At 55.1% G+C, this 57671-nt stretch carries 53 protein-coding genes, 5 tRNA genes and 1 other RNA gene (2 of these 59 only partly in view); 19 read left to right on the top strand and 40 right to left on the bottom strand.

Going from position 1 to position 57671, the window contains the following annotated elements:
- Positions 1 to 552: the 3' portion of a 2,3-diphosphoglycerate-dependent phosphoglycerate mutase gene (gpmA, locus tag ACG0Z5_RS07415; RefSeq protein ID WP_394446358.1), read on the top strand. The gene continues 201 nt to the left of window position 1, outside the view; the window shows 552 of its 753 coding nt (coding positions 202-753); the start codon falls outside the window, past its left edge; its stop codon occupies positions 550 to 552.
- A gap of 63 nt (positions 553 to 615) precedes the next feature.
- Here the strand turns inward: gpmA and aroG are convergent, their stop codons facing one another.
- Positions 616 to 1668 carry a 3-deoxy-7-phosphoheptulonate synthase AroG gene (aroG, locus tag ACG0Z5_RS07420; protein ID WP_394446359.1) on the bottom strand — a complete coding sequence of 351 codons (1053 nt, stop codon included), beginning with the start codon at positions 1666 to 1668 and terminating at the stop codon, positions 616 to 618.
- Between the two features lie 318 nt (positions 1669 to 1986).
- On the opposite strand from aroG, the gene ACG0Z5_RS07425 reads away from it, so the two are divergent.
- Entirely contained in the window at positions 1987 to 2364 is a 378-nt protein-coding gene (locus ACG0Z5_RS07425) for a YbgS-like family protein (RefSeq protein WP_394446360.1), read from the top strand.
- 118 nt (positions 2365 to 2482) lie between these two features.
- Positions 2483 to 3427: a CDF family zinc transporter ZitB gene (gene zitB / locus ACG0Z5_RS07430; RefSeq protein WP_394446361.1), complete on the top strand. Its 945-nt coding sequence runs from the start codon at positions 2483 to 2485 to the stop codon at positions 3425 to 3427.
- Here zitB and pnuC read toward each other — a convergent pair.
- From pnuC to mngA, 21 genes are all read right to left on the bottom strand, one after another.
- Positions 3424 to 4143 (bottom strand): nicotinamide riboside transporter PnuC, encoded by a 720-nt coding sequence (pnuC, locus tag ACG0Z5_RS07435; RefSeq protein ID WP_394446362.1) that lies wholly within the window; start codon positions 4141 to 4143, stop codon positions 3424 to 3426. The two genes, zitB and pnuC, sit on opposite strands and share 4 nt — an antisense overlap.
- A 70-nt stretch (positions 4144 to 4213) precedes the next feature.
- Entirely contained in the window at positions 4214 to 5257 is a 1044-nt protein-coding gene (nadA, locus tag ACG0Z5_RS07440) for a quinolinate synthase NadA (protein WP_394446363.1), read from the bottom strand.
- A gap of 179 nt (positions 5258 to 5436) precedes the next feature.
- Positions 5437 to 5561: non-coding RNA, RtT sRNA (locus tag ACG0Z5_RS07445), on the bottom strand.
- 31 nt (positions 5562 to 5592) lie between these two features.
- Positions 5593 to 5668, bottom strand: a tRNA-Lys gene (locus ACG0Z5_RS07450).
- Between the two features lie 36 nt (positions 5669 to 5704).
- Positions 5705 to 5780, bottom strand: a tRNA-Lys gene (locus ACG0Z5_RS07455).
- Positions 5781 to 5932: 152 nt separating this feature from the next.
- Positions 5933 to 6008 (bottom strand) — tRNA-Lys (locus ACG0Z5_RS07460).
- A 3-nt stretch (positions 6009 to 6011) separates the two neighbouring features.
- Positions 6012 to 6087: transfer RNA gene (locus tag ACG0Z5_RS07465), tRNA-Val, on the bottom strand.
- Between the two features lie 35 nt (positions 6088 to 6122).
- A tRNA-Lys gene (locus tag ACG0Z5_RS07470) sits at positions 6123 to 6198 on the bottom strand.
- Between the two features lie 165 nt (positions 6199 to 6363).
- On the bottom strand, positions 6364 to 7164 hold the full coding sequence (cpoB, locus tag ACG0Z5_RS07475) for a cell division protein CpoB (protein WP_394446364.1): 801 nt from the start codon (positions 7162 to 7164) through the stop codon (positions 6364 to 6366).
- Positions 7165 to 7173: 9 nt separating this feature from the next.
- Positions 7174 to 7695: a peptidoglycan-associated lipoprotein Pal gene (gene pal, locus ACG0Z5_RS07480; RefSeq protein ID WP_319629136.1), complete on the bottom strand. Its 522-nt coding sequence runs from the start codon at positions 7693 to 7695 to the stop codon at positions 7174 to 7176.
- A gap of 34 nt (positions 7696 to 7729) precedes the next feature.
- Positions 7730 to 9022, bottom strand: coding sequence for a Tol-Pal system beta propeller repeat protein TolB (tolB, locus tag ACG0Z5_RS07485; RefSeq protein ID WP_394446432.1), 1293 nt, complete (start codon positions 9020 to 9022; stop codon positions 7730 to 7732).
- A 131-nt stretch (positions 9023 to 9153) separates the two neighbouring features.
- Positions 9154 to 10359, bottom strand: a complete 1206-nt coding sequence (tolA, locus tag ACG0Z5_RS07490) for a cell envelope integrity protein TolA (RefSeq protein WP_394446365.1) — start codon at positions 10357 to 10359, stop codon at positions 9154 to 9156.
- 36 nt (positions 10360 to 10395) lie between these two features.
- Positions 10396 to 10824, bottom strand: coding sequence for a colicin uptake protein TolR (tolR, locus tag ACG0Z5_RS07495; RefSeq protein ID WP_319629133.1), 429 nt, complete (start codon positions 10822 to 10824; stop codon positions 10396 to 10398).
- 3 nt (positions 10825 to 10827) lie between these two features.
- The gene (tolQ, locus tag ACG0Z5_RS07500) at positions 10828 to 11520 is read right to left on the bottom strand and encodes a Tol-Pal system protein TolQ (protein ID WP_319629132.1); all 693 of its coding nucleotides are present in this window, start codon (positions 11518 to 11520) and stop codon (positions 10828 to 10830) included.
- A complete protein-coding gene (ybgC, locus tag ACG0Z5_RS07505) occupies positions 11517 to 11921 on the bottom strand; it encodes a tol-pal system-associated acyl-CoA thioesterase (protein WP_394446366.1) in 405 nt (134 codons plus the stop codon). Before ybgC ends, tolQ begins: the two co-directional genes overlap by 4 nt.
- 214 nt (positions 11922 to 12135) lie before the next feature.
- Positions 12136 to 12429 carry a cyd operon protein YbgE gene (gene ybgE / locus ACG0Z5_RS07510; protein ID WP_319629130.1) on the bottom strand — a complete coding sequence of 98 codons (294 nt, stop codon included), beginning with the start codon at positions 12427 to 12429 and terminating at the stop codon, positions 12136 to 12138.
- On the bottom strand, positions 12429 to 12536 hold the full coding sequence (cydX, locus tag ACG0Z5_RS07515) for a cytochrome bd-I oxidase subunit CydX (RefSeq protein ID WP_319629129.1): 108 nt from the start codon (positions 12534 to 12536) through the stop codon (positions 12429 to 12431). The genes ybgE and cydX overlap by 1 nt, the downstream gene beginning before the upstream one ends.
- A gap of 14 nt (positions 12537 to 12550) precedes the next feature.
- Positions 12551 to 13690, bottom strand: coding sequence for a cytochrome d ubiquinol oxidase subunit II (gene cydB / locus ACG0Z5_RS07520; RefSeq protein ID WP_319629128.1), 1140 nt, complete (start codon positions 13688 to 13690; stop codon positions 12551 to 12553).
- A 15-nt stretch (positions 13691 to 13705) separates the two neighbouring features.
- A complete protein-coding gene (cydA, locus tag ACG0Z5_RS07525; protein WP_394446433.1) occupies positions 13706 to 15274 on the bottom strand; it encodes a cytochrome ubiquinol oxidase subunit I in 1569 nt (522 codons plus the stop codon).
- 683 nt (positions 15275 to 15957) lie between these two features.
- Positions 15958 to 18609 carry a mannosylglycerate hydrolase gene (gene mngB / locus ACG0Z5_RS07530; protein WP_394446367.1) on the bottom strand — a complete coding sequence of 884 codons (2652 nt, stop codon included), beginning with the start codon at positions 18607 to 18609 and terminating at the stop codon, positions 15958 to 15960.
- A gap of 17 nt (positions 18610 to 18626) precedes the next feature.
- Positions 18627 to 20543: a PTS 2-O-a-mannosyl-D-glycerate transporter subunit IIABC gene (gene mngA / locus ACG0Z5_RS07535; protein ID WP_394446368.1), complete on the bottom strand. Its 1917-nt coding sequence runs from the start codon at positions 20541 to 20543 to the stop codon at positions 18627 to 18629.
- Between the two features lie 189 nt (positions 20544 to 20732).
- On the opposite strand from mngA, the gene ACG0Z5_RS07540 reads away from it, so the two are divergent.
- Positions 20733 to 21449, top strand: coding sequence for a GntR family transcriptional regulator (locus ACG0Z5_RS07540; RefSeq protein ID WP_394446369.1), 717 nt, complete (start codon positions 20733 to 20735; stop codon positions 21447 to 21449).
- Between the two features lie 78 nt (positions 21450 to 21527).
- Here the strand turns inward: ACG0Z5_RS07540 and sucD are convergent, their stop codons facing one another.
- From sucD to sdhC, 8 genes are all read right to left on the bottom strand, one after another.
- Positions 21528 to 22397 carry a succinate--CoA ligase subunit alpha gene (gene sucD, locus ACG0Z5_RS07545; protein WP_319629124.1) on the bottom strand — a complete coding sequence of 290 codons (870 nt, stop codon included), beginning with the start codon at positions 22395 to 22397 and terminating at the stop codon, positions 21528 to 21530.
- Positions 22397 to 23563 carry an ADP-forming succinate--CoA ligase subunit beta gene (sucC, locus tag ACG0Z5_RS07550; RefSeq protein WP_394446370.1) on the bottom strand — a complete coding sequence of 389 codons (1167 nt, stop codon included), beginning with the start codon at positions 23561 to 23563 and terminating at the stop codon, positions 22397 to 22399. The genes sucD and sucC overlap by 1 nt, the downstream gene beginning before the upstream one ends.
- An 81-nt stretch (positions 23564 to 23644) precedes the next feature.
- Positions 23645 to 24868 (bottom strand): 2-oxoglutarate dehydrogenase complex dihydrolipoyllysine-residue succinyltransferase, encoded by a 1224-nt coding sequence (gene odhB / locus ACG0Z5_RS07555; protein ID WP_394446371.1) that lies wholly within the window; start codon positions 24866 to 24868, stop codon positions 23645 to 23647.
- Between the two features lie 14 nt (positions 24869 to 24882).
- A complete protein-coding gene (gene sucA, locus ACG0Z5_RS07560) occupies positions 24883 to 27690 on the bottom strand; it encodes a 2-oxoglutarate dehydrogenase E1 component (RefSeq protein ID WP_394446372.1) in 2808 nt (935 codons plus the stop codon).
- 244 nt (positions 27691 to 27934) lie between these two features.
- Complete coding sequence (sdhB, locus tag ACG0Z5_RS07565; protein WP_319629120.1) at positions 27935 to 28651, bottom strand: succinate dehydrogenase iron-sulfur subunit SdhB; 717 nt, start codon at positions 28649 to 28651, stop codon at positions 27935 to 27937.
- A 16-nt stretch (positions 28652 to 28667) separates the two neighbouring features.
- Positions 28668 to 30434, bottom strand: coding sequence for a succinate dehydrogenase flavoprotein subunit (gene sdhA, locus ACG0Z5_RS07570; RefSeq protein WP_319629119.1), 1767 nt, complete (start codon positions 30432 to 30434; stop codon positions 28668 to 28670).
- Positions 30434 to 30781 (bottom strand): succinate dehydrogenase membrane anchor subunit, encoded by a 348-nt coding sequence (sdhD, locus tag ACG0Z5_RS07575; RefSeq protein ID WP_110510095.1) that lies wholly within the window; start codon positions 30779 to 30781, stop codon positions 30434 to 30436. The genes sdhA and sdhD overlap by 1 nt, the downstream gene beginning before the upstream one ends.
- The gene (gene sdhC, locus ACG0Z5_RS07580; protein WP_319629118.1) at positions 30775 to 31179 is read right to left on the bottom strand and encodes a succinate dehydrogenase cytochrome b556 subunit; all 405 of its coding nucleotides are present in this window, start codon (positions 31177 to 31179) and stop codon (positions 30775 to 30777) included. The genes sdhD and sdhC overlap by 7 nt, the downstream gene beginning before the upstream one ends.
- A gap of 637 nt (positions 31180 to 31816) precedes the next feature.
- Here sdhC and gltA point away from each other — a divergent pair.
- Positions 31817 to 33103, top strand: a complete 1287-nt coding sequence (gene gltA / locus ACG0Z5_RS07585) for a citrate synthase (protein WP_394446373.1) — start codon at positions 31817 to 31819, stop codon at positions 33101 to 33103.
- 44 nt (positions 33104 to 33147) lie between these two features.
- On the opposite strand, the gene nei is transcribed toward gltA, so the two are convergent.
- The 4 genes from nei to ACG0Z5_RS07605 are packed head-to-tail and all read right to left on the bottom strand — an operon-like array spanning position 33148 to position 36290.
- The gene (nei, locus tag ACG0Z5_RS07590) at positions 33148 to 33939 is read right to left on the bottom strand and encodes an endonuclease VIII (RefSeq protein ID WP_394446374.1); all 792 of its coding nucleotides are present in this window, start codon (positions 33937 to 33939) and stop codon (positions 33148 to 33150) included.
- Positions 33940 to 33948: 9 nt separating this feature from the next.
- Entirely contained in the window at positions 33949 to 34881 is a 933-nt protein-coding gene (gene pxpC / locus ACG0Z5_RS07595) for a 5-oxoprolinase subunit PxpC (RefSeq protein WP_394446375.1), read from the bottom strand.
- Positions 34875 to 35531, bottom strand: coding sequence for a 5-oxoprolinase subunit PxpB (pxpB, locus tag ACG0Z5_RS07600; RefSeq protein ID WP_394446376.1), 657 nt, complete (start codon positions 35529 to 35531; stop codon positions 34875 to 34877). The genes pxpC and pxpB overlap by 7 nt, the downstream gene beginning before the upstream one ends.
- Before the next feature lie 15 nt (positions 35532 to 35546).
- Positions 35547 to 36290, bottom strand: coding sequence for a type 2 GTP cyclohydrolase I (locus tag ACG0Z5_RS07605; RefSeq protein WP_394446377.1), 744 nt, complete (start codon positions 36288 to 36290; stop codon positions 35547 to 35549).
- 254 nt (positions 36291 to 36544) lie between these two features.
- Here ACG0Z5_RS07605 and dtpD point away from each other — a divergent pair, with 254 nt between their 5' ends.
- Positions 36545 to 38029 carry a dipeptide permease DtpD gene (gene dtpD, locus ACG0Z5_RS07610; RefSeq protein ID WP_319629112.1) on the top strand — a complete coding sequence of 495 codons (1485 nt, stop codon included), beginning with the start codon at positions 36545 to 36547 and terminating at the stop codon, positions 38027 to 38029.
- Here dtpD and phrB read toward each other — a convergent pair.
- Positions 38026 to 39438 (bottom strand): deoxyribodipyrimidine photo-lyase, encoded by a 1413-nt coding sequence (gene phrB, locus ACG0Z5_RS07615; protein ID WP_394446378.1) that lies wholly within the window; start codon positions 39436 to 39438, stop codon positions 38026 to 38028. The two genes, dtpD and phrB, sit on opposite strands and share 4 nt — an antisense overlap.
- A 277-nt stretch (positions 39439 to 39715) precedes the next feature.
- Entirely contained in the window at positions 39716 to 39916 is a 201-nt protein-coding gene (locus ACG0Z5_RS07620; protein ID WP_319629110.1) for a YbfA family protein, read from the bottom strand.
- 299 nt (positions 39917 to 40215) lie between these two features.
- Here ACG0Z5_RS07620 and kdpF point away from each other — a divergent pair, with 299 nt between their 5' ends.
- The 9 genes from kdpF (at position 40216) to potE (ending at position 52072) form a co-directional block, all read left to right on the top strand.
- Positions 40216 to 40305, top strand: a complete 90-nt coding sequence (kdpF, locus tag ACG0Z5_RS07625; protein WP_394446379.1) for a K(+)-transporting ATPase subunit F — start codon at positions 40216 to 40218, stop codon at positions 40303 to 40305.
- Entirely contained in the window at positions 40305 to 41984 is a 1680-nt protein-coding gene (gene kdpA, locus ACG0Z5_RS07630; RefSeq protein WP_394446380.1) for a potassium-transporting ATPase subunit KdpA, read from the top strand. Before kdpF ends, kdpA begins: the two co-directional genes overlap by 1 nt.
- A 20-nt stretch (positions 41985 to 42004) precedes the next feature.
- Complete coding sequence (gene kdpB, locus ACG0Z5_RS07635; RefSeq protein WP_394446381.1) at positions 42005 to 44053, top strand: potassium-transporting ATPase subunit KdpB; 2049 nt, start codon at positions 42005 to 42007, stop codon at positions 44051 to 44053.
- Between the two features lie 12 nt (positions 44054 to 44065).
- Positions 44066 to 44641, top strand: coding sequence for a potassium-transporting ATPase subunit KdpC (gene kdpC / locus ACG0Z5_RS07640; RefSeq protein ID WP_394446382.1), 576 nt, complete (start codon positions 44066 to 44068; stop codon positions 44639 to 44641).
- 9 nt (positions 44642 to 44650) lie between these two features.
- Complete coding sequence (gene kdpD / locus ACG0Z5_RS07645; protein ID WP_394446383.1) at positions 44651 to 47338, top strand: two-component system sensor histidine kinase KdpD; 2688 nt, start codon at positions 44651 to 44653, stop codon at positions 47336 to 47338.
- Positions 47335 to 48012 (top strand): two-component system response regulator KdpE, encoded by a 678-nt coding sequence (gene kdpE / locus ACG0Z5_RS07650; protein ID WP_394446384.1) that lies wholly within the window; start codon positions 47335 to 47337, stop codon positions 48010 to 48012. Before kdpD ends, kdpE begins: the two co-directional genes overlap by 4 nt.
- Positions 48013 to 48242: 230 nt before the next feature.
- Entirely contained in the window at positions 48243 to 48347 is a 105-nt protein-coding gene (gene speFL / locus ACG0Z5_RS07655) for a leader peptide SpeFL (RefSeq protein WP_116480921.1), read from the top strand.
- A 216-nt stretch (positions 48348 to 48563) separates the two neighbouring features.
- Positions 48564 to 50762 carry an ornithine decarboxylase SpeF gene (gene speF / locus ACG0Z5_RS07660; RefSeq protein ID WP_394446385.1) on the top strand — a complete coding sequence of 733 codons (2199 nt, stop codon included), beginning with the start codon at positions 48564 to 48566 and terminating at the stop codon, positions 50760 to 50762.
- Positions 50759 to 52072, top strand: a complete 1314-nt coding sequence (gene potE, locus ACG0Z5_RS07665) for a putrescine-ornithine antiporter (protein ID WP_319629103.1) — start codon at positions 50759 to 50761, stop codon at positions 52070 to 52072. The genes speF and potE overlap by 4 nt, the downstream gene beginning before the upstream one ends.
- 57 nt (positions 52073 to 52129) lie before the next feature.
- Here potE and pgm read toward each other — a convergent pair whose 3' ends face one another.
- The gene (pgm, locus tag ACG0Z5_RS07670) at positions 52130 to 53770 is read right to left on the bottom strand and encodes a phosphoglucomutase (alpha-D-glucose-1,6-bisphosphate-dependent) (RefSeq protein ID WP_394446386.1); all 1641 of its coding nucleotides are present in this window, start codon (positions 53768 to 53770) and stop codon (positions 52130 to 52132) included.
- 19 nt (positions 53771 to 53789) lie between these two features.
- Complete coding sequence (gene seqA, locus ACG0Z5_RS07675) at positions 53790 to 54341, bottom strand: replication initiation negative regulator SeqA (protein ID WP_394446387.1); 552 nt, start codon at positions 54339 to 54341, stop codon at positions 53790 to 53792.
- Positions 54342 to 54514: 173 nt separating this feature from the next.
- Here seqA and ybfF point away from each other — a divergent pair, with 173 nt between their 5' ends.
- From ybfF to fur, 4 genes are all read left to right on the top strand, one after another.
- On the top strand, positions 54515 to 55279 hold the full coding sequence (gene ybfF, locus ACG0Z5_RS07680; protein ID WP_394446388.1) for an esterase: 765 nt from the start codon (positions 54515 to 54517) through the stop codon (positions 55277 to 55279).
- A 131-nt stretch (positions 55280 to 55410) separates the two neighbouring features.
- Positions 55411 to 55704 (top strand): LexA regulated protein, encoded by a 294-nt coding sequence (ybfE, locus tag ACG0Z5_RS07685; protein WP_394446389.1) that lies wholly within the window; start codon positions 55411 to 55413, stop codon positions 55702 to 55704.
- A gap of 148 nt (positions 55705 to 55852) precedes the next feature.
- A complete protein-coding gene (gene fldA, locus ACG0Z5_RS07690; RefSeq protein ID WP_319629098.1) occupies positions 55853 to 56383 on the top strand; it encodes a flavodoxin FldA in 531 nt (176 codons plus the stop codon).
- Positions 56384 to 56709: 326 nt separating this feature from the next.
- Positions 56710 to 57162: a ferric iron uptake transcriptional regulator gene (gene fur / locus ACG0Z5_RS07695; protein WP_394446390.1), complete on the top strand. Its 453-nt coding sequence runs from the start codon at positions 56710 to 56712 to the stop codon at positions 57160 to 57162.
- Positions 57163 to 57257: 95 nt separating this feature from the next.
- On the opposite strand, the gene chiQ is transcribed toward fur, so the two are convergent.
- Positions 57258 to 57596, bottom strand: coding sequence for a ChiQ/YbfN family lipoprotein (chiQ, locus tag ACG0Z5_RS07700; protein ID WP_394446391.1), 339 nt, complete (start codon positions 57594 to 57596; stop codon positions 57258 to 57260).
- Positions 57597 to 57643: 47 nt separating this feature from the next.
- On the bottom strand, positions 57644 to 57671 hold the final stretch of the coding sequence (chiP, locus tag ACG0Z5_RS07705) for a chitoporin ChiP (RefSeq protein WP_319629095.1). It continues 1385 nt past the right edge of the window; the window shows 28 of its 1413 coding nt (coding positions 1386-1413); the start codon falls outside the window, past its right edge; it ends in the stop codon at positions 57644 to 57646.

Here is a 57671-nt window from a genome sequence, read left to right on the forward strand (position 1 = left end):
TGGAACGTGCTGGATGAACTGGATCAGGCCTGGCTGCCGGTTGAGAAATCCTGGAAGCTGAACGAACGCCACTACGGCGCGTTGCAGGGTCTGAACAAAGCCGAAACCGCTGAAAAATACGGTGACGAGCAGGTTAAACAGTGGCGTCGCGGCTTTGCTATCACGCCGCCAGAGCTGACCAAAGATGACGAGCGCTACCCGGGTCACGACCCGCGTTACGCGAAACTGACCGATAAAGAGCTGCCGGTCACCGAAAGCCTGGCGCTGACTATCGACCGCGTGGTGCCATACTGGAACGAAACCATTCTTCCGCGCCTGAAAAGCGGCGAGCGCGTAATTATCGCCGCTCACGGCAACTCCCTGCGTGCGCTGGTGAAATACCTGGACAACATGGGTGAAGACGAAATTCTCGAACTGAACATCCCAACCGGCGTACCGCTGGTGTATGAATTTGACGAAAACTTCAAACCTGTCAAACACTACTATCTGGGCAACGCGGACGAAATCGCAGCGAAAGCCGCAGCCGTAGCGAACCAGGGTAAAGCGAAGTAATTTTTCGCCAGACGTAAAAAAAGCGTGGAGCAATCCACGCTTTTTTATTGTCTGCTGTGCCGCTTAGCCGCGACGTGCTTTAACCGCTGCCGCCAGCTGGCGTAATACTGCGTCAGTATCGTCCCAGCCGATGCAGGCATCGGTGATGCTCTTGCCATAAGTCAGCGGCTCACCGCTTTCCAGATTCTGATTGCCTTCAACCAGATGGCTTTCAATCATCACCCCGACAATCGCTTTCTCGCCAGAGGCAATCTGCCCGGCCACATCCGTCGCGACGTCCATTTGCTTTTTGAATTGCTTGCTGGAGTTCGCATGGCTGAAGTCGATCATCACCTGAGATGGCAGGCCCGCTTTTTGCAGCCCTTCTTTCACCATTGCCACGTGATGCGCACTGTAGTTTGGCTCTTTGCCACCACGCAGAATAATATGGCAATCGCCGTTTCCGCTGGTGTTCACAATCGCCGAGTGGCCCCATTTGGTCACTGACAGGAAACAGTGCGGCGCGCCAGCAGCGTTAATAGCATCTATCGCCACTTTGATGGTGCCATCGGTGCCGTTTTTGAAGCCGACCGGGCAAGACAGACCGGAAGCCAGCTCGCGGTGAACCTGCGATTCGGTGGTACGCGCGCCTATGGCGCCCCAGCTCATCAGGTCCGCCATATACTGCGGGGTGATCATATCGAGGAATTCACCCGCGGCAGGCAGACCGCTGTCGTTGATTTCCAGCAGCAGCTTACGAGCAATGCGCAGCCCGTCGTTGATCTGGAAGCTGTTATCCATGTGCGGATCGTTAATCAGCCCTTTCCAGCCCACGGTGGTGCGTGGTTTTTCAAAGTAGACACGCATCACGATTTCCAGCTCGCCTTTCAGCTCATCACGCAGGGTCAGCAAACGGCCAGCGTATTCTTTCGCGGCTACCGGATCGTGAATCGAGCACGGGCCGATCACCACCAGCAGGCGATCGTCGTTGCCTTTAAGGATCTTGTGGATCGCTTTACGTGCGTGAGACACCGTGTTAGCGGCATTCTCAGTGGCGGGAAATTTTTCAAGGAGCGCTACGGGAGGTAATAACTCGTTGATCTCTTTAATGCGTAAATCGTCGTTCTGATAGTTCATGATCTTTCCAGCGTTGCCATACTTATATAAATGAGTGCAATGCCTTCAATCTATCTCGCCAGCCTGGAAGTGTAAACGGGCTTTTACACTTGCGCCGGATAATTCCTGGAATACCGCTAAAAAACGCCACAATGTAGCGAGAAGTGAGATACGCGCTACACTTTTTAAGTGTAAATGCTGAGATTTGATTAATTAACAAGATTCCAGACTGACATAAATCAGTATTGCGGAATCTTTAGCCACTGTGCAGCTGGCACAGTCAGAAATGCACTGTTGGAAGAAGTTATCCGACCTAACGACCATAACAGGAGCATCCCCATGAAAAACAAGACACTGGCAACGCTTTTCCTGACCGCAACCCTTTCGATGATGAGCGGGGCTGCTTTCGCTGCAGACAGCGCGTCGGATAATAACGGGCAGGCTAACGCCGCTGCCTCTGCGGGGCAAGTTGCCCCGGATGCCAAACAAAACGTGGCCCCTAACGGCGTAGACAACGGGAACGTCAATACCCAATCGAGCGGCACAATGATGCATCCGAATGGCTCAAGCAGCGATGCACAGCACATGAGTAAGGATGAGATCCATAAAAACTCAATGTGTAAAGACGGTAAGTGTCCGGATATCAACAAGAAAGTTGAAACCGGTGACGGCATTAACAACGATGCAAATACCAAAACCGACGGTACCACTCAGTAATAATCGTTCTGCCCTTCCCGCCAAAGGAGAGCCTCGCTCTCCTTTATTTTTTAGGCGAATTCGCAAAAAATCTGTAATGATGTCATACACTAACTTATAAACATCACAGGATTTGTGTATGGCGCATTCACATTCCCACTCCACGCCACAAGGGGCGAATGACGGCAACGCCCGTCGGCTGTTGCTGGCCTTCCTAATCACCGCCGGATTTATGGTGGTGGAAGTGGTAGGCGGTCTGATTTCGGGTTCACTGGCCCTCTTGGCGGATGCCGGGCATATGCTAACCGATGCCGCGGCGCTGCTGTTCGCGTTGATGGCGGTTCACTTTGCCCGCCGTCCGCCTAATTCCCGCCATACGTTTGGCTGGCTGCGACTGACCACCCTCGCGGCGTTTGTTAACGCAATTGCACTGGTGCTGATTACGGTGCTGATTGTCTGGGAAGCGATTATGCGTTTTCGCCATCCACAGCCGGTCGCAGGCGCAACCATGATGGTGATTGCCGTGGCGGGCCTGTTGGCGAACATCCTCTCATTCTGGATTTTGCATCGCGGCAGTGAAGAAAAGAACCTGAACGTCAGAGCCGCCGCGCTACATGTGCTCGGAGACTTGCTGGGTTCGGTGGGGGCTATCGTCGCCGCTATCGTGATCCTGACCACCGGCTGGACGCCCATTGACCCGATTCTGTCAGTGCTGGTGTCGTGCCTGGTGCTTCGCAGCGCGTGGGCGTTGCTGAAAGAGAGCGTGAACGAATTGCTGGAGGGTGCGCCCAGCTCACTGGATATCGCGGCACTCAAACGTGGCTTGCGCCGCGAGATCCCGGAAGTCCGCGATGTGCATCATGTCCACATTTGGCTGGTCGGCGAAAAACCGGTGATGACCTTACATGTGCATGTGATCCCGCCGCACGATCACGACGGGCTGTTGGGAAAAATTCAGCACTATCTGGAACATCATTACCAAATTGCACATGCCACCATTCAGATGGAATACCAGCCATGCAGCGGCCCGGAATGCCATCTTAACGAGACGCAGACCGAACACGCTCATCATCATCACCATTAATGAGAAAGCGCGCGTGAGCCTCGTTCACGTGCGCTGTTCATCCACATCCGGCTGCCGTTCAAAGCGATAAACGTCAGCAGCAGATATTCCAGAGACATGGCATAAACCCCCTGCAGAGCAAAAATCACCACGCTAATCACGTTGATGATCACCCACAGCAGCCAGTTTTCGACGTATTTGCGGGTCATCAGGATCATCGCCACAATCGACAACACCATCATGCAGGAATCCCAGAACGGGAAGGCATCAGGCTGGAGTTCCGGCATCGCCACGTTCAGCCCCAGGGTCTGCATGACCGATACCGCCACCTGGGTCAGGAACGCGAAGACTGGATTGATGAACACCGTCATCAGACCTATGGCGACCACACAAGCGGCCAGCCATCCCAGTGCCTTCGGCAACGGTAACCAGCGAATTTGCAGTTCTGCCTGATTCTGGCTGGTCTGTCGCGACCACGCGTACCAGCCATAGATATTTGCCGCAAAGAAAAACAGCTGAAGCAACAGGCTGGCATACAGTTGGATCTGGAAGAAAATGATGGCAAATAGCGTCACGTTCAGCAGTCCGAACGCGTAGTTACTGATCTTCTCGAGGCTGGCAAGCCAGATACACAGCAGCCCGGCTATTGTCCCCACCGCTTCAATCCACGACAGGTCATAGCCGCCCGCCCCAATCGGAATGTGCACCAGAATGTTTTGCGTACTCAAGAAATCCATATCTCTGTCCTGTCAGCCAAATTTCATTGGAAGATCAATCGTTCGGTTAAGAACGGTCTTATGAATGTACTTATGATCGAAGTGTAGCCGCAAAATCTAACATGCGGTTAAGCGGCAGCAGAGCGCCCTCACGCAACGTAGCGTCTACATGGATTTCATGCTCCGCCCCACCGTGTTCGAGGCCGTCAGCAATGGCTTTAAGGCCGTTCATCGCCATCCACGGACAATGGGCACAGCTTCGGCAGGTTGCCCCCTCTCCGGCGGTTGGCGCTTCCAGTAACTCTTTTTCCGGCACCGCCTGCTGCATTTTATAGAAAATCCCACGATCGGTAGCGACGATCAGCTGCGCGTTGGGCAGCGTTTTTGCCGCAGCAATCAGCTGGCTAGTCGAGCCTACGGCGTCGGCCATATCGACAATCGACTGCGGTGATTCTGGATGCACCAGGATAGCCGCCTGAGGGTACAACGCCTTCATTCGCGCCAGGGCCTGGGTTTTAAATTCGTCGTGCACAATACACGCCGCCTGCCAGCAAAGAACGTCTGCACCAGTCTGTTTCTGGACATAGCGGCCCAAATGACGGTCAGGTGCCCAAATGATTTTCTCACCGAGGCTATCCAGATGTTCAATCAGCTCAACGGCAATGCTCGAAGTGACGACCCAGTCGGCCCGAGCCTTGACCGCCGCAGAGGTATTGGCATATACCACCACAGTTCTGTCCGGATGGGCATCGCAGAATTGGGTAAATTCATCAATCGGGCAGCCCAGATCAAGTGAACATTCCGCATGAAGCGTGGGCATTAGAATGGTTTTTTCCGGACTTAAGATTTTGGCGGTTTCACCCATAAAACGCACCCCGGCGACCAGCAACGTGGAAGCCGGATGTCTGGCCCCGAAACGCGCCATCTCCAACGAGTCAGAAATGCAGCCACCGGTTTCCTCCGCTAGCTGCTGAATTTCCGGGTCAGTGTAATAGTGCGCCACCATCACCGCATTTTTCTCTTTGAGCAGACGCTTTATTTTTTCGCGATAGAACTGCTTTTCGTCCAGGCTCAACGGCACCGGCTTCGGCGGGAAAGGATAGATTGCGGTTTCAGGATCAAACATTACGCTCATCTTGGCTTCTCGTTTTACTGGCTTAACCAAACCATCACCAGACCGCACGCTTTAGCGTGTCTATCGGCGACAGGTGTTTTATATACTAAACAAGATAGCGAATTTAAGCCGGATTGTCGTGAGGAATTTATCTGGAACGCGGAAAAGCAAAAAGGCGCCTTTAGGGCGCCTTTCTACATTGGTGGGTCGTGCAGGATGACTCGCTTCGCTCGCCCTTCGGGTCGTCGCCGCAAGCGGCTCCGTGGTCTCACTTCGTTCGGCTCGAACCTGCAGCAGGTTCTCATCCTGACGAATGACGCATAGCAAAAAGGCGCCTTTAGGGCGCCTTTCTACATTGGTGGGTCGTGCAGGATTCGAACCTGCGACCAATTGATTAAAAGTCAACTGCTCTACCAACTGAGCTAACGACCCCTTTCGGGATATTCTTCGAAGACGCCACTGATAAGATGGTGGGTCGTGCAGGATTCGAACCTGCGACCAATTGATTAAAAGTCAACTGCTCTACCAACTGAGCTAACGACCCATAAGGTGTTGCTTCGAAGAGGTACTGCTTTTTACTCGGTACCAATAGTAAAATTGGTGGGTCGTGCAGGATGACTCGACTCCGTCTCGCCCTTCGGGCCGTTGCAAAGCAACGTTATCCTTCACGCTTAACATCTGAGTAAGATGTTAAATTGGTGGGTCGTGCAGGATTCGAACCTGCGACCAATTGATTAAAAGTCAACTGCTCTACCAACTGAGCTAACGACCCGAGTGGTGGGTGATGACGGGATCGAACCGCCGACCCCCTCCTTGTAAGGGAGGTGCTCTCCCAGCTGAGCTAATCACCCAATACTGCGCTGGATACTGCTTACTTACTATTTAGTGGTGGGTCGTGCAGGATTCGAACCTGCGACCAATTGATTAAAAGTCAACTGCTCTACCAACTGAGCTAACGACCCACTATTTTCGCGGCTTTCAGGATGTTTGATATCCCTTGGCAACGGCGGCATATATTACTGGTTTCAGAATTGAGCGCAACTAAAATTTCGAACAACTTTGCTTAACTGCTTATGATTCATGCGGGATGACCAGAAATACTTCAATTTCAGGTCATGCCATAAGCATCAGAGCCCACTCAAGCGTTTTTGCGCCTGTTTTGCGCCTTCAGTGCCCGGGTATTTAGTGACAACCTGCTGATAAACTGCTTTAGCTTTCGCAGTATCACCTTTGTCCTGCATGATTACGCCGACTTTAAACATCGCGTCTGCCGCTTTCGGCGATTTCGGGTAATTTTTCACCACCGAGGCAAAATAATACGCCGCATCATCTTTTTTACCCTTGTTGTAATTCAACTGTCCGAGCCAATAATTGGCATTCGGCTGATAGGTTGAATCAGGGTATTTTTTGACGAAGTTCTGAAATGCCGCAATCGCGTCGTCCTGGCGAGAGGCATCTTTCACCAGCGCAATCGCCGCATTGTAATCCGTATTGGCATCACCACTCTGAACTGGCACACCGGACGCTGCTGCGCCTGCTGCCGGTGCTGGAGTAGCTGTTGCCGCTGCTGACCCGCTCTGGTCGCCCGCAGCAGGCTGTGCCTGTGCCGCATTCCCGCCGCTGCTCATACCATCAAGCTGCGTCTGGATTTGCTTCTGGCGTTCGACCGCCTGATTGAGCTGGTACTGGCTTTCCTGGATTTGACCACGCAGAGAATCAATATCGGCCTGGTTATCCTGGAGTTGCTGTTGGAGTTGGGTCAAAAGTTGACTGTGAGCATTGGAAATACGCTCGAGTTGGGTGACACGGTCTTCGACCGAGCCTGAGCCGACACTACTGATTGGCGCCTGAGCATTAGCGGCCCAAGGGGCCGCTATGCCAACCAGTAACGACAGACTCAACAGATGATGTCTGAAGTTACTGCTCATGCAATTCTCTTAGTAAACCAGTACGGCACGACGGTTTTTGGAGTAAGCCGCTTCGTCGTGACCCAGTACTGCAGGTTTTTCTTTACCGTAAGAAACGATGGAGATCTGGTCAGCAGAAACGCCTTTACCCTGCAGGTACATTTTAACAGCGTTTGCACGACGTTCGCCCAGCGCGATGTTGTACTCAGGAGTACCACGTTCGTCAGCATGACCTTCTACGGTGACTTTGTAAGACGGGTTGCTACGCAGGAAGTTAGCGTGCGCATCCAGCATTGCAGCGAAGTCAGAACGGATATCGTACTTGTCGAGATCGAAGTAAACGATGTTGTTCTGCTGCAGCTGCTGCATCTGCAGACGAGCCTGCTCTTCGGAAGACATGTTGCCTTGACCGTTAGCATCCATACCAGTGCCGGCACCCATCATGCCTTCACCGCTCTGATCGTTGCTGGCATTCTTGTTGGAAGAACACGCCGCGATAGCCATAACTGGCAGAGCGATCATCAGTCCTTTCAGCACTTTGTTCAGTTGCATTTCTTTGATTCCTATAATATTCAATTAATTATTATTACAGATACGGCGACCAGGCAGGGAATTTGACCTGTCCATCAGTTGCCGGAAGACGCGCTTTGAAACGCCCATCTGTAGAAACCAGATTCAGCACAGATCCCATCCCCTGAGAAGAGCTGTAGATAACCATTGTGCCGTTAGGTGCCAGACTTGGCGTTTCATCCAGGAACGTTGACGACAGAACCTGCACGCCACCCGCTACCAGATCTTGTTTGGCAATGTGCTGCTGGCCATTCGCCGAGCTCACCATTACCATGAACTTACCGTCAGTGCTCACATCAGCATCCTGGTTCTGAGAACCTTCCCAGGAAATACGCTGCGGAGTCCCGCCGTTAACATTAACTTTATATACCTGTGGACGACCAGCCTGGTCAGAGGTAAAGGCCAGATTCTGGCTGTCCGGGAACCAGCTTGGTTCCGTGTTGTTGCTGCGACCGTTGGTCACCTGGCTGATTTGACCCGAGCCGATATCCATCACGTACAGGTTCAGGCTACCGGTTTTCGACAGGGCGAAGGCCAGTTTAGAACCATCCGGAGAGAACGTTGGCGCACCGTTGTGCTGCGGGAACGAAGCAACCTGACGAATCGCACCGTTTGCCAGCGTCTGGATAACCAGCGCGGAACGACCGCTTTCGAAGGTGACGTAAGCCAGTTTAGAACCGTCCGGTGACCAGGCAGGCGACATCAGCGGCTGCGGTGAACGGTGAACCACAAACTGGTTGTAACCATCGTAGTCAGACACACGCAGCTCATACGGGAACTGACCGCCATTGGTCTGAACCACATACGCGATACGGGTACGGAACGCACCTTTAATACCGGTCAGCTTCTCGAACACTTCATCACTCGCAGTGTGGCCGGCATAACGCAGCCACTGCTTGTTCACTTTGTACGAGTTCTGTGCCAGCACGGTACCCGGCGCACCACCGGTATCAACCAGCTGATAAGCCACGGTATATGAACCGTCTGGGTTAGGCGTTACCTGGCCGACAACCACGGCGTCAATACCGAGCGCAGACCATGCCGCCGGTTGAACTTCCTGTGCGCTACCCGGCTGCTGAGGCAGACGAGAACGATCCAGCGGGTTGAATTTACCGCTATTGCGCAGGTCAGCCGCGACAATGCCACCGACATCTTCAGGTGCCGCACCCGGACCCGCCCATTTGAACGGCGCAACGCCGATTGGGCGCGCCGAGTCGACCCCTTGGGTGATCTCGATACGTACTTCTGCGTGCAGCACAGCTGCCCACAGCATCAGAAAACCAAATGCTACTCGTAATGCCTGCTTCATCATATCTCCCTTATCCAGGCGAAAAGCCCACGATAATTTAGCAGAATGTTAACAAACTCAAATACACAAAACTACCAAAACCCTGTGACTTGCCTGGTTCATTTCCCCCCGTTTATACGGGGAAAAATGCGTTACGGTTTGAAGTCCAGCGGCGCGTTCTTGAACACTTCATACACGGCTTCTGACGGCGGTTTCGGGAACCTTGCTTGTCGTGCTGCAGCCAGAGCCGCAGTACACAGAGCGGGATCCCCACCTTCAGAGGTGATATTTGCCAGCGTACCATCCGTATTCAGTTTGATGCGCAGCGTACACACTTTACCCGTGTACGAAGAAGCATCATAAAAACGACTTTCAATCGCCGCTTTTATCTGTCCGGCATAGTTACTGATATCCGCGCCTGAAGCGCCATTGTTCTTAGTGTTACCGCTTCCGGCGGCGGCGGCATTATTTCCTTTCGCCCCACCCCCGGTTTTCGGTGCATTCTTACCTGAGCTGAGGTCACCCAGCAGGTCATCAACACCGGAAGCATCTTTCGCTTCAGCCGCTTTCTTCGCGGCGGCTGCTTTTGCTGCTTTGGCCGCGGCGGCTTTTTCTGCCGCAGCAGCTTTGTCTGCTGCTGCTTTCTCAGCGGCGGCCTTCTCGGCAGCTGCGGCTTTGGCGGCAGCTGCTTTTTCAGCCGCAGCGGCTTTCTTCGCGGCTTCCGCGGCGGCTTTCTTCTCAGCGTCCTGCTGAGCTTTCTTCGCTGCTTCGGCTTCGGCTTTCTTCTGTGCGTCAGCAGCGGCTTTTGCGGCCTCTGCTTCTGCTTTTTTCTGTGCATCCGCAGCCGCTTTCTTCGCCGCTTCAGCAGCGACTTTAGCCTGGCTGTCCGCTTTGGCTTTCGCCAGCGCGGCAGCTTTTACTGCGGCTTCTTCAGCCTGTTTTTGCTGTTCCTGCGCTTGTTTGGCAGCCTGTTCCGCTTGTTTCTGCGCATCAGCCTGCTTGCTGGCTTCTTCCTGTGCCTTCAGACGTTCTTTTTCGAGCTGTTTCAGACGCTCCTGCTCGGCGGCCTGCTTTTCACGCATCTCCTCCGCCTGCTGCTGCGCCTGCTTCTCGCGCTGCTCTTCGGCACGACGCGCGCTGGCCTGCTGATTCTGTTGACGATTATAGTTCTGTACGACCGCACCTGGATCGACCATCACCGCGTCAATAGACGAGCCACCGCCACCGCCTGCCGAAGCATCTATGTGCTCATCGAACGAACTCCAAATCAGCAGTGCAATCAAAATGATATGCAGAATGACTGAGATGATGATCGCGCGTTTAAGCTTTTCGTTTTGTTGCTCGGTTGCCTTTGACACTCTCGGTTCCCAAAAACTGTTAGCCTGTTAGCCGGGTCAGATTGGCTGGGTCATTAAGCCCACTGATTTCACACCCGCGCTGTGCAACAGGTTCAGCGCTTTAATGATTTCATCGTACGGCACATCTTTCGCACCACCGATTAAGAAGACCGTCTTCGGATTCTGCTGCAAATGACGCTGGGCTTCAGCGACGACCTGCTCCGGCGGCAATTGTGGTAGTTTTTCCTGACCCACATTGACGCTGTATTGTCCGACACCGGAAACTTCCACAATCACTGGCGGATCGTCATTGGTACTGACGGCCTGTGATTCCGTCGCATCAGGAAGATCGACCTCGACGCTCTGGGTAATGATCGGCGCTGTCGCCATGAAGATCAGCAGCAGCACCAGCAACACATCCAGCAGCGGAACGATGTTGATTTCGGACTTCAGCTCGCGACGCGCGCGTCTACGTGCTCTGGCCATGGCTTACCCCTTGTTGCTTTCGCTGCTGGTAAACGCCTGACGGTGCAGAATCGCGGTGAACTCTTCCATAAAGTTGTCGTAGTTCTGCTCCAGTTTGTTCACACGCTGGTTCAGGCGGTTATACGCCATGACCGCGGGAATGGCTGCGAACAGACCAATCGCCGTGGCGATCAGCGCTTCTGCGATACCCGGTGCAACCATTTGCAGCGTCGCCTGCTTAACCGCGCCCAGCGCGATAAAGGCGTGCATGATCCCCCACACCGTACCGAACAGACCGATGTACGGGCTGATGGAACCGACGGTGCCAAGGAAGGGAATGTGGTTTTCAAGGTTTTCCAGTTCGCGGTTCATGGAAATGCGCATCGCGCGGGAGGCACCTTCCACAATCGCTTCCGGCGCGTGGCTGTTCGCCCGATGCAACCGTGCGAACTCTTTAAAGCCGCTATAGAAAATCTGTTCGGAACCGGCCAGGTTGTCGCGACGGCTCTGGCTTTCCTGGTACAGGCGAGACAGTTCGATCCCAGACCAGAACTTGTCTTCGAAGGCTTCCGCTTCGCGGCCAGCCGTATTGAGGATGCGCGTTCTCTGGATGATGATAGCCCAGGAAGCGATTGAAAAACCAATTAAGATGAACATGATAAGTTTAACCAGAAGGCTAGCCTTCAGGAACAAATCAAGGATATTCATTTCAGTCACTGCTTAAACTCCGCGACAATAGACTTGGGAAGCGCACGAGGCTTCATTATGAGTGGATCAACGCAGACAATCAGCACTTCAGCTTCGTTAAGTACCTTGTTTTCTGCATTGACTATCCGCTGCGTGAACACCAGAGAGGTACCCCGCATCGCTGTAATTTCCGTTTGGACTTCGAGCATGTCATCGAGTCTGGCGGCGGCGAAATACTCCAGCGTCATCTTGCGCACCACGAAAGCTACGCGTTCAGCCAACAGTACCTGTTGACTGAAGTGATGGTGGCGCAACATCTCTGTGCGTGCTCTTTCATAGAAAGCGACATAGCTGGCGTGGTAGACCACACCCCCGGCGTCTGTGTCTTCGTAATAGACACGAACCGGCCATCGAAATATATACTTACTCATTCAGGCTGCCTCTTTGTTGGCTACGACGCATCATGAACGGTTTTGTATACAGCGTTGTATTCACTTTACATCCCGGTAATGCAAAAGATATGTGGGGCTTTCAAACTTCGCTACTATACGCGCGGGAATGCTGGTTTGGAATGGGGGAAAGTAAACGGAGAGTAAATTTTTATGGGCTCGAACAAGCCCATAGCGATTAACGGATGTTTCTGAATCAGGCGTAAAAGAAAAACAGTCCGGCGAGGAGTACAAGGTCGGCAATCAGCGGGCAGAAAATCCCCTGCCAGTGAATCGCCTTCGGGCGGAAACCCACGCCATGAATGACGCCAGCACAAACGGCCCACATGATGAGAAAGCCGTGCCAGATTTCCAGCGAACTGGTTTTCGCCGCAAAGCGCGACGGGTCCCAGAAGATACAGCCTGCCAACACTAATGCCATCAGCAACGAAAGGGCCCTTAACGGGCCCTTATCCATTACCGCATATAACATTGCGATAATTTTAGTCATTAATGATCTTCTTGTTTTCCAGACTCAATGTGCTCGAGCGCCAGGGCGGTGATCACGCCAAATGCACAAGCCAGAAGCGTCCCCAGAATCCATGCGAAGTACCACATATGTTGCTCCTTACTTAGTACAGAGAATGGGTGTTGCGTTCAATGTCGTCTTTCGTGATACGACCGAACATTTTCCAGTAACACCATGCGGTGTAGAGCAGGATAATCGGTACGAACACCATCGCCGCGTAGGTCATAACGTTCAGCGTAAGCTGGCTGGACGTCGCATCCCACATGGTCAGACTGGCTTTCAACATCGTGCTGGACGGCATAATGAACGGGAACATCGCCACGCCAGCGGTCAGGATGATGCAGGCCAGCGTCAGCGAGGAGAAGATAAACGCCCACGCGCCTTTGTCCATACGAGACATCACGATAGTCAGCAGCGGCAGTACCACGCCAAGTGCCGGAATCGCCCACAGGATTGGCATGTTGTTAAAGTTCACCAGCCAGGCCCCGGCTTCACGCGCCACTTCTTTGGTCAGCGGGTTAGACGCAGCGGTATGGTCAAGGGTGGACGTCACCACATAACCATCAATACCGTACATTACCCAAACACCGGCCAGTGCGAAGCACACCAGTGTCACCAGTGCCGCAATCTGCGAGGTGGTACGGGTGCGCAGATGCAGCTCGCCCACGGTACGCATTTGCAGGTAGGTCGCGCCCTGAGTCAGGATCATCGCCACGCTGACAATACCGGCCAGCAGACCAAACGGATTCAGCAGCTGGAAGAAGTTCCCGGTGTAGTACAGACGCATGTATTCATCGAGGTGGAACGGTACACCCTGCAGCAGGTTGCCGAAGGCGACGCCAATCACCAGCGGCGGCACGAAGCTACCGATGAAGATGCCCCAGTCCCACAGGTTACGCCAGCGGGTGTCTTCAATCTTGGAACGGTAATCAAAACCGACCGGACGGAAGAACAAGGATGCCAGCACGAGGATCATCGCCACATAGAAGCCGGAGAAGGCAGCTGCGTAGACCATCGGCCAGGCCGCGAACAGCGCGCCGCCTGCGGTGATCAGCCACACCTGGTTACCGTCCCAGTGCGGGGCGATCGAGTTGATCATGATTCGACGCTCGGTGTCAGTGCGACCGAGGATACGGGTGAGCATGCCCACCCCCATGTCGAAGCCATCGGCGACTGCAAAACCGATCAGCAGAATGCCAACCAGCAGCCACCAGATAAAACGCAATACTTCATAATCGAACATTTGACGACTCCTGTCTTAGCGTGCCGGCTGAGTAGACGCTGGGGTCTGCTCATAGTGGTAACGACCGGTTTTCAGGCTGCTGGGTCCCAGACGGGCAAACTTGAACATCAGGAACAGTTCAGCAATCAGGAACAGGGTGTACAGACCACAGATCAGGAACATGGAGAACAGCAGATCACCTGTTGTCAGGGATGAGTTCGCCACTGCCGTCGGCAGCACCTCACCAATCGCCCATGGCTGACGACCGTACTCTGCAACAAACCAGCCGGACTCGATAGCAATCCACGGTAATGGGATCCCGTACAGCGCGGTACGCAGCAGCCATTTTTTCTCACCGATACGGTTACGAATCACCGTCCAGAAGGACGCGGCGATAATCAGCAGCATGATGATGCCGCAGCCAACCATGATACGGAATGCGAAGTACAGCGGCGCGACGCGAGGAATCGAGTCTTTGGTTGCCTGCTGAATCTGTGCTTCCGTCGCATCGGAGACGTTCGGCGTATAGCGTTTCAACAACAGACCGTAACCGAGGTCTTTTTTCACGTGGTTGAATTGATCGCGAACGGACTGATCGGCAGAACCAGAACGCAGCTGCTCCAGCAGAGAGTACGCTTTCATCCCGTTACGGATACGCTCTTCATGCTGCACCATCAGGTCTTTCAGGCCAGTGACCTGCTTATCGACTGAACGGGTGGCAATGATGCCGAGCGCGTAAGGAATCTGAATAGCGAAGTGGTTTTCTTGCTTATCCTGATCAGGAATACCAAACAGGGTAAACGACGCCGGTGCCGGCTGCGTTTCCCACTCGGCTTCAATCGCCGCCAGTTTGGTTTTCTGCACGTCACCCATTTCGTAACCGGATTCATCACCCAGCACGATAACGGAGAGGATAGCCGCCATACCAAAGCTTGCTGCAATGGCGAAAGAGCGTTTCGCAAACGCGAAGTCACGGCCGCGCAGCATATAGTAGGAGCTGATACCCAGAATGAACATCGCGCCACACACGTAGCCAGACGCCACGGTATGCACGAATTTCACCTGAGCAACAGGGTTGAGGACGAGCTCGGAGAAGCTCACCATCTCCATGCGCATGGTTTCGAAGTTGAAGTCAGACGCGACCGGGTTTTGCATCCAGCCGTTCGCCACCAGGATCCACAGCGCGGACATGTTGGAACCCAACGCCACGAGCCAGGTTACGGCCATATGCTGGACTTTGCCCAGGCGGTCCCAACCGAAGAAGAACAGACCTACAAAGGTGGATTCGAGGAAGAAGGCCATCAGACCTTCAATGGCCAGTGGCGCACCGAAGATATCGCCCACGTAGTGGGAATAGTAAGACCAGTTTGTCCCGAACTGGAACTCCATGGTCAGGCCGGTTGCGACCCCCAGAGCGAAGTTGATACCAAACAACTTGCCCCAGAACTTGGTCATATCTTTATAAATCTGTTTGCCGGAAAGGACGTAAACCGTTTCCATGATGGCCAGCAGGAACGCCATACCGAGCGTCAGTGGCACAAAAAGGAAGTGGTACATCGCGGTCAAGGCAAACTGTAAGCGTGACAGTTCGACTATATCTAACATCATGACTCCTTGCTCATCGCATGAAGACTCCGAGAGTGGATCCCGTTAGAAAGGATTCACACGCATGCCCCAATACAAATTTATTTGCTTCCCGCTACGTTATCGTTGCCACTTGGTAGAAACGATGATGAGCAAAGGTTACAAATACGTTAATAAAAAACCCAAATTGATCCCTTGAATATATTACGCCGTAAAACCCTTACAATAAACAGGTTTTTCTTGAACCCGTTTTACGTTTTTCGACGCTGATCAATATATAGCTAAGATGCCACATTTCGACCACTTTGATCCGCGACAATTTACCGCTTTCTGGTGCTTTTTTCCAAGGATTACATATTGATTTAAATCAATTTTACAAAGACGTGTTAATTGTGTATGCATTTAATGGCGCATAGTGAAATCAATGTTAAAAACATGTTTTTATCATGGCATTGATAGTTATCAAATAAGGCGGTATTAGAATGCTTCTGCATTCATTTTTAACCCTTAAGCGGGCCGGAAGGAAAAAGAGAGGCCACGGGTACGCCACGGCGGGAGTTGCTCATCTTTTTGCACTGCAAGTATAGCCTCTTTTTATTACATTTCATTCACCCTAATGGATTTTAAAATTAACACCGCCGATTGATTACCTGTGGAAACAAAAAAGCCACGCATTGCGTGGCCATGAATCGTTTGCTGCGTTGTTAATCAATCTGGACGACCCAGCTCCGCGATTGTCCCGGTTTGAAGCTGACCGCTTTCCCAAGAATGTCACTCCCCTGCCCCGTCGGCTGCTCGTCCATCCCCACGTCCTGGCACCGGGAAGCAGGACGATTGAACATCACCCTGGATTCACAAGGCTCACTGTCAGACGGGTTAAACAGGCGGAGAATCAACGCCTCGCTGTCCTCGGCTTTCTTCAATACGCTAAGCTGGCATCCGGTGGCTGGCATCGTAAACAGGCTGTAGCGTCGCGGGACGTCGAGAGCAGTGCGATTAAGCTTCATCGCATCCCATGGAATTTTGTTGTAGCACAGCACCGGTGTCAGCCAGCTGCGCGCCTGCTGAGCCACCCCCGCATCCAGTGCAGAACCCCTGAATGGCATCAGGCTAAAGCGGGCCCGCAGTTCGCCACGAACCTGAGAATCCGGTACCGGCATTTTTATCCCTGAAGGACGGCCAGGGCGCAGCAGCAGATCCTCTTTTCCGAGCAGCCCCACCCCGCGCAGTAAAGTCAGCGCAAACACACTCTGAGTCTCGCCGATAATTTCCACCTCGCGCAGGCCTTCCGTGAACAGCGCCAGCCCGTGCTGCTCCTGCTGAAGTGCGGCCCCCTCTTTTAACACGGCATAGTTGAGGAAATTCCAGACCGGGACCGGAGCCTCTTTCCAGCCTTCGGCCTGCCAGACCTGCATCGCCTCGTCCTGAACCGGGCGAGTGAGCGAACCAAACTGAGTATCAGTCAGCACATGGTCGGTTTTGAACGGCACGGGGATACGAACCCGCACGCGGTGGTCGTCCGCCTGATTAACCACGCAGACCTCAAACTCGACCCGACGACTGTGCTGACTCAGCGTCACCGTCGTTTCCATCGTCAGCGTTCCGCCAGTTTTGCGGGCTGAACGTTCAGCCAGATTGCGCGGCACGGCCAGCGTGGAACGTATCACCGCCCTGCTCTGCCACGCGTCGTGCGTGACCGTATGACAATGCTGGCCTTCCCGGCTGGTGAGTAACCACTCTTCTCGCGAGGGCGAATAGTCATACTCATCCCCATCGTCGGAGCCGTCTTCAAATTCCAGCACCCGGTCATAAACCAGACCGCTCTCTTTATCTTCCATCTTCAGCGTGCCATCCCGGTTCAGGCTGATACGCCAGCAGCTGTTTTCCAGCAGGGCATCGCTCTGTTTCGGGACGCTAACCTGCTGACCTTCCTCACCCGGCAGCACGTGCAACGTGAGCCACCCCATCGCCGGGAGCACCTGACGCAACTGAATGTCGTACTCCATAAACGGCTCGTAGTTGCCGTAATGGACAATCTGGCGGTCCACCAGGCCCGGGTCAATTTCACGGCTGGCGCGAATGAAATACGCCACTTCCTGCCCGTCGCTATCAACCAGGCGGAAACGGCTGGCGCGCAGGCGGAGTGTGGTGTTGACCACTTCATCGCGCGGCCACGGCATCAGGTTAAACAGGGTCAGTTTGTCACCTTCGCTCTGCGCCATGTTATCGACGATTTTGCGCATGTAGAACGTAATGAGGCTGTCGGCCATGTCTTCCGCCAGCCAGAAGCGGCTCATGATTTCCCGATGTACCTTGTCGCTACAGCAGCTGCCGATGCTGTCGTGGGCATGATTTTTGAGGATCTCCTTCCACATTTTCTCCAGCAGGCCGTGGTGATACTCAAACCCGAGCGTCCACGCTAGGGTTGCCAGCGGCTCGAGCAAATTGACGATTTTGTTTTCGATACGCGCGTGAGCGATTTTGATGTCCATCCGCGTCGAGCCGATGGTGCGATGCACACGCATATACTTCCCGTCGTTGAACTCGCCGGTCAGCGTGGCCAGCGTGTCACGCTGCTGCTCGATACGCTCAAAGACCTCTTCAAAGCGGCTCATCACAAATTCACGCTGTGGATAGATCTCCCGCAGTTTATCCATCACCGCAAAAATGTTCTGCTGCAGCGGCATCTGATCGTGGCCGTTCGGCAATAAAATCTCTTTGGTCTGCGACGCGTTTTCCAGCACCTCGAAATAGCTGTCGAGACGTTTTCGCAGGCCCGCTTCGTCCTCCGGTAAGTACTTACCAATCGCGTAGCCCAGCGGCAGCACCTGCGCCGCCACTTCGCTGCCATCCTGACTCTGCCACAGGAATTCCGTTCTATCGGTGCCGTGACGCTCCGAACAGCCACGCCAGAACATTGCCCGTTTAATACCAAAACCGTTATAGATGTGCGGTAACTGGCCCGACATGCCAAACGAATCCGGCAAATACCCAATTTTCATCGGCTCGCCGAACGCCAGGCAATCGCGCATCCCGTACATCAAATTGCGCACGATGGATTCCCCGGCGACGATGGTGGTATCAGTCTGCGTGTACCACGGACCGATAATCAGCTTTCCGGCCTGCACCAGGGCTTTCACCCGTTCACGGCTGTCGGGTTTCACCGCGAAGTAATCTTCCAGAATCGCGGTCTGCCCATCGAGCACGTAGTATTTGTATTCGGCGTCCTGCTCCAGACGGGTCAGGATCTCTTCCATATTATTGACCAGCAAAATGCGCGACTCTTCGGTGGTGAAGTACCACTCGCGGTCCCAGTGCATATGCGGCGTGATGTGCACGCGAGATACAGCTTTCATCTTCATATCCTGTTCAGTTAAGGCATTACGCTGTCGGGAAGGTATTTACCGGCTTTCACCGCCTGACGACGCCAGAGGATCAGTATGCTGGTCGAAATAGCCGCACCGATCAGGGCGGAAACGAACCAGCCAGTGGCGGCGAGCACCCCGCCGAGCCCACCGTCATGCAGCAGGAATAGCGAGAAAATGCCTGCCCCCGGGGTAGAAAGACCGATATTCATCGAGCCCACCAGCGCCCCGGTGACCATCGAACCGATGACGAACGACCCAATCACCCGGAGCGGATCTTCTATCGCCATTGGGATAGCCCCTTCGGTGATCCCCGCCAGGCCCAGCAGCCAGGTGGATTTTCCGGTTTCGATTTCGAAGGTTTTAAACAGTCGCGGCGCAATCATCGTGGAGGCCGTCACCGTAAAGGCCGATACCATTTTGACCGAGGCGAAAATCGCATACGGGCCGTACACGCCGTTGGCCATCGCGCCGAGGCAAAATGCATAGGAAGCTTTGTTCACCGGGCCGCCGAGATCGAACGAGCACATAAACCCGAGGATCGCCCCCAGCAGCAGCGCGTTGGTGCCTGACAGGCCGTTGAGCCACAGAGTCAGACCGGTGTTAATCCACGCCACGGGTTCGCCGACCACAAACAGCATCAGGCTGCCCGCACCGAGGGTGCCGATCACCGGATAGAGGTAGAAGGTCAGAAAACCGTTGTAGCGACTGTTGAGCCGGAGATGATTTTTCACCCAGCGCATCAGATAGCCCGCGATAAGACCACCCGCTATCGCACCGAGGAAACCGGAGCCAATCATGTTGGCCGCCAGCCCTGCGGCAAAGCCCGGTGCCAGTGCGGGCTTATCGGCCAGCGAATAGGCGGTGTAGGCCGCCAGCACCGGCACCATTAACACGCCGAGCATTCCGCCACCCAATTTGCGGTACATCCACAGCCACGAATTTTCCTGATCGAACAAATGCTGTAAGCCAAGCATCTGCGCCAGCAAAACCGCCACCGCCAGCACGGTTCCGCCTGCCACAATCAGCGGCACGGCAAAGGAAATCCCGCTTAACAGCGCCTGTTTCAGTTCGGTCTTGACGCTTTTCTTGTCCAGGCTGTCGCATTGCGGCTGACGGTTCTCGCCTGAGGATTTTAGGGTCAGCGCCTGCTCAATAAGTTTTTCTGCATGCCGGATAGGCTCAGCCACCGGCACCGACAGGGACGGAATACCGGCAAAACGGTCCGCCTCTTTGATAGCCACTTCGGCGGCAAAAATGCAGGCCTGAGCAGAATTAAGCTGTTCGGCCGTCAGGCGGTTTTCGATCCCGTTGGCACCCTGGCGTTCAACGTAAACATTGACCCCGAGTTTTTGCCCGGCCTTTTCCAGATATTCCGCCGCCATATAGGTGTGGGCGATGCCTGCCGGACACGCGGTGACGCAGACCACCACTGGCGCATCCTGCTTCTGCGCGGGCTCCGTATTGATAAGCGGCGCATCAAGGGCCTGCAACAGTTGCTCCGCGGTGGAGGCTGAACACACGGCTGCCCGCACCTCGTCATCCACCAGCCGGGAGGTTAACGCCGTGAGCAGCTGCATGTGGGTGGACCCCGCCTGCGCGGGCGGGATCGCCAGCAGCACGACCAGGTTGACCTCTTCTTCGCCGTCAACACCGTCCCACAGAATCGGCTGCGGTAAGGTGGCGACGGCGAAAGCGGCTTCCGTGACCGCTTCACTTTTCCCGTGCGGCACCGCCAGCCCTTCCCCGAGTGCGGTCGGCCCTTCGCTCTCGCGGGCAAACACATCGCGAAGAAAATCGTCAAGGCTGGAAATTTTACCCAGCCGCGCCAGCCGTTCTGCCAGCGCCCGGATAGCCTCGTCGCGGTCAGTGAACGTCGCCTGCAGGCAGAGCGCGTCCGGGTGCGTTAATGTCGTCAGGTTCATCACGATCCTCACTGTGAAGGTGAAAGTACGGCCAAAGTGCCGTTCAGTAATGAGGATCTTGCCAGATAAAACCATACATTTATGTGATCACTTTCTCCTTATCCAATAATTTGTATCTAAGTTGTATTGTTTACAAGTAAAGAAAGACAGGCATAATCGCTGCATTAGTATTAAAGAGGTATGAGGCAAATGACGAATAAACCCCGATACCGCCAAATCGCTGATACCCTGCGCGATCGGGTGCAGCGTGGTGAACTGAAACCCGGCGATGCCCTGCCCACAGAATCGGCGTTGCAGGAAGAGTTTGCCGTCAGCCGCGTCACGGTGAGGCAAGCGCTGAAACAGCTGACCCAGGAAGCGATTATTGAGAGCATTCAGGGCAGCGGCTCATACGTGAAAGAAGAGCGGGTCAACTACGACATTTATCAACTCACCAGTTTTTATGAAAAGCTGGCCGACCGAAACGTCGATACGCACAGCGACGTGCGGGTGTTTGAAGCGATTGATGCCAGCCATGAACTGGCGGCAACGCTTGAGGTCGCAGAAGGCGCGAAAATCTGGCACGTCAAACGGGTGCGCTTTATCAAGCAGAAACCGGTGACGCTGGAAGAAACCTGGATGCCGTTGACCTTATTTCCGGATCTCACCTGGGAGGTGATGGAAAACTCCAAATATCACTTTATCGAACAGGTGAAGAAGCTGGTTATCGATCGCAGCGAACAAGAGATCGTGCCGATCATGCCAAACGCTGAAATGGCGAGTTTGCTGAGTCTGGATGCCAGCCAGCCGATCCTCGAAAAAATCTCGCGCGGGTTCCTCAGCGATGGACGGGTGTTTGAATACAGCCGTAACGCATTCAAAAGCGACGACTATAAATTCACCCTGGTCGCCAAACGACGCCCATAAAAAAGGCCACCGCAAAGGTGGCCAACCATGTCGAAAACGGACATATAACGCTCCCCACGCGGGGAGCAGAGAGGATTATCAGTTAATGATGGTTTTCAGCGCTTCGCCGATATCCGCCAGGCTACGAACGGTTTTCACACCGGCCGCTTCCAGAGCTGCAAATTTCTCGTCCGCAGTCCCTTTACCACCGGCGATGATCGCGCCTGCGTGACCCATACGTTTACCTTTCGGCGCGGTCACACCCGCGATGTAACCCACAACCGGTTTGGTCACGTGTTCTTTGATGTAGGCTGCCGCTTCTTCTTCAGCGCTGCCGCCGATCTCACCGATCATCACGATCGCTTCGGTCTGCGGGTCTTCCTGGAACATTTTCAGGATGTCGATGAAGTTAGAACCTGGGATCGGGTCACCGCCGATGCCCACACAGGTGGACTGGCCGAAACCGTAGTCGGTCGTCTGCTTAACCGCTTCATAGGTCAGCGTACCTGAACGGGAAACGATACCCACTTTACCCGGTTTGTGAATGTGGCCAGGCATGATGCCGATTTTGCTCTGACCCGGAGTGATAACGCCTGGGCAGTTCGGGCCAATCATGCGCACGCCTGCTTCATCCAGTTTCACCTTCACGGTCAGCATATCCAGAGTCGGGATGCCTTCGGTGATGGTAATGATCAGTTTGATGCCTGCATCGATAGCTTCCAGAATGGAGTCTTTGCAGAACGGAGCCGGAACATAGATTACGCTTGCAGTCGCACCGGTCGCTTCAACGGCTTCACGCACGGTGTTGAACACCGGCAGATCCAGATGCGTGGTGCCGCCTTTGCCCGGCGTTACGCCGCCAACCATGTTGGTGCCGTAAGCAATCGCTTGTTCAGAGTGGAAAGTCCCCTGGCTACCGGTGAAGCCCTGGCAGATAACCTTGGTGTTTTTATCAATTAAAATGGACATTATTTCCCCTCCACTGCGGCAACGACCTGCTGAGCGGCATCCGTCAGACTTTTCGCTGCAATAATATTCAGACCGCTGTCGGCCAGTTTCTTGGCGCCGAGTTCAGCGTTGTTCCCTTCCAGACGTACAACCACCGGGACGTTAACGCCCACTTCAGCAACCGCGCCGATAATGCCGTCAGCAATCAGGTCGCAACGTACGATCCCGCCGAAGATGTTAACCAGAACCGCTTTCACATTGTCATCAGAGAGGATAATTTTGAACGCTTCGGTTACACGTTCTTTGGTTGCACCGCCGCCCACGTCGAGGAAGTTGGCCGGTTCGCCGCCGTGCAGCTTAACGATGTCCATGGTACCCATCGCCAGGCCTGCGCCGTTAACCATGCAGCCGATGTTGCCATCCAGTGCGACATAGTTCAGTTCCCACTGTGCAGCCTGAGCTTCACGCGGATCTTCCTGAGACTGGTCACGCATTTCGCGCAGGTCTGGTTGACGGAACAGGGCATTGCCATCGGCACCCAGTTTGCCATCGAGGCAGATAAGGTCACCCTGCTTGGTGATAACCAGCGGGTTAATTTCGATAAGCGCCAGGTCGCGATCAAGGAAGATGTTTGCCAGGCCCATGAAGATCTTGGTGAACTGCTGAACCAGTTTACCTTCCAGACCCAGTTTGAACGCCAGCTCACGGCCCTGATAAGGCATTGGGCCCGCCAGCGGATCGATAGCAACTTTGTGGATCAGGTGCGGGGTTTCTTCCGCCACTTTTTCGATTTCCACGCCGCCTTCGGTGGAGGCCATGAATACCACACGGCGAGAGCTACGATCGACTACCGCACCCAGATACAGTTCTTTGGCGATGTCGGTCGCGGCTTCAACCAGAATCTGATTGACCGGCTGACCGTTGGCGTCTGTCTGATAGGTTACCAGGCGTTTGCCCAGCCAATGCTCGGCAAAGGCGCGAATGTCTTCTTTGCTGTTAACGACTTTTACGCCGCCCGCTTTACCGCGGCCGCCAGCGTGTACCTGGCATTTCACGACCCAAGGACCCGCACCAATTTTAGACGCGGCTTCTTCAGCTTCACGCGGAGTTGAGCAGGCATAGCCTACTGGCGCAGGTAAACCGTAGCGGGCAAACAGCTGTTTGGCCTGGTATTCATGTAAGTTCATGCGTTCTATCCACTTTAGAAAATCATTATCATTTTACCTCCAGGCCGCATCCGGCCCGGAGGACAGGTGATACAGGGCTTACTACACGTCCAGCAGCAGACGAGTCGGATCTTCCAGCAGCTCTTTGATGGCTACGAGGAAGCCCACAGACTCACGACCATCGATCAGGCGATGATCGTAGGAAAGTGCCAGGTACATCATTGGCAGAATTTCAACTTTGCCATCAACGGCCATTGGCCTGTCCTTAATGGCATGCATGCCCAGGATCGCGCTCTGTGGCGGGTTGATGATCGGCGTAGACATCAGGGAACCGAACACACCGCCGTTGGTGATGGTGAAGTTACCGCCGGTCAGGTCCTCAACGGTCAGCTTGCCGTCACGGCCTTTCAGCGCCAGCTCTTTAATGCGTTTCTCGATGTCGGCCATGCCCAGCGCGTCAACGTCACGCAGGACTGGCGTAACCAGCCCACGTGGCGTAGAGACCGCCATGCTGACGTCGAAGTAGTTGTGATACACCACGTCTTCGCCATCAATAGAGGCGTTCACTTCCGGGTAGCGTTTCAGCGCTTCAACCACAGCTTTCACGTAGAAGGACATGAAGCCCAGACGGATGCCGTGACGTTTTTCAAATGCGTCGCCGTACTGCTTACGCAAGTCCATGATTGGCTTCATGTTGACTTCGTTGAAGGTGGTCAGCATCGCGGTAGAGTTTTTCGCTTCCAGCAGACGCTCAGCCACGCGTTTGCGCAGGCGGGTCATCGGAACACGTTTCTCAGAGCGACCTGCCAGCGGCGCAGGCGCTGCAGCTGGAGCGGCGGCTGGCGCTTTAGCGTCGGTTTTCGCCGGTGCTTTCGCCAGGTGCTTCTCAACATCTTCGCGGGTCAGACGACCACCCACACCGGTGCCTTTGATGGCCGCGGCGTCAAGGTTATGCTCAGCCAGCAGGCGACGAATCGCCGGGCTCAGCGCGTCGTTGCTTTGCTCTTCCAGTGACGCCTGCTGGCGCTGGGCTGGGGTGCTGTCTTTGGCTTCGGATTTCGCGCTGGACTCTTTGCCCGCGCTGTTGCCTTCACGCAGGCGGCCGAGGATCTGACGAGAGGTCACGGTGGTGCCTTCGTCTTCCAGAACTGCATCCAGAATGCCGTCAGCCGACGCCGGTACTTCCAGTACCACTTTGTCAGTTTCGATTTCTACCAGCACTTCATCGCGGACTACCGCATCGCCTGGCTTCTTGTGCCAGGTCGCAACCGTTGCATCGGCTACGGATTCAGGCAGGTCGGGAACAAGAATATCTACGCTACTCATTTTGTATCCTTTAATTAATCGACGTTCAGCGCGTCATTGACCAGATCTTGTTGCTGCTTCTGGTGAACAGACATATACCCTACCGCCGGAGAGGCGGAGGCCGGGCGACCTGCGTAACGCAGGGCAGACCCAAATGGAATCACTTCACGTAAGTGATGCTGGCTGCAGTACCAGGCGCCCTGGTTGAGCGGCTCTTCCTGGCACCAGACAAAATCATGCACGTGAGCGTATGGTTTCAGTGCGTCCTGCATCGCCTGATGCGGGAACGGATAAAGCTGTTCGATACGCACAATGGCGACATCTTTCTGATTGTTCTTGCGACGCTGTTCCAGCAGGTCGTAGTACACCTTACCGGAGCACATCACCACGCGTTTCACCGCTTTAGGATCCAGCTCGTCAATCTCGCCAATCGCAGGCATAAAGGTGCCGTTGGCCAGCTCTTCGAGGCTCGATACCGCCAGTGGGTGACGCAGCAGAGATTTCGGTGACATCACCACCAACGGACGGCGCATCCCGCGCAGCGCCTGACGACGCAGCATGTGATAAACCTGAGCCGGGGTCGACGGGACGCACACCTGCATGTTCTGTTCAGCACACAGCTGCAGATAACGCTCCAGACGCGCGGAGGAGTGCTCCGGACCCTGGCCTTCGTAGCCGTGTGGCAGCAGCATGGTCAGGCCACACATACGGCCCCATTTCTGCTCGCCGGAACTGATGAACTGGTCGATAACCACCTGCGCACCGTTGGCGAAGTCACCGAACTGCGCTTCCCAGATAGTCAGGATGCGCGGCTCTGCGGTGGCATAGCCGTATTCGAATGCCAGAACCGCTTCTTCAGACAGCACGGAGTCCCAGACCTTGAACTGGCCCTGACCGTTATGCACATGCTGCAGCGGGGTATACGTAGAACCGTTGGTCTGGTTATGGATAACCGCATGGCGATGGAAGAAGGTGCCGCGCCCGGAGTCTTCACCGGACAGACGCACCGGAATGCCTTCATCAACCAGCGTGGCGTACGCCAGGTTTTCCGCGCCGCCCCAGTCGAACATTTTCTCACCGGCAGCCATAGACTGGCGATCGGCGTAGATTTTAGCGACACGGGACTGCATTTCGACCGCTTCTGGCACGGTGCTGATGCGCTTAGCCAGCTCCTGCAGGCGTTTCATGTCGACCTTGTTCGGGTAGCTCTCATCCCACTCGTGGTTGAGGTACGGCGACCAGGTAAAGGAGTGCATGTTCATCGGACGCCACTCTTTCACCACGCATTCGCCTTCGTCCAGCGCGTCGCGGTACAGATTGACCAGTTCGGTCGCATCTTCGAGGGTCGCGACTTTCTCGCCTTCCAGCTTGTCGGCGTAGATTTTGCGCGGGGTCGGATGTTTTTTGATTTTCTGGTACATCAGCGGCTGGGTTGCGCTTGGCTCGTCGGCTTCGTTATGGCCGTGACGGCGGTAGCACACCAGGTCGATGAACACATCGCGTTTGAAGGTATTACGGAAATCAAGCGCCAGGCGAGTCACGAAAGCAACCGCTTCAGGGTCATCCGCATTCACGTGGAAAATCGGTGCCATCACCATCTTACCGATATCGGTACAGTATGGCGTGGAGCGCGCATCCAGCGGGTTAGATGTCGTGAAGCCCACCTGGTTGTTGATAACGATACGTACCGTACCGCCCACTTCGTAACCGCGAGCTTTGGACATGTTCAGGGTTTCCTGAACCACGCCCTGACCGGCCACCGCGGCATCACCGTGAATGGTAATTGGCAGAACCTTGTTGCTGCTCGGCTCTTCCAGTCTGTCCAGACGCGCACGTACTGAACCGATAACCACCGGGCTGACGATTTCGAGGTGTGACGGGTTGAACGCCAGCGCCAGGTGAACCAGGCCGCCTTCGGTTTCGATATCAGACGAGAAGCCCATGTGGTACTTCACGTCACCGGTGCCGAGGTGTTCTTTATGCTTCCCGGCAAATTCGTCGAACAGGTCCTGCGGTTTTTTACCGAGCACGTTGATCAACACGTTCAGACGACCGCGGTGCGCCATACCCAGCACCACTTCGCGCGTGCCGCTCTTACCGGCGTGGCGAATCAGTTCTTTCAGCATTGGCACCAGCGCATCACCGCCTTCCAGCGAGAAGCGTTTTGCCCCTGGGAATTTCGCACCCAGGTAACGTTCCAGGCCTTCCGCAGCGGTCAGCTCAGTGAGGAAACGTTTTTTCTCGTCAGCGCTAAAGCTCGCGTGACCGACCACCGATTCAATACGCTGTTGGATCCAGCGTTTCTCTTCCGTGGACGTAATATGCATGTATTCCGCGCCGATGGAGCCGCCATATGTTTGCTTCAGCGCAGCAATCAAATCGGCAAGTTTCATCGTTTCTTTGCCGCTAGCAAAGGAACCCACGTTAAAACTTTCCTGGAGATCGGCCTTGGTCAAATCGTGGAACGCAGGTTCCAGATCGGTCACAGGCTCCTGCTTCCAAAGCCCAAGCGGATCGAGATTCGCCGCCTGATGACCACGGAAACGCCAGGCGTTGATCAACTGCAGGACTTTAACCTGCTTCACGTTGGCATCAGGATCGGAAATGGAGGTCGCGTAACGCGAGGCATCCTTCGCCAGACGACGGAAATAATCACGCGTAGTGGAGTGGAATTGATCCGGTTTGACTCCGGTACCAGGTAACTGCTGGAACATTGAACGCCAGTTGGCGTCGACAGAGTCAGGATCGGTTAAGAAGTCTTCATAGAGCTGTTCTATCCAGCTCTGGTTCGAGCCAGAGAGGTAAGAAGAGTCCAGCCAGGCTTTCATTGCGCCGTTCTGCATCGTGATCCCTTAAGCATTTTTATGCTTACTTTCGCCGTAGAAACTACCACGCACACCAGGTGTACGTGCCGGGGTTCACTTGCGAGCTCTTCTCTTCGGGCCCGCGAAGGAACCTTTAAAAACTGTCTGCACTTCAGGGCAGTTTTTAGAGGTTTCCTGCAATTCCGTTTTCCCGGTGGCGCTGCGCAGACCGGGCCTACTGTCACGTAGGCCTGATTAACGTAGCGCCATCAGGCGTTGTTACTTACGCACTGCGTTGCAGCAGCATCGACTTAATGTGGCCGATGGCGCGCGTCGGGTTAAGCCCCTTCGGACACACACTGACGCAGTTCATGATGCTATGGCAGCGGAATACGCTGAAAGCATCACTTAATCCTTCCAGGCGGCTGTCGGTTTCAGTATCACGGCTGTCGATCAGGAAGCGGTACGCCGCCAACAGACCGGCCGGGCCGATGAACTTATCCGGGTTCCACCAGAACGATGGGCAAGAAGTGGAACAGCATGCGCAGAGAATACACTCGTACAGGCCATCCAGTTTTTCACGCTGCTCCGGCGACTGCAAATGCTCGCGAGCGGGTGGATTTTGCCCATTATTCAACAAGTAAGGCTTAATCTTCTCATATTGGGCATAGAACTGCCCCATGTCTACCACCAAATCGCGTACCACCGGTAAACCCGGCAGCGGACGAATCACAATCTTCTGCCCGGCACGCTGCAGGGCGGAGATGGGGGTGATACACGCCAGACCGTTTTTGCCGTTCATGTTCACGCCGTCGGAACCGCACACGCCTTCGCGGCAGGAGCGACGGAACGACAGGGTCGGGTCTTGTTCTTTCAGCTGGATTAACGCATCCAGCAGCATCATGTCGCGCCCTTCTTCCGCTTCGAGGGTGTAATCCTGCATGCGCGGAGCGTCATCGACATCCGGGTTATAACGATAAACTGAAAACTCGAGTCTCATTTTCCTGTCTCCGCAATTAGTAGGTACGCACTTTCGGCGGGAATGCCGGACGCAGTTTCGGTTCCATGTTCACTTCACGACGGGTCATGGATTCGGACTGCGGCTGGTACAGGGAGTGGCAGAGCCAGTTTTCATCATCGCGATCCGGGAAGTCGAAGCGGCTGTGTGCGCCCCGGCTTTCGGTACGGAAGTTTGCCGACACCGCGGTAGCGAAGGCGGTTTCCATCAGGTTATCCAGCTCCAGGCACTCGACGCGCTGGGTGTTGAATTCGCTGGAGGTGTCATCCAGACGGGCATTTTTCAGACGCTCGCGGATCACTTTCAGCTGCTCAAGCCCTTTGGCCATCGCGTCACCTTCACGGAACACCGAGAAGTTGTGCTGCATACATTCCTGCAACGCTTTACGGATTTCCACCGGATCTTCACCGCTGCGGGTGTTGTTCCAACGGTTGAGACGATCCAGGGAAGCGTCAATGTCAGATTCGCTGGCATCGCGCATCGCGCCCTGCTCGGCGATAGACTCTTGCAGGTGAAGACCTGCCGCACGACCAAATACCACCAGGTCCAGCAGCGAGTTGCCGCCCAGACGGTTGGCACCGTGAACGGATACACAGGCGATTTCGCCGACGGCGAACAGCCCAGGGATCACCACATCTTCGCCCTTCTCGTTCACGGTCAGCGCCTGGCCGGTCACTTTGGTCGGAATCCCGCCCATCATGTAGTGGCAGGTCGGGATAACCGGAATAGGCTCTTTGACCGGGTCAACGTGCGCAAAGGTGCGGGACAGTTCGAGGATGCCCGGCAGACGGGATTCGAGCACGTCTTTACCGAGGTGATCGAGTTTCAGTTTCGCGTGCGGACCCCAAGGGCCATCGCAGCCACGACCTTCACGGATTTCGATCATGATGGAACGCGCCACCACGTCACGACCCGCCAGGTCTTTCGCATTCGGGGCATAACGCTCCATGAAGCGCTCGCCGTGTTTGTTCAGCAGGTATCCGCCTTCACCACGACAGCCTTCGGTGACCAGCACCCCAGCCCCGGCGATACCGGTTGGGTGGAACTGCCACATTTCCATATCCTGTACCGGCACGCCAGCACGGATTGCCATCCCAACGCCGTCACCGGTGTTGATATGGGCGTTAGTCGTCGACTGATAAATACGGCCCGCGCCGCCGGTCGCCAGTACGGTGGCATTGGCCTTGAAGTACACGACTTCACCGGTTTCGATACACAGGGCGGTACAACCGACCACTGCGCCATCCTGGTTTTTCACCAGATCCAGCGCATACCACTCGGAGAAGATGGTGGTTTTGTTTTTCAGGTTCTGCTGATACAGCGTGTGCAGCAACGCATGACCGGTACGGTCAGCTGCCGCTGCGGTACGTGCCGCCTGCTCGCCGCCGAAGTTTTTCGACTGGCCGCCAAACGGACGCTGATAAATAGAGCCATCGTCCAGACGCGAGAACGGCAGACCCATATGCTCCAGCTCCAGAATCGCTTCCGGGCCGGTCTTACACATATATTCGATAGCGTCCTGGTCACCGATGTAGTCAGACCCCTTCACGGTGTCATACATGTGCCATTCCCAGTTATCTTCATGGGTGTTACCGAGTGCGACGGTGATACCACCCTGCGCAGATACGGTATGGGAACGGGTCGGGAAGACTTTAGAGAGCAGCGCACAGGTCTGGCCGCTCTGGGAAATTTGCAGCGCGGCACGCATACCTGCGCCACCTGCGCCTATCACAACAGCATCAAATTCTCTGACTGGCAGTTTCATTACACACCCCACACCACAACAAATCCATAAATCACGTAAACCACCAGTGCAACGACGATAGCCAGTTGCAGAGGCAGGCGAATGGCCAGCGGTTTAACGTAGTCGGTCAACACCTGCCACATGCCAATCCAGGCATGGATCAAGATAGAAAACAGAGCCAGCAGGGTGAAGACTTTGGTGAAAGCGGAAGAGAAGAAACCCGTCCAGACTTCCCAGGTGAGCGAGCCATGGGTCGCGAAGAAACCAACCATGTAGATAATGTACAGAGTCAGGACGATCGCGGTGGCACGTACGAGGATGAAGTCATGTACGCCGTTGCGTCCTAGTGCTGAGGCGTTGCTTACCATACGAGGACTCCTGCGAGAATTGAAAGCACGACAGTAATAACAAACGAAATATTGGCAGACCGTTTCCCTGCTTCGAAGGTTTCTTCCAGGTAGCCAAAGTCCATCATCAGGTGACGAATGCCCAACACGGCGTGATAAGCCAGTGCGGTCAGGATGCCCCAGAAAATGAATTTGACGAAGAAGCTGCTCATGATTGAGCTGGCGTGCTGGAAGCCTTCAGGAGAGGAGAGACTGGTACCCAGTAACCACAACAGAATGCCAACCGCCACAAAGGTAATCACGCCAGAAACGCGGTGGAGGATGGACGCTATCGCCGTTACGGGGAATCGGATCGTTTTGAGATCCAGATTGACAGGTCTTTGTTTTTTCACATTTTTTATCATGAATAACGCCCACATGCTGTTCTTATTGTTTCCCTTCCTCCGGTCTGCGTGCGGGTCAGACAGCGTCCTTTCTATAACTGCGCGTCATGTAAAAACTCCCTATCAAGAGCTAAAACGGCACATTACAACGCTGGGTGGCTCGGGATTGCAGGGGGTTCCGGAGACCTGGCGGCAGTATAGGACGTTCACAAAATCATTACAATTAACCTACATATAGTTTGTCGGGTTTTATGCGGAACAGTGATCAGGGTCACGATAACAACATTATTTTAAATTTTACTCACCTGATTTGACAAATATTAAACATTATTGTTACAACCATCACTTAGAAAGGCATATAATGCGTAAAAGTTATGGGGTCACTCTTTCTCCTGAGAATAAGTTATGTAATGGTGAGAAAGTATTGACCTATGCATTGCCGACAGTTAATAGTGATAGACAGGTTTGAATAAACGGACTGCTAAGACCCTGATTTGCTTTAGTTTCACGGTGGATTGAACGTATGCCCCATGGCGCCCTTTGCTCTGTACCCTGGTTTACCCTCGCGAGCTGAGCGGTGAGCCGAATAACAAACTGGTAACGTCGAACTTCACCCTGAAAGCGAATCCGGCATCCGGCAGTCTTATGCAATAAGGCGCTAAGGAGACCGTAAATGGCTGATACAAAGGCAAAGCTCACTCTCAATGGTGACACTGCTATTGAACTGGACGTGCTAAAAGGTACGCTCGGCGAAGACGTTATTGATATCCGTACACTCGGCTCAAAAGGGATGTTCACTTTTGACCCCGGTTTTACCTCCACCGCATCCTGCGAATCGAAAATCACCTTCATTGACGGTGACGAAGGCATCCTGCTGCATCGCGGTTTTCCTATCGATCAGCTGGCAACCGAATCTAACTATCTTGAAGTCTGCTACATCCTGCTGAACGGCGAAAAGCCGACCCAGGCACAGTACGACGAATTCCGTACCATCGTGACCCGTCACACCATGATCCATGAGCAGATCACCCGTCTGTTCCACGGTTTCCGTCGTGACTCGCATCCGATGGCGGTGATGTGTGGCGTGACCGGCGCGCTGGCCGCGTTCTATCACGACGCTATGGACGTGAATAACCCACGCCACCGCGAAATCGCGGCCTTCCGTCTGCTGTCGAAAATGCCAACCATGGCAGCGATGAGCTACAAATATTCCATCGGTCAGCCGTTCGTGTATCCACGTAACGATCTGTCCTATGCCGGCAACTTCCTCAACATGATGTTCTCCACGCCGTGTGAAGAATACGCGGTGAACCCGGTGCTGGAACGCGCTATGGACCGCATCCTGATCCTGCATGCGGATCACGAGCAGAACGCATCGACCTCGACCGTGCGTACCGCGGGCTCTTCTGGTGCTAACCCATTCGCCTGTATCGCGGCGGGCATCGCGTCCCTGTGGGGACCGGCGCACGGCGGTGCCAACGAAGCGGCATTGAAGATGCTGGAAGAAATCAGCACCGTGGAGCACATTCCGGAATTTGTTCGTCGCGCGAAAGACAAGAACGATTCGTTCCGTCTGATGGGCTTCGGTCATCGTGTGTATAAAAACTATGACCCGCGCGCCACCGTGATGCGTGAAACCTGCCATGAAGTGCTGAAAGAATTGGGCACCAAAGACGACCTGTTGCAGGTCGCGATGGAGCTGGAACACATCGCCCTGAACGACCCGTACTTCATTGAGAAGAAACTGTACCCGAACGTCGACTTCTACTCCGGCATCATCCTGAAAGCGATGGGCATTCCGTCTTCAATGTTCACCGTAATCTTTGCGATGGCCCGTACCGTCGGCTGGATTGCACACTGGAGCGAAATGCACAGCGAAGGCATGAAAATTGCCCGTCCACGCCAGCTGTACACCGGTTACGAAAAACGCGAGTTCAGTTCAGACGTGAAAAAACGCTAACTACGTTGTTGTGATGTGAAAAACGCGCCTGATGGCGCGTTTTTTTATGTCTGGCATTGGGGGCACCAATAAAACGGTCGCGACGACATCATCGTTTTTTCGATAACGCCCCCGCACCGCTCGCAGGCTTTCCCCTCACGATGAAACACGTTAAAGCGAAACAGCGCCCCGTGATGCTTATTCTCATCCACCTGCCCGCGTGTCTGCCAGGACAGACGTGGGATAGCCAATAGCTCATGCGCCAGATTACCCAGCTGTTCATCCGTCAGCTGGCTGGCTTTATGCGTCGCCGCCAGTCCACACGCCCAGAGAATTTCCACCCGCAGGTAATTTCCCAACCCTGCCAAAAACGCCTGGTCGAGCAGCAGGCCAGAGAACTGACGTTGCCGGAATCGTTTCGACAACAACCGTTCTCTGACGTCGGCTTCGGTGAGCGTCGGGTCGAGTACATCCGGCCCTACGCGCTGCAAAAACGGCTGGGTGGCTAACTGCTCGGGCGTCAGCATGTCGATGTCCGACGCGCTGTACAGCAGAATCGCTTTGGTTGCGGTTTGCAGCCGCATCCGCAGCACACGCGTGGTTTGCGGTTCTTCTCCAGCATTCACCACTCCCCACACGCCGTACAGCTGATTATGGCTGTAGAGCGTCAATCCACCTGAAAAATGGGTCAGCATCGCTTTGCCGCGCGTTTCGATGTGAGTCACGCGCTGCCCGACTAACGCTGGTTCAAACGCTTTCAACCGCTCAAAGGCAAACCAGGCATCGGTCAGCGGCTGACCTTTGATCGCCGCTTCAAGGGCATCCGCCGCACGACGGATCTCCGGTCCTTCGGGCATATTAGTTCCTTAATTTTCGCCGTTGAGGCGCCAGGCCAGTTGTTCAAAATAACGCTGCTGATCGGCGCGAGCTTTCAATGCATCCTCCAGCGAACACGGCACAAAATGAATCGGCTGCCCGAGCGGAATTTGCGCCAGTTGGTACATATCGGCTTCGATAATGCAGGCAATACGCGGATAACCGCCGGTGGTCTGGGCGTCATTCATCAGCACGATCGGTTGTCCGTTACGCGGCACCTGTACCACGCCGGGCAACAGGCCGTGCGACATCAGTTCGCGATCGGTGGTTCGCACCAGCGGCTGCCCTTGCAGCCGATATCCCATCCGGTTACTTTGCGGGCTGAGCTGCCAGGGCGCGCGCCAGAAGTTCTCCTGCGACGGGGCATCAAACTCGTGATACTCCGGCCCCGGCAGCGCCCGAATGCGGTTCCCGTGCTGGAGCTGTTTAACTCCCTGCGGGCCGCTAAATTGGTGGGTGGAAGGAAACACGTTCAGCCTGTCACCATCCTGTAAGCGCCGCCCTTCCAGGCCGCCGATACCCACTTTCAGGTCAGTACTGTACGAGCCCATCACTTTCGGCACGTCAATCCCACCCGCCACTGCCAGATAGCTGCGAATGCCGTATAAAGGCCGCTTCAACACCAGCGTTTGCCCCGCTTTGACCGGCAGCCGCCAGCCGCCCCAGACGGTTTGGTCATCCAGCGTCGCTTCGCAGCCAGCCCCGGTCAGGGCAAACCAGCCATCGCGTTCAAACTGGACGGTAAACTGCCCGAGCGTAATTTCGATCGCGGCGTCACCTGGGTCGTTGCCCACCAGCAAATTGGCGGTAAACAACGCCGGTTTATCCAGCGCCCCGCAGCGGCTGACGCCAGACTGACGCAGGCCGTAGCGCCCACCGTCCTGCACGGAGGTGTAAAGCCCGGAACGAATAATTTTCAGCATACGCCCTCCTTCTGCGGCACAAAGCGCACCGTGTCGCCAGGCCGGAGCAACACCGGCTCCGCTTTACGCGCATCAAACATGGCCAGGGACGTATGCCCAATCAGCTGCCAGCCGCCGGGCGTATTTAGCGGATAAATACCGGTATGCTGGCCGCCAATGCCCACGCTGCCCGCAGGCACCTGCACGCGCGGTTCCGCATGGCGGGGCATCGCCAACGTCGGAGACAGGCCACCGAGATAGGCAAAACCCGGCTGAAAACCTAAAAACCACACCACGTAGTCCTGTGAGGCATGCAGCTCCACTACCTGCTTTGGCGTAAGACCGCTGTATTCGGCCACCAGCGGCAAATCCGGCCCCAGCGTGCCGCCATAGACGACAGGAATATCAATCTGCCGCGAATCGGGCTCCAGCACCTCGCTCTCTTCCCACCAGCGCTGCAAACGCTCAATCGCGTCCAGCGCCCGTGACTGAGGATTACGCAGTACCACGGTAATGTTATTCATCCCCGGAATGGCTTCCAGCACTTCGGGGTAATCAGGCAAACGCTGGGTCAGTCGCCAGATGCGTTTCTGACTCTCCAGCGTCACGGGCGGTTCAAGTTCCAGAACGACTGCCGTTTCTCCCAACAGGTAACAACGCGCTCGCTGCACTTTTGCTCTCTCTTATCAGGCCGGGTTAGGGATGTCGATAAAGGTGACATCCAAATCGGTATTTTCTGTCAGCCATTCGCTCAGCGCACGAATGCCGCCGCGCTCGGTGGCATGGTGACCCGCCGCATAAAAATGCAGGCCCTGTTCACGAGCGGAATGGATTGTCTGCTCCGACACTTCGCCCGTAATAAAGGCATCCACCCCAAAACGCGCGGCGCTATCGATAAAGCCCTGTCCGCCACCGGTACACCACGCCACGCGGGTCACTTTTTCCGGCCCGGTATCGCCGCACCACAGCGGTTTACGCCCTAATCGCGCTTCAATCCACGAGGCCAGTTCCAGCCCGGAAACCGGCATCGACAGCTCGCCCCACGGCACCAGCGGCTCAATGTCACCCGCCACGTTGATGCCGAGCAGCGCCGCCAGCTGAACGTTATTGCCCAGCTCCGGGTGCGCGTCCAACGGCAGGTGCCAGCCATACAGATTGATATCGTTCGCCAGCAGGGTTTTCAGACGGTTACGCTTCATGCCGCGTATCACCGACGATTCCCCTTTCCAGAAATAACCGTGATGCACGATGACGGCATCGGCTTCCAGACGCACCGCTTCATCGAGCAGCGCCTGACTGGCCGTTACGCCAGTGACGATTTTGCGGATCTCTTCTCGCCCCTCAACCTGCAGCCCGTTCGGCCCGTAATCGCTGAACGATCCGCTGTTGAGTTTCTCGTTAATCAGTTGTTCCAGTTCACTGTTTTTCATCGTCACTCCAGACTTTCCTTTAGTACTGCTGGATACCATAGCCGTCCCGTGGCCTTACGTCGATAGGCACCCCACTTCAGCGCCCGCGCTTAGGCGCAAAAATCGCTTAACGCGCGCCAGCACAATCATGTATATTTATGCATTAGGACAGCATATAAATTGAACTTTCATGCTTAACACCCATGGATAGCATATAAGAAACGAATAATGCGGAATGATTATCTTCTGCACTTTTGGCAAGAACTGAGAGCTTCATGAAAACACTGACATCGTCACAACCCCGCGCGATTTATTACGTGGTCGCCCTGCAAATTTGGGAATACTTCAGTTTCTACGGGATGCGCGCCCTGCTGATCCTCTATCTCACCAATCAGCTGAAATACAACGACAATCATGCTTATGCGCTGTTCAGCGCCTACTGCTCTCTGGTCTATGTCACGCCTATTCTTGGCGGCTGGCTGGCGGATAAGGTCCTCGGGAATCGCATGGCGGTGATGATCGGTGCCTTCTTAATGGCCGTCGGCCACCTGGTGCTGGGCGCCAGCGAAATGTCCTCGATGTTCCTTTATCTGTCGCTGGCTATCATTGTTTGCGGCTATGGGTTGTTTAAATCGAACGTGAGTTGCCTGCTCGGCGAACTGTATGAACCGACCGATCCGCGTCGCGATGGCGGTTTTTCCCTGCTGTATGCCGCCGGTAACGTCGGTTCGATTATTGCGCCTATCGCCTGCGGCTATGTGCAGGAAGAGTACAGTTGGGCGATGGGCTTCGCCCTTGCCGCCATCGGTATGCTGGCAGGTCTGGTGATTTTCCTCTGCGGCACTCGCCACTTCAGCCACACGGTGGGCGTCAATAAAGCCGTTCTGCACAGTAAAAAACTGGCGGTACCGGTCTGGGGCTGGCTGCTGGCGCTGATGGTCGTTTCCCCGCTGGTGATTGCCGTTCTGTTCTGGAAAGAGTGGTCACTGTATGCCCTGATCGTTGCCACCGTCATTGGCCTGGCGATGCTCGGCAACATCTATAAAAAGGCCGAGAATCAGAAACAACGTAAAGAGCTGGGGCTTATCGTGGTGCTGACCCTATTCAGCCTGCTGTTCTGGGCCTTCGCCCAGCAGGGCGGTAGCTCGATTAGCCTGTATATCGACCGCTTTGTGAATCGCGATATTCTCGGGTATGAAGTGCCGACCGCAATGTTCCAGTCGGTGAACGGTTTCGCGGTGATGCTGTGCGGAATTTTCCTCGCCTGGGTGGTGAAAGAGTCGGTTACCGGCAACCGCGCAGTGCGTATCTGGGGGAAATACGCCCTGGGTCTTGGCCTGATGAGCGCCGGGTTCTGCATTCTGACCCTGAGCGCTCGCTGGTCTGCAACCTACGGCCATTCATCTATGCCATTGATGATTCTGGGCATGGCAGTAATGGGCTTTGCCGAGCTGTTTATCGATCCGGTGGCGATGGCGCAAATCACCCGAATCGAAATTCCGGGCGTCACCGGCGTGTTGACCGGCATCTACATGCTGCTGTCCGGGGCGATTGCCAACTATGCGGCTGGCGTTATCGCCGACCAGACCTCGCAGAGCGCGTTTGATGCGGCGGGTGCAATCAACTATTCCATCAACGCCTACATCGACGTGTTCAGCCAGATTACCTGGGGTTCACTGGCCTGTGTCGCCGTGGTGCTGGTTATCTGGCTGGGTCACGCGATGAAAGTCAGATCCCGCCGTCTGGCGCTGGAGTCCTAAGCTTTTCTGGCGGCTTCATAGGCCGCCAGCGTTTCCAGCCGCGCCTGTTTGTGGTCAACCACCGGGCGCGGATACGCCAGTTCAACGCCTTCTTTATCCGCCCACTGCCACGGGCTATGAATCGCTTTCCCCGGCACCGTCTTCAACTCCGGCAGCCAGTGGCGAATAAATGCCCCGTCTTTATCGAACTTCTCCCCCTGGGTCGTCGGGTTAAAAATTCGAAAGTAAGGTGCCGCGTCGGTGCCCGTCGAGGCCGCCCACTGCCAGCCGCCATTGTTCGCCGCTAAATCACCGTCGATCAGCTGAGACATGAAATAACGCTCGCCCTCACGCCAGTCGATAAGCAAATCCTTCACTAAAAAACTGGCGACAATCATCCGCAGACGGTTGTGCATCCAGCCAGTTTCATTGAGCTGCCGCATTGCCGCATCCACAATCGGATAGCCCGTTTTGCCCTGCTGCCACGCCGCTAACGCCCCGTTATCGCTGCGCCACGCCACGTTATCCGTCCAGGTAATGAACGGTTTATGGCGGCAAAGCTCCGGGTGGAAGGTCATTAAATGGCGATAAAACTCACGCCAGATAAGCTCGTTGAGCCATACCGAACCCGGGCCACCGTCGAGCGCCTGCGGGCATTCGGTGAGTAAACGGTGCAGACACTGGCGCGGAGAAAGTACGCCCAGCGCCAGGCAGGCGGAAAGGCGACTGGTGCCCTCGATGGCCGGAAAGTCACGGTTCTCTTCGTATTGTGCAGCCTGCTGCTGACAGAAATGGCGTAATCGGGCGATGGCACTTTTTTCATCCGCCGGGAAGAGGTCTTCGTCGAACGAATTCTGCGGATAGTTCAGAGTGATATCAGGCTGTTTACTCAGTTCCCCCTCACGCGCAGCGGGGGCCGACACGCACTCAGGGAGACCCTCTTTCAGACGACGAAGGTATGCATTCTTGAACGGCGTAAACACCTTATACATTTGATGATTACCGGTCATCACGCTGCCGGGCGCCAGCATCACACTGTCGTCAAACCCCTGACAGGTGATGGATTCCAGCGTTTTTTCAACGCGCGCATCGCGCTGACGCTCGTTGATTTCATACTGATAGTTGTAAAAAAGCTGGCTGACCTGATGCGCATCACACACCTTTTTAACTTCATCAACCGACGCATTGAAATCAGCCACCTCCCGATAGAGAAGAGGGATGCCTTTTAACGCCAGTTGACTCTGCAACGCGTTTAACTGCGTCTGTAACAATGCCGCCTGACGCGGGGCCATATAATGCTGCTGCCACTGTTGCGGCGTGGCGATGAACAGGGCAATGACCTTTGCCTGGCGATCGCGGCAGGCAGCGGCCAGCGCCATATTGTCATGCAGGCGTAAATCGGTGCGGAACCAAACCAGATGGGTGGTCATAACTCTCCGGTGAATGTCTGTAACGTAAGGCTCACGGCCAGGGGCCAGATAAGCATCAGGAAGTTTAGCGCTTATAGTGTTTTAACTGAGGGATGGGTGCAAGTGACGGTTGCGTGCCGTCTTGCCGAACCTGCCACAGGGGCAGAAATTCGAGACTCCTGTCAGGAACTGACGTTTCCCAACGCACCGCGAATCCTGAGGGCATAAAAAAACCGCCACGTTTTACGATGGCGGTTTTTTTATATCTGTTTTTTATGCCTGGTGGCGGCGGTCTGGCTTAGTAGAAATCGCAGGTCGCTTTTTCGGCCTGATCCATCCATACCGGTTTTTCGCTGGTTTTAGACCAAACGCGGTGCAGATAGCTGTAAAAACGTCCGCGATCTTTCCAGAACAGCATCACTGGCAGCGCCACAACCCCCGCCACAACGGCGAAAGTACGACGCATAAATACAACATATGCAGGAAACTCTTTATACATGATATCTCTCCCCTTTCATGGCCGGCAAAGCGCGCCGGTAAACGTTATCTGTGCAAAATAGTAACGCTTTGCGTGTAATTTTACTACTCATCCGACCACTTTTTTTGGGTTATTTTGTGCTTTTAACCTCCCTCACCGTAATTAAGTTACACAAAAGTTAAATTAATACTAACCATTAGTTAATTAGTGGCTTTTGCCATTTTTATACTTTTTTTACACCCCGCCCTGCGTTTTTTGCGAAATCTTTGCATCGAAAAACCTACCGTTACTGCAGACAATCAAACACCTGGAGGTGGACTGTGAGTGCAGGCGTGCTAACCGGCATCGTGCTGGTTTTCCTGTTATTGGGCTATCTGGTTTACGCCCTTTTCAATGCGGAGGCCTTCTGATGGCAGCGCAAGGGTTTTTACTGATCGCCAGTTTTTTACTGGTCCTGTTCGTGCTGGCCCGGCCTTTGGGGTCCGTGCTGGCAAGGCTTATTGCCAATACCCCACTTCCGGGAACCGTCCTGCTGGAGAAAGGACTCTGGCGGGTACTGGGTGTTTCCACGCAAGAAATGAACTGGCGGCAGTATCTGCTGGCTATCCTGTCGCTCAATATTTTCGGTGCCGTATTGCTGTTTGCAATGCTGATGCTGCAGGGCTTTCTGCCACTCAACCCGCAGCAGCTTCCAGGGCTGTCCTGGGATCTGGCGATGAACACCGCGGTAAGTTTCGTCACCAACACTAACTGGCAAGCCTACAGCGGTGAAAGCACGCTGAGCTATTTCAACCAAATGGCCGGGCTGGCGGTGCAAAACTTCCTTTCGGCGGCGACCGGTATTGCGGTGGTATTCGCACTGATCCGCGGTTTCTGCCGTCGCAGTTCGGATACTCTGGGCAACGCGTGGATGGATATCGTCCGCGTTACCTTATGGGTTCTGCTGCCGCTGTCACTGCTGATTGCCCTGTTTATTATCCAGCAGGGCACGCTGCAAAACTTTCTGCCTTACCAACACTTCACCTCGCTTGAAGGCGCGAAGGGCCTGCTGCCGATGGGACCGGTGGCATCACAGGAAGCCATCAAAATGCTCGGCACTAATGGCGGCGGCTTCTTTAATGCCAACTCCAGCCATCCGTTTGAAAACCCGACCGCACTGACCAACGCGGTGCAAATGCTGGCGATTTTCCTGATCCCTGCCGCACTGTGCTTTGCCTTCGGTGAGGCGGTCAACGATCGCCGTCAGGGCCGCGCCATTCTGTGGGCGATGTCGGTGATTTTTGTGGTTTGCGTAGCAGTGGTGATGTGGGCCGAACTCAACGGCAATCCGCACTTCCTGAAACTTGGGGCTGACAGCGCCATCAACATGGAAGGTAAAGAGAGCCGCTTCGGCATTCTGCAAAGCAGCCTGTTCGCGGTGATCACCACCGCAGCCTCCTGTGGCGCGGTGAACGCTATGCATGACTCCTTTACCGCACTCGGCGGCATGGTACCCATGTGGCTGATGCAGATTGGCGAAGTGGTGTTCGGCGGCGTGGGTTCCGGTCTGTATGGGATGCTGTTGTTCGTGCTGCTGGCGGTGTTTATCGCCGGGCTGATGATTGGCCGCACCCCGGAATATCTCGGTAAAAAAATCGACGTGCGTGAAATGAAATTGACCGCGCTGGCGATTCTGGTCACTCCGACACTGGTGCTGCTCGGCGCGGCGCTGGCGATGATGACCGAAGCCGGTCGCGCCGGGATGTTTAACCCCGGCATTCACGGTTTCAGCGAAGTGTTGTACGCCGTGTCGTCTGCCGCCAACAACAACGGTAGCGCCTTTGCGGGACTCAGCGCCAATAGTCCGTTCTGGAACTGCCTGCTGGCGTTCTGCATGTTCGTCGGTCGCTTCGGAGTGATTGTTCCGGTGATGGCGATTGCGGGCTCACTGGTCGGCAAAAAAATCCAGCCCGCCAGCCCCGGCACGCTGCCTACCTTCGGCCCGCTGTTTGTTGGCTTGTTGATTGGCACCGTGATTTTAGTTGGCGCACTGACCTTCATCCCCGCCCTGGCGTTAGGCCCGGTGGCTGAACATCTCTCTTCGTTATAAGACCGCTGGAGACACGTTTTATGAGTCGTAAGCAAACGGCAATTTTCGAACCCGCTCTGGTTCGTCAGGCTCTGATCGATGCCGTCAAAAAACTGAGTCCAGCCGTGCAATGGCATAACCCGGTGATGTTTATCGTCTGGTTGGGGAGCGTGCTCACCACCCTGCTCGCCGTGGCGATGGCGACCGGCCATCTGTCGGGCAGTACCGGTTTCACCGCCGCCATCAGCGTATGGCTGTGGTTTACCGTGCTGTTCGCGAACTTCGCCGAAGCACTGGCCGAGGGCCGCAGCAAGGCCCAGGCCAACAGCCTGAAAGGGATCCAGAAAACCTCTTTCGCCCGCAAACTTCGGGCGCCGCAGCACGAGGCACAACTCGATCACGTTCCGGCGGATGATTTACGCAAAGGCGATTTCGTGCTGGTCGAGGCCGGAGACATCATTCCTTGCGACGGCGAGGTTATCGAAGGCGGTGCATCGGTTGATGAAAGCGCTATTACCGGCGAATCCGCCCCGGTCATTCGTGAATCCGGCGGCGATTTCGCCTCGGTCACGGGCGGGACGCGTATTCTCTCTGACTGGCTGGTAATCCGTTGCAGCGTTAACCCTGGGGAAACGTTCCTCGACAGAATGATTGCCATGGTGGAAGGCGCACAGCGTCGTAAAACACCGAACGAAATCGCGCTGACCATTCTGCTGGTCGCGCTGACTATCGTCTTCCTGTTGGCGACGGCTACTCTGTGGCCATTCTCAGTCTATGGCGGCACGGCGGTGAGCGTCACGGTTCTGGTGGCACTGCTGGTGTGTCTGATCCCGACTACCATCGGCGGTCTGCTGTCCGCCATTGGCGTGGCCGGGATGAGCCGGATGTTGGGTGCCAATGTGATTGCCACCAGCGGCCGAGCAGTAGAAGCGGCGGGTGACGTAGACGTGCTGCTGCTGGATAAAACCGGCACTATCACTCTCGGCAACCGTCAGGCCTCTGAGTTCCTGCCCGCGCCGGGTGTTGATGAAAAAACCCTGGCTGATGCAGCGCAACTGGCCTCGCTGGCAGATGAAACACCGGAAGGCCGCAGTATCGTGATACTGGCGAAACAGCGCTTCAACCTGCGGGTGCGCGACGTACAGGAACTGCACGCCACCTTCGTGCCGTTTACCGCCCAGACACGCATGAGTGGGATCAACATTCAGGAGCGATTGATTCGCAAAGGTTCGGTGGATGCAATTCGCCGTCACGTGGAAGCCAACCACGGTCACTTCCCGCCACAGGTTGATACGCTGGTCGAAGGCGTGGCCCGTCAGGGTGGCACCCCGCTGGTGGTAGTCGAAGGTGCAACGGTGCTCGGGGTCATTGCGCTGAAAGATATCGTCAAAGGCGGCATCAAAGAGCGCTTCGCCCAGCTGCGTAAAATGGGGATCAAAACGGTGATGATCACCGGCGATAACCGCCTGACGGCGGCCGCGATTGCCGCCGAAGCGGGCGTCGATGATTTCCTCGCCGAAGCCACACCGGAAGCCAAACTGGCACTGATTCGTCAGTACCAGGCCGAAGGCCGACTGGTGGCGATGACCGGTGACGGCACCAACGATGCGCCCGCACTCGCGCAGGCTGACGTTGCGGTGGCGATGAACTCCGGGACCCAGGCGGCGAAGGAAGCGGGCAACATGGTTGACCTCGATTCCAACCCGACCAAGCTGATTGAAGTGGTCCACATCGGCAAACAAATGCTGATGACCCGCGGTTCGCTGACCACTTTCAGTATCGCCAACGATGTGGCGAAGTACTTCGCCATTATTCCGGCCGCGTTTGCCGCCACTTACCCGCAGCTCAACGCGCTGAACGTGATGCACCTGCACTCCCCCGCCTCCGCCATTTTGAGCGCGGTCATCTTTAACGCGCTGATCATCGTGTTCTTGATCCCGCTGGCGCTGCGCGGCGTGAGCTACAAGCCACTGTCAGCGGCGGCAATGCTGCGCCGTAATCTGTGGGTGTACGGCCTGGGTGGCCTGCTGGTGCCGTTCGTCGGCATTAAAATTATCGACCTGTTGTTGACCCTGTTTGGTCTGGTGTAAGAGGAAATCAAAATGGCGACGTTACGCCCTGCTTTAGTCGTGCTTATTTTTTTGACGCTGGTGACCGGGGGCGCGTATCCGCTGCTGACCACCGCCCTGGGCCAATGGTGGTTTACGGACCAGGCCAACGGCTCGTTGATTACCGTCGATAACCAACTTCGTGGTTCCCACCTGATTGGCCAGCAGTTTTCGACGCCGGGATATTTTCACAGCCGCCCTTCCGCCACCGCCAATAGCCCCTATAATCCAGAGGCATCGGGCGGCAGCAATCTGGCAGGCAGTAATCCTGAGCTGGATAAAGAAGTGGCAGCCCGGGTGGCGCAACTGCGTGCGGAAAATCCGCAGGCTGATGCAAAAGTGCCTGTGGAACTGGTCACCACCTCTGCCAGCGGGCTGGATTACAGCCTGACACCGCCGTCCGTGGCGTGGCAAATTCCCCGGGTGGCGAACGCCCGACAGCTGCCGGTCGAGGCGGTGGCTAAACTGGTCGCCGAGCACACGCAGCTTCCGCTGGTCAGCTTTATCGGCCAGCCAGTGGTCAATATTGTTGAACTGAACATGGCGCTGGATGCCCTGAAAAAACCGTAAGGATTAAGCATGACCGACGAGCCCTTTCGTCCTGACCCCGACCGCCTGCTGGAGCAAACCTCCGGCTGGCATCGCGGTAAACTGAAAGTCTTTTTTGGCGCTTGTGCGGGCGTGGGGAAAACCTACGCCATGCTCAGCGAGGCGCAGCGTTTACGGGCGCAGGGGCTCGATATTCTGGTCGGAGTGGTGGAAACCCACGGTCGCCAGGAAACCGCCGCCCAGCTAAACGGGCTGGCGACCCAACCGCGCAAACGCATGCATTACCGCGGTCGTCAGGTTGAAGAATTTGACCTTGATGCCGCCCTCGCCCGCCGTCCGGCGCTGATCCTGATGGACGAACTGGCGCACACCAATGCCCCAGGCTCACGTCACCCCAAACGCTGGCAGGATGTCGACGAGCTGCTCGAAGCCGGGATCGACGTCTTTACCACCGTCAACGTTCAGCATCTGGAAAGCCTGAACGACGTGGTTAGCGGCGTCACCGGGATCAAAGTGCGTGAAACCGTGCCGGATCCGTTCTTTGATTCCGCGGATGAAGTGGTGCTGGTCGACCTGCCGCCGGACGATCTGCGCCAGCGCTTGCATGAGGGCAAAGTCTACATCGGCGCCCAGGCCGAACGCGCCATCGAGCACTTCTTCCGCAAAGGCAATTTGATCGCCCTACGCGAACTGGCCCTGCGCCGCACCGCCGACAGGGTGGATGACCAGATGCGCGCCTGGCGTGACAGACAGGGCGAAGAGAAGGTCTGGCATACGCGCGATGCCATTTTGCTCTGCGTGGGTCACAGCGGCGGCAACGAAAAAATGGTGCGCGCCGCCGCCCGTCTGGCCGCCAAGTTCGGTACTGCCTGGCATGCGGTCTACGTTGAAACACCCGACCTGCACCGATTACCGGAATCGCAGCGCCGCAACATCCTCAGCGCCCTGCGTCTGGCCCAGGAGCTGGGCGCAGAAACCGCCACGCTGTCCGACCCGGCTGAAGATAAAGCCATTCTGCGCTACGCCCGCGAGCACAACCTCGGCAAAATTATGATCGGTCGTCGTCGCCAGCGCCGCTGGTGGAGCCGCGAATCCTTTGCCGACCGGCTTGCCCGTCGCGCACCCGACCTCGATTTGCTGATCGTCGCCCTGGAAGAGACCCCCGTCAGCAGCACCGTCCGTAATGCCGATGCCCGCCCGTGGTTAGACCGCTGGCGCGTGCAATTGCGCGGCTGCATTGTGGCCGTGGCGCTGTGTGCCTTTATCACGATGTTCGCCAGCCATTTCCTGATGGCCTTTGATGCCGCCAACCTGGTGATGCTCTACCTGCTGGGCGTGGTGATGGTGGCCCTGTTCTACGGGCGATGGCCGTCGGTGCTGGCGACTGTCGCCAACGTCATCAGTTTTGATTTGTTCTTTATTGCTCCGCGCGGCACGCTCGCGGTGTCGGATGTGCAGTACGTGCTGACCTTCGGGGTGATGTTAACCGTCGGGCTGATTATCGGTAATCTCACCGCCGGGGTGCGCTACCAGGCCCGCGTGGCCCGCTACCGGGAACAGCGCACCCGTCATTTGTATGAGATGTCCAAAGCGCTGGCCACCGGCCGGACACAGCAGGAAATCGCCCGCACCAGCGAGCAGTTCATTCATTCCACCTTCCATGCGCGTAGCCAGGTGCTGCTGCCGGATGCCGACGGGCATCTTCACGGCCTGACCGACGGGAATGACATTACCCCGTGGGATGATGCTATTGCCCGCTGGAGCTATGACAAAGGCCAGCCAGCAGGTGCGGGGACAGATACTCTGCCCGGCGTGCCGTATCTGATTTTGCCGCTGAAAACCGCAGAAAAAACCCACGGGGTGGTGGTGGTTGAACCGGGTAATTTGCGCCAGCTGATGATTCCGGAACAGCAGCGGCTGCTGGAAACCTGCACCCTGCTGGTGTCCAGTGCTCTTGAACGTCTGGCCCTGACCACCAGCGAAGAGCTATCAAGGCTGGCAAGCGAGCGGGAAAGTATTCGCAACTCCCTGTTGGCCGCTCTTTCCCACGATTTACGCACCCCGCTGACGGTGCTGTTTGGTCAGGCGGAAATTCTGACGCTCGATCTGGCAAGCGAAGGGTCGAAACACGCCCCGCAGGCCAACGAAATTCGCCAGCACGTGCTGAACACCACCCGGCTGGTGAACAATCTGCTGGATATGGCGCGGATCCAGTCCGGCGGGTTTAACCTGCGCAAAGAGTGGCTGACGCTGGAAGAAGTGGTCGGTAGCGCCATTCGCACGCTGGAAATGGGGCTCGGCGGGCGGCATATTCAGCTGGCGCTGGGGGATCCGCTGACGCTCATCCACGTTGACGGCCCGCTGTTCGAGCGGGTGCTGATCAACCTGCTGGAAAACGCCGTCAAATACGCAGGCTCCAGTGCCACCATCGGTATTTCTGCTGAACACCAGCCGGACCAGCTCCAGCTTGAAGTGTGGGATTCCGGCCCCGGTATCCCTGCTGGTCAGGAGCAGGCAATCTTTGCTAAATTCTCCAGAGGGCATAAAGAGTCGGCCATTCCTGGCGTCGGACTGGGGTTAGCCATTTGCCAGGCGATAGTAGAGGTTCACGGCGGTGAATTGCGGGCGTATAACCGTCCCCAGGGCGGCGCCTGTTTTGTTGTGACTCTGCCGCTGGAAGCGCCCCCGCAACTGGATGAACTTCCTGAGGAACTGTGATTAACGTACTGATCGTTGAAGATGAACAGGCGATACGTCGCTTTCTGCGCAGCGCGCTGGAAGGTGACGGTTTGCGCGTGTATGAAGCCGAAACGCTACAGCGCGGGCTGCTGGAAGCGGCCACCCGCAAACCGGATTTGGTTATTCTCGACCTCGGCCTGCCGGACGGCGATGGCATTGAGTTTATCCGTGACTTCCGTCAGTGGAGCCAGGTCCCGGTGATTGTGCTCTCGGCCCGCGCCGAGGAAACGGACAAAATCACCGCCCTGGATGCAGGTGCCGATGACTATCTCAGCAAGCCGTTTGGCATTGGTGAGCTGCAGGCGCGTTTACGCGTTGCCCTGCGCCGTCACGGTAATGGCGAACAACATCAGCCGGTGTTTACGTTCTCCGATATTCAGGTCGATATTGCCAGCCACCGCGTTCAGCGCGGCAACGAAGTCATTCATCTGACGCCAATTGAATTCCGTCTGCTGGCGGTGCTGCTCAATAACCACGGCAAAGTGTTGACCCAGCGCCAGCTGTTAAGTCAGGTTTGGGGACCGAACGCCGTCGAACACAGCCACTATCTGCGCATTTATATGGGCCACTTACGGCAGAAGCTGGAAACCGATCCGGCCCGTCCGCAGCATCTGTTAACCGAAACCGGGATCGGTTATCGCTTTATGCTGTAAACCTCATGACGGCGTATGCCATAATATTTTGGTATACGCATTCCACTTAAATAATAAAGAAATACAATTCATTCACATTAAAACAACAATTCAGCATTAAATTCCGGGAAATACGCCCGTGCCGATGCGATATTTCTCAATCAATCGTTTATTGTTGATCACCTTCACAGAACAGTTCCTGTTTCCAGATAAAATACCTGCGCTTTCACTCATTCATGAAGGTTTATATTATGGAAAACAATAACCGAATCATGCCCCATATCAGGCGAACAACGCATATTATGATGTTTGCCCACCGCAATAGTTTCGATTTTCACTTCTTTAACGCCCGATAGTCTTCTGACGTCGGGCGCTCAGCATACAGGTCTTTCCTGCTTCTGAACGTACAGGCTACTGCCTGTAGCTTCCTGCGCTCGTCCTGAAAACCCAATGAAAAAAGCAATGTCCTGATTTTATTATCAGCGAATAACTATTGCCTTTTTCCCGGAACGATCAATTTCCCCGATTGGAAATTGAGGACCTGCTATTCCCTGAAATTAAAGAGATGAAAAATGTCAGAATTAAAAATTGCAGTGAGCTCTTCCTGCCCTGATTGTTTTACCAGCGCACGCACTATTATTAATACACAGCACACGCAGTTTATTGATGTCGCCGCCGCCGTATTATCGGTAGCCGATGTTGAGGCCGGAAAGCTCGATGAAATAGATGCTACCGGTTATAACCTGCCGGTGTTTATCGCCATTAATAAAGATGAAATCGTGCCAGCAGACTATCTGTCGCGTATTCACGGCGTGTTTGAACATGACGAAACACGCAACGACTTCTATGGCCGTCAGCTGGAAGCCGCCGCACATAAATACGAAACGCAGCTGCGGCCGCCGTTCTTCCGCGCATTGGTGGATTACGTCCAGCAGGGTAATAGCGCATTCGACTGCCCTGGCCATCAGGGCGGTGAGTTCTTCCGCCGTCATCCGGCCGGTAATCAGTTTGTTGAGTACTTCGGCGAAACGCTGTTCCGCTCAGATTTGTGCAACGCCGATGTGGCGATGGGCGACCTGCTGATCCACGAAGGTGCGCCCTGCATCGCCCAGCAACACGCGGCCAAAGTGTTTAATGCCGATAAAACGTATTTCGTGCTCAACGGTACCTCGTCATCGAATAAAGTGGTGCTGAATGCCCTGCTGACCCCGGGTGACCTGGTGTTGTTTGACCGTAACAATCACAAATCTAACCACCACGGCGCGCTGCTTCAGGCCGGGGCCACCCCGGTGTATCTGGAAACGGCACGCAACCCGTACGGCTTTATCGGCGGGATTGATGCACACTGCTTTGAAGAGCGTTATCTGCGGGAGTTGATTAGCGAAGTGGCACCGCAGCGTGCCCGCGATGCCCGCCCGTTCCGTCTGGCGGTGATTCAGTTAGGCACCTACGACGGCACCATTTATAACGCCCGCCAGGTGGTGGATAAGATTGGTCATCTTTGCGATTACATTCTGTTTGATTCCGCGTGGGTCGGCTACGAGCAGTTCATTCCGATGATGGCCGATTGCTCGCCGTTGCTGCTGGAACTGAATGAAAATGACCCCGGTATTTTGGTTACCCAGTCGGTGCATAAACAGCAGGCAGGCTTCTCACAAACCTCACAAATCCACAAGAAAGACAGCCACATCAAGGGTCAGTCGCGCTATGTGCCTCATAAACGGCTGAACAATGCGTTTATGATGCACGCCTCCACCAGCCCGTTTTATCCGCTGTTTGCCGCCCTGGATGTGAACGCCAAAATGCATGAAGGCGTGAGTGGGCGCAACATGTGGATGGACTGCGTGGCGAACGGTATCGACGCGCGCAAGCTTATCCTCGAGAACTGTCAGCACATCCGCCCGTTTGTGCCGCCGGTTATCAACGGCAAGCCGTGGCATTCATGGCCTACCGAGCAAATTGCCCGTGATTTGAGCTTCTTCCATTTCGTGCCAGGCGAGCGCTGGCATGCGTTTGAAGGCTATGCCGAGCATCAGTATTTCGTCGATCCGTGCAAACTGCTGCTGACCACGCCGGGGATCAACGCCGCCAACGGTGAGTACGACGATTTTGGTGTACCGGCGACCATTCTCGCCAACTTCCTGCGTGAAAATGGCGTCATTCCTGAGAAGTGCGATCTCAACTCAATTCTGTTCCTGCTGACCCCGGCAGAAGACATGGCGAAGCTGCAACAGCTGGTCGCCCTGCTGGTGCGTTTCGAAAAACTGCTGGAGGATGATGCCCCATTGCAGGAGGTTTTACCGGCGCTGTATCGCCAGTATGAGCATCGCTATGCCGGGTATACCCTGCGCCAACTGTGCCTTGAAATGCATCAGCTTTATGCCCGCCATGATGTGAAGCAGCTGCAAAAAGAGATGTTCCGTAAGGCGCATTTCCCGCAGGTCAGCCTGAATCCGCAGGAGGCTAACTACGCCTATCTGCGCGGTGAGGTCGAACTGGTGGCGCTCCCGCAAGCTGAAGGTCGGATTGCCGCGGAAGGTGCCCTGCCATATCCACCGGGGGTATTGTGCGTGGTGCCGGGGGAAATCTGGAGTGGTGCCGTGCTGCGCTATTTCACCGCCCTCGAAGAAGGCATCAATCTGCTGCCTGGTTTTGCGCCGGAGCTGCAGGGCGTATACATCCAGGAAGTCGATGGTCGCAAGCAGGTGTGGTGTTACGTGATAGCCTCCCGTGACGCCCAGCAGCCACAGCTGAAAGGGAGTGCATTATGAGTAAATCGAACAAGATGGGCGTGGTCCAGCTCACCATTCTGACGATGGTGAATATGATGGGCTCAGGGATAATCATGCTGCCGACCAAGCTCGCGGAAGTGGGCACCATTTCGATTATCTCGTGGCTGGTGACCGCTGTCGGATCCACCGCCCTGGCATGGGCCTTCGCCAAATGCGGGATGTTCAGCCGTAAATCTGGCGGTATGGGCGGTTACGCCGAGTATGCCTTTGGGAAGTCGGGCAACTTTATGGCCAACTATACCTACGGCGTGTCGCTGCTGATTGCCAACGTGGCGATCGCCATTTCGGCGGTGGGCTATGGCACCGAGCTGTTCGGCGTCACCCTTAGCCCGATAGAAATTGGGCTGGCGACCATCGGCGTGCTGTGGCTGTGTACCATCGCCAACTTTGGCGGGGCGCGTATTACCGGACAGATCAGCAGCGTCACCGTCTGGGGGGTGATCATCCCGGTCGTCGGCTTGTGCATCATCGGCTGGTTCTGGTTCAGCCCGACGATGTACGTTGAATCCTGGAACCCGCACCACGTGCCGTTCTTTAGCGCGGTGGGGTCGTCTATCGCTATGACGCTGTGGGCATTCCTCGGTCTGGAATCCGCCTGCGCCAATACCGACGTGGTAGAAAATCCGGAACGCAACGTGCCGATTGCGGTACTCGGTGGCACCTTAGGCGCGGCGGTGATTTACATCGTCTCGACCAACGTTATTGCCGGGATTGTGCCGAACATCGACCTGGCCAGCTCCACCGCACCGTTTGGTCTGGCCTTTGCGCAGATGTTCACGCCGGAAGTTGGGAAAGTGATCATGGGCCTGATGGTGATGTCGTGCTGCGGATCGCTGCTGGGTTGGCAGTTCACCATCGCTCAGGTGTTTAAATCTTCGGCGGACGAAGGGTACTTCCCGAAAGTGTTTTCCCGTTTGTCCCGGGCAGATGCGCCGGTTCAGGGCATGTTGACGATTGTCGTCATCCAGTCCGGGCTGTCGCTGATGACCATTAGCCCCTCGCTGAATAATCAGTTTAACGTGCTGGTCAATTTGGCGGTGGTGACCAACATCATTCCGTATATTCTGTCGATGGCGGCGCTGGTTATCATTCAGAAAGTGGCGAACGTGGCACCGGGTAAAGCTAAGGCCGCCAACGTGGTGGCATTTATCGGGGCAATGTACAGCTTCTATGCGCTGTATTCGTCCGGTGAAGAAGCGATGCTCTGGGGTGCGATTGTCACCTTTATGGGCTGGACGCTGTACGGTCTGGTCTCTCCCCGCTTTGAATTGAAGAATAAACACAGCTAACAAAAAAGGGAGCCTTTCGGCTCCCTTTCTCACTGTTCACGTAATCTGTTCACGCGATCAGGCGTTTTTCAGCACTTCACTCACAATCTCTACCGCTTCTTTCTCAATCAGCTGACGGTGTTCGGCACCGAGGAAGCTTTCACAGTAGATTTTGTACGCATCTTCCGTACCGGATGGACGCGCGGCAAACCAGCCATTTTGGGTCATCACTTTCAGACCGCCAATGGAGGCGCCGTTGCCCGGCGCGGCAGTCAGACGCGCGGTGATCGGGTCCCCCGCCAGGGTATCTGCACTAACCATCTCTGGAGAGAGTTTGGACAGCGCTGCTTTCTGCGCCGAGGTGGCCGGAGCCTGCAGACGGTTGTAGCTCGGGGCGCCAAAACGCTCGGCCAGTTCGTCATAGTGTTGCTGCGGATTTTTTCCGGTGACGGCAGTAATTTCTGCCGCCAGCAGACACATGATGATCCCGTCTTTGTCGGTAGACCACGGCGTGCCGTCAAAACGCAGGAACGATGCCCCGGCGCTCTCTTCACCGCCAAAGCCGAAGCTGCCGTCGAACAGACCATCAACGAACCATTTGAAGCCGACCGGCACTTCAACCAGTTTGCGGCCCAGGGCCTCAACCACACGGTCAATCATCGCCGAAGAGACCAGGGTTTTACCCACGGCCACGTCTTTGCCCCACTGCGGACGATGCTGGAACAGGTAATTGATGGCAACCGCCAGGTAGTGGTTTGGATTCATCAGACCAGCCGGAGTGACGATCCCGTGACGGTCGTAATCCGGGTCATTGGCAAACGCCAGGTCGAACTTATCACGCAGTGCCAGCAGGCCCGCCATCGCACATTCGGAGGAGCAATCCATGCGGATCGCACCGTCTTTATCGAGGTGCATAAAGCGGAAGGTCTGATCGACGTGATCGTTGACGATGGTCAGGTCAAGCTTGTAGAACTCGGCAATGCGTTTCCAGTATTCAATCCCGGAGCCGCCTAACGGATCGACGCCCAGCTTCAGGCCTGCTTTCTGGATGGCTTTGATATCGACGATTTCCGCCAGGCCTTCGATGAATGGCTGCACCAGATCCTGTTCTTTAATATGACCCGACGCCCAGGCCTCATCCAGAGACAGACGCTTGACGCCTTTCAGGCCATCGGCCAGCAGCGCGTTAGCACGGTCTTCGACCACTTTGGTAACGTTGGTATCAGCCGGGCCACCGTTTGGCGGGTTGTACTTGATACCGCCATCATCCGGCGGGTTGTGCGAAGGGGTGATGACGATACCGTCAGCCTGCGCCCCCCCTTTTTTGTTGTGAACCAGGATAGCGTTGGAAATGGCAGGCGTTGGCGTATAGCCGTTATCTTCCTGAACAATGACATCTACACCATTGGCGGCCAGCACTTCCAGTACCGAGATGATCGCCGGTTCTGACAGCGCGTGGGTATCCTTCCCGACGTAGCACGGCCCGGTGATGCCATTTTTGGCACGATTTTCCGCAATAGCCTGAGCGATAGCCAGGATATGCGGTTCGTTAAAGCTATGACGGGCGGCGCTTCCACGGTGACCGGAAGTGCCGAATTTCACCGCGTGTTCTGCGTTACCCACTTCAGGTTTCAGCACGTAGTACTGAGACGTCAGCTGGGCGACGTTGATCAAATCACTCTGTTGTGCAGGCTGACCCGCACGGTTATGAGTTGCCATTGCCTGGTCCTTCTTATGCTTAGATAGTGCCGCAAACCTTTTCAATTAATTCCGCGGGGAACTGCATTGACTGCATGATGTGTTCGACCATGCTGCATTTACGACCGGTATTGGTATTCGTTATCACCCAGTACGGGGTCTCAGGCACTTGCTTAGGCTTGGTCTGATTGCCGTTTTTCAGCAACGTCGCTTCATCAACCGCGAAGTAGACGCGCGTGCGGCCATGCAGGGACTCAGTCGCCTCAGCAAATGCTTTGTTGTTTAAGGAGTAAAGTGTAGTCAGCACCAGCAGGAAACGGTTGACCGCTTTCTTCTGCTCAGCGTATTCGTCAGAAAGCAGCAGCTCACGCACCGCGCGAACGTTATCTTTCGGCGAAGCGACTTTTTTGACCGCAGCGACGACCGGTGCAGAAGCAGGTGCCGGGGTCTCTTTGGCTACGGTTGCTGCAGCTTGTGGTACGGCAGAAATTTTCAGCATACGCCGTAAAATGTCGGATGCGCTCTCGCCAATGTGCTTAGTGTGGCTGGCAATAAAGCCGTAGAGTTCGTCATCAACTTCGATCGTTTTCATCTTAATCCAGTGAGATATCTTTTCTGAATACAAGTCGTTGGGATTATAAGGACAAAACCCAACAGCGGATAGCGTGTCGGCAAAAACTCAGACGACTACTGAGTGTTGCAGCCGGGCGGCAGAATGCTCAACATGATACCCTAACCCGACGTAGCGAAAAAAAGAACTTTGCCATGAAATTAAACAGCCGAGCGCAAACTGCACAAAACCTGCACACTAATTCTCCCATCGTCCTGGTTCACGGCCTTTTCGGTAGCCTGGATAACCTCGGGATCCTCGCGAGGGATCTGGTTGTCGACCACGATATTCTGCAAGTCGACATGCGTAACCACGGCCTTTCCCCGCGATCCGCGGAAATGACCTATCCGGCGATGGCGCAGGATCTTCTCGACACGCTCGATGCCAACGGCATTGAAAAAGCCACGTTGATCGGCCATTCCATGGGCGGGAAAGCGGTGATGGCGTTTACTGCCCTGGCGCCAGAACGCGTCGGAAAATGGGTGGCGATAGATATTGCTCCGGTGAATTATCAGGTGCGTCGTCACGATGAAATCTTTGCGGCCATCAACGCGGTGACCGAAGCCGCTGTCTCAAACCGTCAGCAGGCGGCAGAGGTTATGCGCAAGCATATTAATGAAGAAGGCGTGATTCAGTTCCTGTTGAAATCTTTTGTCGACGGCGAATGGCGCTTCAACGTGCCCGCATTGTGGGATCAGTATGAGCACATCGTCGGTTGGGAACCGATTCCCGCATGGGACCACCCTGCCCTGTTTATTGCTGGCGGCAATTCGCCTTATGTCACCAACGCGTACCGCGACGCCCTGTTAGCGCAGTTCCCACAGGCGCGAGCGCACGTGATTGCCGGGGCTGGACACTGGGTTCATGCTGAAAAACCGGATGCGGTACTCCGCGCTATCCGTCGCTACCTGGCGGAATGATTAAAATCCGAGCAAGCAAGCGCCATTGTGGCTCCCGGCGTTGGCGTGTGGGTTTCGCTCATGTATGATTGCGCGCTATCTGCGCCGGGCCTGTCGTCTGGCGGCTTGTTTCCCCGAAGTCACTCTGAATCATGGCAAAAGAACAAACGGACCGAACGACATTAGATTTGTTCGCAAACGAGCGTCGCCCGGGAAGGCCGAAAACCAATCCGCTCTCACGCGACGAACAGTTACGCATTAATAAGCGTAATCAGCTGAAACGCGACAAAAGCAACGGTCTCAAACGCGTTGAGCTTAAGCTCAATAACGATGCCGTTGACGCACTCAATGAGCTGGCGGATGCCAGAAACATGAGCCGCAGCGAGCTTATCGAAGAGATACTGATGCAACAACTGGCTGCGTTACACGGCCAGGAACGTGACTGAAAACACGAAATCTTTCACTTTCATTTAGCAGTGAGTGCAGTACGGCGCAATTGCAGTTCCCGCGCACTTCTCCTCCTGCTATCATTGCCTTTATCTGTGGGCAACATTCCACCATCATTTCATTACGTTTCAAGAGGTTATTTTACTCATGGCAATCACAGGTATTTTTTTCGGCAGCGACACCGGTAACACCGAAAATATTGCGAAGATGATCCAGAAGCAGCTGGGCAAAGACGTTGCCGAGGTGCATGACATTGCCAAGAGCAGTAAAGAAGACCTCGAAGGTTTCGACATTCTGCTGCTGGGTATCCCAACCTGGTACTACGGTGAAGCACAGTGTGACTGGGACGACTTCTTCCCGACGCTGGAAGAGGTAGACTTCAACGGCAAACTGGTGGCCCTGTTTGGCTGTGGCGATCAGGAAGACTACGCAGAATATTTCTGTGATGCGCTGGGCACCATCCGCGACATCATCGAACCGCGCGGCGCGACCATTGTCGGTCACTGGCCAACCGAAGGCTACCATTTCGAAGCCTCTAAAGGTCTGGCCGATGACAACCATTTTGTTGGTCTGGCCATTGATGAAGATCGCCAGCCTGAACTGACCGCTGAACGCGTTCAGAAGTGGGTAAAACAAATCTCTGAAGAGCTGCACCTGGAAGAGATCAAGAACGCCTGATGATGTCACGGCGCAGCGCCTGCGTTGCGCCGTATGATTGATGAACAAATCGATAGATTGCGTAAAATTAATAGTTATAAGCAATCAAATTAATCGCTACAAATTTTTAACTTTTGAGCACATATCTGTACAATGTCTTCTGTTTTGACGAGGTCGGATGTTTCGCTTTGCAGATGATGCCTCGTTTCTGAAAAGCATACTTTGCTCAGGGTTTGCAGTTTTCATTTAGGCACCGCAGTCCTATAATGAGACGCATTATCCTGAATTCATTCTTAGTAATACTTCCTATAAGGAAGTGTATCGCCTAGCAACAGGACTGATTCCGCATGACTGACAACAATACCGCATTAAAGAAAGCAGGCCTGAAAGTCACGCTTCCTCGATTGAAAATTCTGGAAGTGCTTCAGGAGCCTGACAATCACCATGTCAGTGCGGAAGACCTTTATAAACGCCTCATCGACATGGGCGAAGAAATTGGTCTGGCAACGGTGTATCGCGTTCTGAACCAGTTCGACGATGCCGGGATTGTCACCCGCCACAATTTCGAAGGCGGTAAATCTGTTTTCGAATTGACCCAACAGCATCACCACGATCACCTGATCTGCCTCGACTGTGGCAAGGTTATCGAATTCAGTGATGACTCTATCGAAGCGCGTCAGCGCGAAATTGCCACCAAACACGGCATTCGTCTGACCAACCACAGTCTTTATCTTTATGGCCATTGCGCAGAAGGCGACTGCCGTGAAGATGAGCACGCACATGACGGTGCCGAGAAATAATCGGCCCCCCAGAAAAGTAAAAGCCAACCTGACGGTTGGCTTTTTTATTGGCATTTTTGGCATAACATTGGGGCAATAGCGCCAACCGTCGAGGGTTACGGCTTAGGCGTATTGTTACTGCGAATCTCTTTCCACACCTGATCACAACGGGCTTTGACTGCCTGATCGTTGCCGGTCCGCGTCGCCAGAATACAATTCTGGTAATCCAGTACGCGTACACTTTCCTGATTCGCAAACTGCTGATGGGTCTTGTCAGTTTTCAGCACGTTAAGCACGCTCTGGCAGGCGTCAATTTTATCCGGATTTCCTTCAGCGGTATTGATACAGGCGCTGTAGGCATCTTTCAGCTTGCTGTCTTCTTGTGGTGCGGGAGATGGCTGTGCGCAGGCCACCAGCCCGGAAGCCATAACGGCGATAAGAATCAATTTTTTCATGATACGGCCTTATCAATGCGCGGCAGGTTTACCCTGCCGCACGCGTGTCAGAAGATAGTGAACGGGGCGATAACG

Origin of the sequence: Scandinavium sp. M-37 (assembly GCF_043558715.1) — a bacterium.
Classification (GTDB): domain Bacteria; phylum Pseudomonadota; class Gammaproteobacteria; order Enterobacterales; family Enterobacteriaceae; genus Scandinavium; species Scandinavium vulneris_A.

Bases quoted from the DNA above. Each gene is read 5' to 3' on its own strand.
- aroG (WP_394446359.1), bottom strand. From the start codon at position 1,668: ATGAACTATCAGAACGACGATTTACGCATTAAAGAGATCAACGAGTTA.
- ACG0Z5_RS07425 (WP_394446360.1), top strand. From the start codon at position 1,987: ATGAAAAACAAGACACTGGCAACGCTTTTCCTGACCGCAACCCTTTCG.
- zitB (WP_394446361.1), top strand. From the start codon at position 2,483: ATGGCGCATTCACATTCCCACTCCACGCCACAAGGGGCGAATGACGGC.
- pnuC (WP_394446362.1), bottom strand. From the start codon at position 4,143: ATGGATTTCTTGAGTACGCAAAACATTCTGGTGCACATTCCGATTGGG.
- nadA (WP_394446363.1), bottom strand. From the start codon at position 5,257: ATGAGCGTAATGTTTGATCCTGAAACCGCAATCTATCCTTTCCCGCCG.
- cpoB (WP_394446364.1), bottom strand. From the start codon at position 7,164: ATGAGCAGTAACTTCAGACATCATCTGTTGAGTCTGTCGTTACTGGTT.
- pal (WP_319629136.1), bottom strand. From the start codon at position 7,695: ATGCAACTGAACAAAGTGCTGAAAGGACTGATGATCGCTCTGCCAGTT.
- tolB (WP_394446432.1), bottom strand. From the start codon at position 9,022: ATGAAGCAGGCATTACGAGTAGCATTTGGTTTTCTGATGCTGTGGGCA.
- tolR (WP_319629133.1), bottom strand. From the start codon at position 10,824: ATGGCCAGAGCACGTAGACGCGCGCGTCGCGAGCTGAAGTCCGAAATC.
- ybgC (WP_394446366.1), bottom strand. From the start codon at position 11,921: ATGAGTAAGTATATATTTCGATGGCCGGTTCGTGTCTATTACGAAGAC.
- ybgE (WP_319629130.1), bottom strand. From the start codon at position 12,429: ATGACTAAAATTATCGCAATGTTATATGCGGTAATGGATAAGGGCCCG.
- cydX (WP_319629129.1), bottom strand. From the start codon at position 12,536: ATGTGGTACTTCGCATGGATTCTGGGGACGCTTCTGGCTTGTGCATTT.
- cydB (WP_319629128.1), bottom strand. From the start codon at position 13,690: ATGTTCGATTATGAAGTATTGCGTTTTATCTGGTGGCTGCTGGTTGGC.
- cydA (WP_394446433.1), bottom strand. From the start codon at position 15,274: ATGTTAGATATAGTCGAACTGTCACGCTTACAGTTTGCCTTGACCGCG.
- mngB (WP_394446367.1), bottom strand. From the start codon at position 18,609: ATGAAAGCTGTATCTCGCGTGCACATCACGCCGCATATGCACTGGGAC.
- mngA (WP_394446368.1), bottom strand. From the start codon at position 20,543: ATGAACCTGACGACATTAACGCACCCGGACGCGCTCTGCCTGCAGGCG.
- ACG0Z5_RS07540 (WP_394446369.1), top strand. From the start codon at position 20,733: ATGACGAATAAACCCCGATACCGCCAAATCGCTGATACCCTGCGCGAT.
- sucD (WP_319629124.1), bottom strand. From the start codon at position 22,397: ATGTCCATTTTAATTGATAAAAACACCAAGGTTATCTGCCAGGGCTTC.
- sucC (WP_394446370.1), bottom strand. From the start codon at position 23,563: ATGAACTTACATGAATACCAGGCCAAACAGCTGTTTGCCCGCTACGGT.
- odhB (WP_394446371.1), bottom strand. From the start codon at position 24,868: ATGAGTAGCGTAGATATTCTTGTTCCCGACCTGCCTGAATCCGTAGCC.
- sucA (WP_394446372.1), bottom strand. From the start codon at position 27,690: ATGCAGAACGGCGCAATGAAAGCCTGGCTGGACTCTTCTTACCTCTCT.
- sdhB (WP_319629120.1), bottom strand. From the start codon at position 28,651: ATGAGACTCGAGTTTTCAGTTTATCGTTATAACCCGGATGTCGATGAC.
- sdhA (WP_319629119.1), bottom strand. From the start codon at position 30,434: ATGAAACTGCCAGTCAGAGAATTTGATGCTGTTGTGATAGGCGCAGGT.
- sdhD (WP_110510095.1), bottom strand. From the start codon at position 30,781: ATGGTAAGCAACGCCTCAGCACTAGGACGCAACGGCGTACATGACTTC.
- sdhC (WP_319629118.1), bottom strand. From the start codon at position 31,179: ATGTGGGCGTTATTCATGATAAAAAATGTGAAAAAACAAAGACCTGTC.
- gltA (WP_394446373.1), top strand. From the start codon at position 31,817: ATGGCTGATACAAAGGCAAAGCTCACTCTCAATGGTGACACTGCTATT.
- nei (WP_394446374.1), bottom strand. From the start codon at position 33,939: ATGCCCGAAGGACCGGAGATCCGTCGTGCGGCGGATGCCCTTGAAGCG.
- pxpC (WP_394446375.1), bottom strand. From the start codon at position 34,881: ATGCTGAAAATTATTCGTTCCGGGCTTTACACCTCCGTGCAGGACGGT.
- ACG0Z5_RS07605 (WP_394446377.1), bottom strand. From the start codon at position 36,290: ATGAAAAACAGTGAACTGGAACAACTGATTAACGAGAAACTCAACAGC.
- dtpD (WP_319629112.1), top strand. From the start codon at position 36,545: ATGAAAACACTGACATCGTCACAACCCCGCGCGATTTATTACGTGGTC.
- phrB (WP_394446378.1), bottom strand. From the start codon at position 39,438: ATGACCACCCATCTGGTTTGGTTCCGCACCGATTTACGCCTGCATGAC.
- ACG0Z5_RS07620 (WP_319629110.1), bottom strand. From the start codon at position 39,916: ATGTATAAAGAGTTTCCTGCATATGTTGTATTTATGCGTCGTACTTTC.
- kdpA (WP_394446380.1), top strand. From the start codon at position 40,305: ATGGCAGCGCAAGGGTTTTTACTGATCGCCAGTTTTTTACTGGTCCTG.
- kdpB (WP_394446381.1), top strand. From the start codon at position 42,005: ATGAGTCGTAAGCAAACGGCAATTTTCGAACCCGCTCTGGTTCGTCAG.
- kdpC (WP_394446382.1), top strand. From the start codon at position 44,066: ATGGCGACGTTACGCCCTGCTTTAGTCGTGCTTATTTTTTTGACGCTG.
- kdpD (WP_394446383.1), top strand. From the start codon at position 44,651: ATGACCGACGAGCCCTTTCGTCCTGACCCCGACCGCCTGCTGGAGCAA.
- speFL (WP_116480921.1), top strand. From the start codon at position 48,243: ATGGAAAACAATAACCGAATCATGCCCCATATCAGGCGAACAACGCAT.
- speF (WP_394446385.1), top strand. From the start codon at position 48,564: ATGTCAGAATTAAAAATTGCAGTGAGCTCTTCCTGCCCTGATTGTTTT.
- potE (WP_319629103.1), top strand. From the start codon at position 50,759: ATGAGTAAATCGAACAAGATGGGCGTGGTCCAGCTCACCATTCTGACG.
- pgm (WP_394446386.1), bottom strand. From the start codon at position 53,770: ATGGCAACTCATAACCGTGCGGGTCAGCCTGCACAACAGAGTGATTTG.
- seqA (WP_394446387.1), bottom strand. From the start codon at position 54,341: ATGAAAACGATCGAAGTTGATGACGAACTCTACGGCTTTATTGCCAGC.
- ybfF (WP_394446388.1), top strand. From the start codon at position 54,515: ATGAAATTAAACAGCCGAGCGCAAACTGCACAAAACCTGCACACTAAT.
- ybfE (WP_394446389.1), top strand. From the start codon at position 55,411: ATGGCAAAAGAACAAACGGACCGAACGACATTAGATTTGTTCGCAAAC.
- fldA (WP_319629098.1), top strand. From the start codon at position 55,853: ATGGCAATCACAGGTATTTTTTTCGGCAGCGACACCGGTAACACCGAA.
- fur (WP_394446390.1), top strand. From the start codon at position 56,710: ATGACTGACAACAATACCGCATTAAAGAAAGCAGGCCTGAAAGTCACG.
- chiQ (WP_394446391.1), bottom strand. From the start codon at position 57,596: ATGAAAAAATTGATTCTTATCGCCGTTATGGCTTCCGGGCTGGTGGCC.